This is a genomic window from Burkholderia sp. AU33423, from assembly GCF_002223135.1.
GTDB lineage: Bacteria > Pseudomonadota > Gammaproteobacteria > Burkholderiales > Burkholderiaceae > Burkholderia > Burkholderia lata_D.
The window spans coordinates 1-56283 of the sequence record NZ_NKFH01000005.1; the positions used below are offsets into that span (position 1 = coordinate 1).

59 protein-coding genes and 1 tRNA gene (1 of these 60 only partly in view) are annotated in these 56283 nt (G+C 64.6%); 23 read left to right on the forward strand and 37 right to left on the reverse strand.

All coding sequences use genetic code 11. The annotated features are described in order from the left end of the window. The first annotated feature begins 505 nt into the window (after window positions 1-505). The 4 genes from CFB50_RS12405 (at window position 506) to CFB50_RS12420 (ending at window position 4316) form a co-directional block, all read left to right on the forward strand. Complete coding sequence (locus CFB50_RS12405) at window positions 506-1723, forward strand: DUF2863 family protein (protein ID WP_089446098.1); 1218 nt, start codon at window positions 506-508, stop codon at window positions 1721-1723. Between the two features lie 212 nt (window positions 1724-1935). Next, the gene (locus CFB50_RS12410) at window positions 1936-2772 is read left to right on the forward strand and encodes a response regulator transcription factor (RefSeq protein ID WP_089446099.1); all 837 of its coding nucleotides are present in this window, start codon (window positions 1936-1938) and stop codon (window positions 2770-2772) included. Between the two features lie 75 nt (window positions 2773-2847). After that, window positions 2848-3522 (forward strand): energy-coupling factor ABC transporter permease, encoded by a 675-nt coding sequence (locus CFB50_RS12415; RefSeq protein ID WP_011352675.1) that lies wholly within the window; start codon window positions 2848-2850, stop codon window positions 3520-3522. 140 nt (window positions 3523-3662) lie between these two features. Next, on the forward strand, window positions 3663-4316 hold the full coding sequence (locus CFB50_RS12420; protein WP_089446100.1) for a BspC domain-containing protein: 654 nt from the start codon (window positions 3663-3665) through the stop codon (window positions 4314-4316). A gap of 82 nt (window positions 4317-4398) precedes the next feature. Here the strand turns inward: CFB50_RS12420 and CFB50_RS12425 are convergent, their stop codons facing one another. Together CFB50_RS12425 and yaaA are read right to left on the reverse strand one after the other, a co-directional pair. Further along, window positions 4399-5553, reverse strand: coding sequence for a M14 family metallopeptidase (locus tag CFB50_RS12425; RefSeq protein WP_089446101.1), 1155 nt, complete (start codon window positions 5551-5553; stop codon window positions 4399-4401). Window positions 5554-5679: 126 nt separating this feature from the next. Further along, window positions 5680-6462, reverse strand: a complete 783-nt coding sequence (gene yaaA / locus CFB50_RS12430; protein WP_069248455.1) for a peroxide stress protein YaaA — start codon at window positions 6460-6462, stop codon at window positions 5680-5682. A gap of 57 nt (window positions 6463-6519) precedes the next feature. On the opposite strand from yaaA, the gene CFB50_RS12435 reads away from it, so the two are divergent. Both CFB50_RS12435 and CFB50_RS12440 read left to right on the forward strand, forming a co-directional pair. After that, window positions 6520-7017, forward strand: coding sequence for a putative toxin-antitoxin system toxin component, PIN family (locus CFB50_RS12435; RefSeq protein ID WP_089446102.1), 498 nt, complete (start codon window positions 6520-6522; stop codon window positions 7015-7017). A gap of 33 nt (window positions 7018-7050) precedes the next feature. Next, a complete protein-coding gene (locus CFB50_RS12440; protein ID WP_089446103.1) occupies window positions 7051-8223 on the forward strand; it encodes a pyridoxal phosphate-dependent aminotransferase in 1173 nt (390 codons plus the stop codon). Between the two features lie 42 nt (window positions 8224-8265). Here the strand turns inward: CFB50_RS12440 and CFB50_RS12445 are convergent, their stop codons facing one another. Then, window positions 8266-8922, reverse strand: coding sequence for a glutathione S-transferase family protein (locus CFB50_RS12445; RefSeq protein ID WP_089446104.1), 657 nt, complete (start codon window positions 8920-8922; stop codon window positions 8266-8268). A gap of 14 nt (window positions 8923-8936) precedes the next feature. Between CFB50_RS12445 and CFB50_RS38705 the strand changes: the two genes are divergently transcribed. The 3 genes from CFB50_RS38705 to CFB50_RS12455 all read left to right on the forward strand — a co-directional run bounded on the left by CFB50_RS38705 (window position 8937) and on the right by CFB50_RS12455 (window position 10847). Beyond that, window positions 8937-9128: a hypothetical protein gene (locus CFB50_RS38705; RefSeq protein WP_144020651.1), complete on the forward strand. Its 192-nt coding sequence runs from the start codon at window positions 8937-8939 to the stop codon at window positions 9126-9128. Beyond that, entirely contained in the window at window positions 9125-9916 is a 792-nt protein-coding gene (locus tag CFB50_RS12450; protein ID WP_089446105.1) for an oxepin-CoA hydrolase, alternative type, read from the forward strand. The genes CFB50_RS38705 and CFB50_RS12450 overlap by 4 nt, the downstream gene beginning before the upstream one ends. 238 nt (window positions 9917-10154) lie before the next feature. Then, window positions 10155-10847: a glutathione binding-like protein gene (locus CFB50_RS12455; protein ID WP_089446106.1), complete on the forward strand. Its 693-nt coding sequence runs from the start codon at window positions 10155-10157 to the stop codon at window positions 10845-10847. A 47-nt stretch (window positions 10848-10894) separates the two neighbouring features. Here CFB50_RS12455 and CFB50_RS12460 read toward each other — a convergent pair whose 3' ends face one another. The 28 genes from CFB50_RS12460 to CFB50_RS12600 all read right to left on the reverse strand — a co-directional run bounded on the left by CFB50_RS12460 (window position 10895) and on the right by CFB50_RS12600 (window position 37587). Next, on the reverse strand, window positions 10895-11371 hold the full coding sequence (locus tag CFB50_RS12460; protein WP_089446107.1) for a MaoC family dehydratase: 477 nt from the start codon (window positions 11369-11371) through the stop codon (window positions 10895-10897). Next, window positions 11368-11829: a MaoC family dehydratase gene (locus CFB50_RS12465; protein WP_039370623.1), complete on the reverse strand. Its 462-nt coding sequence runs from the start codon at window positions 11827-11829 to the stop codon at window positions 11368-11370. Before CFB50_RS12465 ends, CFB50_RS12460 begins: the two co-directional genes overlap by 4 nt. Window positions 11830-11866: 37 nt before the next feature. Further along, window positions 11867-13000, reverse strand: coding sequence for an acyl-CoA dehydrogenase family protein (locus CFB50_RS12470; RefSeq protein ID WP_089446108.1), 1134 nt, complete (start codon window positions 12998-13000; stop codon window positions 11867-11869). 19 nt (window positions 13001-13019) lie between these two features. Beyond that, entirely contained in the window at window positions 13020-14216 is a 1197-nt protein-coding gene (locus CFB50_RS12475) for an acyl-CoA dehydrogenase family protein (RefSeq protein ID WP_069248462.1), read from the reverse strand. Between the two features lie 54 nt (window positions 14217-14270). Then, on the reverse strand, window positions 14271-14693 hold the full coding sequence (locus tag CFB50_RS12480; RefSeq protein ID WP_069248463.1) for a DUF1178 family protein: 423 nt from the start codon (window positions 14691-14693) through the stop codon (window positions 14271-14273). A 136-nt stretch (window positions 14694-14829) separates the two neighbouring features. After that, entirely contained in the window at window positions 14830-15420 is a 591-nt protein-coding gene (locus CFB50_RS12485; RefSeq protein WP_089446109.1) for an NUDIX domain-containing protein, read from the reverse strand. Between the two features lie 36 nt (window positions 15421-15456). Then, the gene (locus tag CFB50_RS12490; RefSeq protein WP_039370614.1) at window positions 15457-15753 is read right to left on the reverse strand and encodes a DUF2818 family protein; all 297 of its coding nucleotides are present in this window, start codon (window positions 15751-15753) and stop codon (window positions 15457-15459) included. After that, window positions 15753-17207, reverse strand: a complete 1455-nt coding sequence (nuoN, locus tag CFB50_RS12495; RefSeq protein WP_174944551.1) for an NADH-quinone oxidoreductase subunit NuoN — start codon at window positions 17205-17207, stop codon at window positions 15753-15755. The genes CFB50_RS12490 and nuoN overlap by 1 nt, the downstream gene beginning before the upstream one ends. A gap of 36 nt (window positions 17208-17243) precedes the next feature. Next, window positions 17244-18734 carry an NADH-quinone oxidoreductase subunit M gene (locus CFB50_RS12500; protein WP_011352692.1) on the reverse strand — a complete coding sequence of 497 codons (1491 nt, stop codon included), beginning with the start codon at window positions 18732-18734 and terminating at the stop codon, window positions 17244-17246. 16 nt (window positions 18735-18750) lie between these two features. After that, window positions 18751-20805 (reverse strand): NADH-quinone oxidoreductase subunit L, encoded by a 2055-nt coding sequence (gene nuoL, locus CFB50_RS12505; RefSeq protein WP_039370608.1) that lies wholly within the window; start codon window positions 20803-20805, stop codon window positions 18751-18753. A gap of 17 nt (window positions 20806-20822) precedes the next feature. Then, on the reverse strand, window positions 20823-21128 hold the full coding sequence (gene nuoK, locus CFB50_RS12510; RefSeq protein ID WP_006478272.1) for an NADH-quinone oxidoreductase subunit NuoK: 306 nt from the start codon (window positions 21126-21128) through the stop codon (window positions 20823-20825). A 17-nt stretch (window positions 21129-21145) separates the two neighbouring features. After that, window positions 21146-21796 (reverse strand): NADH-quinone oxidoreductase subunit J, encoded by a 651-nt coding sequence (locus CFB50_RS12515; protein ID WP_046544750.1) that lies wholly within the window; start codon window positions 21794-21796, stop codon window positions 21146-21148. A 112-nt stretch (window positions 21797-21908) separates the two neighbouring features. Continuing rightward, window positions 21909-22397: an NADH-quinone oxidoreductase subunit NuoI gene (gene nuoI / locus CFB50_RS12520; RefSeq protein WP_069248466.1), complete on the reverse strand. Its 489-nt coding sequence runs from the start codon at window positions 22395-22397 to the stop codon at window positions 21909-21911. 12 nt (window positions 22398-22409) lie between these two features. Beyond that, window positions 22410-23477, reverse strand: coding sequence for an NADH-quinone oxidoreductase subunit NuoH (nuoH, locus tag CFB50_RS12525; protein WP_011352696.1), 1068 nt, complete (start codon window positions 23475-23477; stop codon window positions 22410-22412). Continuing rightward, entirely contained in the window at window positions 23478-25808 is a 2331-nt protein-coding gene (gene nuoG, locus CFB50_RS12530; RefSeq protein WP_089446111.1) for an NADH-quinone oxidoreductase subunit NuoG, read from the reverse strand. It abuts the gene before it with no gap. Between the two features lie 82 nt (window positions 25809-25890). Beyond that, window positions 25891-27201: an NADH-quinone oxidoreductase subunit NuoF gene (gene nuoF / locus CFB50_RS12535; RefSeq protein ID WP_006478267.1), complete on the reverse strand. Its 1311-nt coding sequence runs from the start codon at window positions 27199-27201 to the stop codon at window positions 25891-25893. Further along, complete coding sequence (gene nuoE / locus CFB50_RS12540) at window positions 27198-27683, reverse strand: NADH-quinone oxidoreductase subunit NuoE (RefSeq protein WP_006750460.1); 486 nt, start codon at window positions 27681-27683, stop codon at window positions 27198-27200. The genes nuoF and nuoE overlap by 4 nt, the downstream gene beginning before the upstream one ends. 171 nt (window positions 27684-27854) lie before the next feature. Continuing rightward, a complete protein-coding gene (locus CFB50_RS12545; protein WP_009694120.1) occupies window positions 27855-29108 on the reverse strand; it encodes an NADH-quinone oxidoreductase subunit D in 1254 nt (417 codons plus the stop codon). A gap of 9 nt (window positions 29109-29117) precedes the next feature. Beyond that, window positions 29118-29720 carry an NADH-quinone oxidoreductase subunit C gene (locus tag CFB50_RS12550; protein ID WP_069248468.1) on the reverse strand — a complete coding sequence of 201 codons (603 nt, stop codon included), beginning with the start codon at window positions 29718-29720 and terminating at the stop codon, window positions 29118-29120. Between the two features lie 21 nt (window positions 29721-29741). Beyond that, window positions 29742-30221: a NuoB/complex I 20 kDa subunit family protein gene (locus CFB50_RS12555; protein WP_006398799.1), complete on the reverse strand. Its 480-nt coding sequence runs from the start codon at window positions 30219-30221 to the stop codon at window positions 29742-29744. 62 nt (window positions 30222-30283) lie between these two features. Beyond that, window positions 30284-30643, reverse strand: a complete 360-nt coding sequence (locus CFB50_RS12560) for an NADH-quinone oxidoreductase subunit A (protein WP_006398798.1) — start codon at window positions 30641-30643, stop codon at window positions 30284-30286. A 153-nt stretch (window positions 30644-30796) separates the two neighbouring features. Beyond that, window positions 30797-30881: transfer RNA gene (locus CFB50_RS12565), tRNA-Leu, on the reverse strand. 112 nt (window positions 30882-30993) lie between these two features. Next, window positions 30994-31377: a preprotein translocase subunit SecG gene (gene secG / locus CFB50_RS12570; RefSeq protein ID WP_069248469.1), complete on the reverse strand. Its 384-nt coding sequence runs from the start codon at window positions 31375-31377 to the stop codon at window positions 30994-30996. Between the two features lie 72 nt (window positions 31378-31449). Continuing rightward, window positions 31450-32205: a triose-phosphate isomerase gene (tpiA, locus tag CFB50_RS12575; RefSeq protein ID WP_034184885.1), complete on the reverse strand. Its 756-nt coding sequence runs from the start codon at window positions 32203-32205 to the stop codon at window positions 31450-31452. A 141-nt stretch (window positions 32206-32346) separates the two neighbouring features. After that, on the reverse strand, window positions 32347-33366 hold the full coding sequence (locus CFB50_RS12580) for an NAD(P)H-quinone oxidoreductase (protein ID WP_089446112.1): 1020 nt from the start codon (window positions 33364-33366) through the stop codon (window positions 32347-32349). Window positions 33367-33512: 146 nt separating this feature from the next. Beyond that, the gene (gene pnp / locus CFB50_RS12585; protein ID WP_069249336.1) at window positions 33513-35660 is read right to left on the reverse strand and encodes a polyribonucleotide nucleotidyltransferase; all 2148 of its coding nucleotides are present in this window, start codon (window positions 35658-35660) and stop codon (window positions 33513-33515) included. Between the two features lie 290 nt (window positions 35661-35950). Beyond that, complete coding sequence (gene rpsO / locus CFB50_RS12595) at window positions 35951-36220, reverse strand: 30S ribosomal protein S15 (protein WP_006398792.1); 270 nt, start codon at window positions 36218-36220, stop codon at window positions 35951-35953. Window positions 36221-36327: 107 nt separating this feature from the next. Next, window positions 36328-37587 carry a branched-chain amino acid ABC transporter substrate-binding protein gene (locus tag CFB50_RS12600; protein ID WP_089446114.1) on the reverse strand — a complete coding sequence of 420 codons (1260 nt, stop codon included), beginning with the start codon at window positions 37585-37587 and terminating at the stop codon, window positions 36328-36330. A gap of 169 nt (window positions 37588-37756) precedes the next feature. On the opposite strand from CFB50_RS12600, the gene CFB50_RS12605 reads away from it, so the two are divergent. The 3 genes from CFB50_RS12605 (at window position 37757) to CFB50_RS12615 (ending at window position 40880) form a co-directional block, all read left to right on the forward strand. Next, a complete protein-coding gene (locus tag CFB50_RS12605) occupies window positions 37757-38269 on the forward strand; it encodes a hypothetical protein (protein ID WP_069248473.1) in 513 nt (170 codons plus the stop codon). A gap of 382 nt (window positions 38270-38651) precedes the next feature. Further along, window positions 38652-39293 carry a carbonic anhydrase gene (locus CFB50_RS12610; RefSeq protein WP_089446115.1) on the forward strand — a complete coding sequence of 214 codons (642 nt, stop codon included), beginning with the start codon at window positions 38652-38654 and terminating at the stop codon, window positions 39291-39293. Between the two features lie 36 nt (window positions 39294-39329). Beyond that, the gene (locus CFB50_RS12615) at window positions 39330-40880 is read left to right on the forward strand and encodes a SulP family inorganic anion transporter (RefSeq protein WP_089446116.1); all 1551 of its coding nucleotides are present in this window, start codon (window positions 39330-39332) and stop codon (window positions 40878-40880) included. A gap of 83 nt (window positions 40881-40963) precedes the next feature. Here CFB50_RS12615 and CFB50_RS12620 read toward each other — a convergent pair whose 3' ends face one another. The 6 genes from CFB50_RS12620 to CFB50_RS12650 form a co-directional block, all read right to left on the reverse strand. Next, complete coding sequence (locus tag CFB50_RS12620) at window positions 40964-42508, reverse strand: 2-isopropylmalate synthase (protein WP_069248476.1); 1545 nt, start codon at window positions 42506-42508, stop codon at window positions 40964-40966. Window positions 42509-42827: 319 nt separating this feature from the next. Continuing rightward, window positions 42828-43700: a CDP-diacylglycerol--serine O-phosphatidyltransferase gene (gene pssA / locus CFB50_RS12630; protein ID WP_089446117.1), complete on the reverse strand. Its 873-nt coding sequence runs from the start codon at window positions 43698-43700 to the stop codon at window positions 42828-42830. Between the two features lie 15 nt (window positions 43701-43715). Beyond that, a complete protein-coding gene (locus tag CFB50_RS12635) occupies window positions 43716-44360 on the reverse strand; it encodes a phosphatidylserine decarboxylase (protein WP_039370565.1) in 645 nt (214 codons plus the stop codon). Between the two features lie 127 nt (window positions 44361-44487). Beyond that, entirely contained in the window at window positions 44488-45504 is a 1017-nt protein-coding gene (gene ilvC / locus CFB50_RS12640; protein ID WP_039370562.1) for a ketol-acid reductoisomerase, read from the reverse strand. A gap of 95 nt (window positions 45505-45599) precedes the next feature. Then, window positions 45600-46091: an acetolactate synthase small subunit gene (ilvN, locus tag CFB50_RS12645; RefSeq protein ID WP_011352712.1), complete on the reverse strand. Its 492-nt coding sequence runs from the start codon at window positions 46089-46091 to the stop codon at window positions 45600-45602. A gap of 112 nt (window positions 46092-46203) precedes the next feature. Further along, on the reverse strand, window positions 46204-47967 hold the full coding sequence (locus CFB50_RS12650) for an acetolactate synthase 3 catalytic subunit (protein WP_046544741.1): 1764 nt from the start codon (window positions 47965-47967) through the stop codon (window positions 46204-46206). 355 nt (window positions 47968-48322) lie between these two features. Here CFB50_RS12650 and CFB50_RS12655 point away from each other — a divergent pair, with 355 nt between their 5' ends. The 11 genes from CFB50_RS12655 to CFB50_RS12705 form a co-directional block, all read left to right on the forward strand. Continuing rightward, window positions 48323-48886, forward strand: coding sequence for an RNA polymerase sigma factor (locus CFB50_RS12655; RefSeq protein ID WP_011352714.1), 564 nt, complete (start codon window positions 48323-48325; stop codon window positions 48884-48886). Continuing rightward, window positions 48883-49308 (forward strand): DUF3619 family protein, encoded by a 426-nt coding sequence (locus CFB50_RS12660; RefSeq protein ID WP_039370552.1) that lies wholly within the window; start codon window positions 48883-48885, stop codon window positions 49306-49308. The genes CFB50_RS12655 and CFB50_RS12660 overlap by 4 nt, the downstream gene beginning before the upstream one ends. A 26-nt stretch (window positions 49309-49334) precedes the next feature. Next, window positions 49335-50099, forward strand: a complete 765-nt coding sequence (locus tag CFB50_RS12665) for a DUF3106 domain-containing protein (protein ID WP_089446118.1) — start codon at window positions 49335-49337, stop codon at window positions 50097-50099. Between the two features lie 6 nt (window positions 50100-50105). Beyond that, on the forward strand, window positions 50106-50612 hold the full coding sequence (locus CFB50_RS12670) for an RDD family protein (protein WP_089446119.1): 507 nt from the start codon (window positions 50106-50108) through the stop codon (window positions 50610-50612). A 225-nt stretch (window positions 50613-50837) separates the two neighbouring features. After that, a complete protein-coding gene (locus CFB50_RS12675; RefSeq protein ID WP_069248481.1) occupies window positions 50838-51776 on the forward strand; it encodes a UDP-2,3-diacylglucosamine diphosphatase in 939 nt (312 codons plus the stop codon). 29 nt (window positions 51777-51805) lie between these two features. After that, window positions 51806-52840, forward strand: a complete 1035-nt coding sequence (locus tag CFB50_RS12680) for a glycosyltransferase family 4 protein (protein WP_069248482.1) — start codon at window positions 51806-51808, stop codon at window positions 52838-52840. Then, a complete protein-coding gene (locus CFB50_RS12685) occupies window positions 52837-53373 on the forward strand; it encodes a diacylglycerol kinase (protein ID WP_069248483.1) in 537 nt (178 codons plus the stop codon). Before CFB50_RS12680 ends, CFB50_RS12685 begins: the two co-directional genes overlap by 4 nt. 205 nt (window positions 53374-53578) lie before the next feature. After that, window positions 53579-54337 (forward strand): TetR/AcrR family transcriptional regulator, encoded by a 759-nt coding sequence (locus CFB50_RS12690; protein ID WP_069248484.1) that lies wholly within the window; start codon window positions 53579-53581, stop codon window positions 54335-54337. Then, complete coding sequence (locus CFB50_RS12695; RefSeq protein WP_069248485.1) at window positions 54334-54915, forward strand: TIGR00730 family Rossman fold protein; 582 nt, start codon at window positions 54334-54336, stop codon at window positions 54913-54915. The genes CFB50_RS12690 and CFB50_RS12695 overlap by 4 nt, the downstream gene beginning before the upstream one ends. 22 nt (window positions 54916-54937) lie before the next feature. Continuing rightward, the gene (locus tag CFB50_RS12700) at window positions 54938-55699 is read left to right on the forward strand and encodes an SDR family oxidoreductase (RefSeq protein ID WP_089446120.1); all 762 of its coding nucleotides are present in this window, start codon (window positions 54938-54940) and stop codon (window positions 55697-55699) included. 229 nt (window positions 55700-55928) lie between these two features. Further along, window positions 55929-56283 carry the beginning of an ArnT family glycosyltransferase gene (locus CFB50_RS12705; RefSeq protein WP_089446121.1) on the forward strand. 1538 nt of this gene lie beyond the right edge of the window, so only the first 355 of its 1893 coding nucleotides appear in the window; the start codon lies at window positions 55929-55931; its stop codon lies off the right edge, out of view.

Here is a 56283-nt window from a genome sequence, read left to right on the forward strand (position 1 = left end):
ATGAATCACTTCATAAACCTGACTTACTTTAGTGTGAGACTCTTGATACTTTCGCTATCTGATCCGAGGATCAGCTCGCTTTCATCAAGCGCCCACACTTATCGGCTGTTAATTTTTAAAGAGCATTCTGCGAGGAACTTCGTGTTTCTCAGCAGCGCTGCGTTTTCAGCAGCAGAGAAGCGAGATTATGAACCGTGTTTCGCAGTTCGTCAACAACTTTTTTACTGCATCGTTGCGACTGCGGGGCTCAACTTCCAGGCCAGCTGCGCGCTTCAGACTCCAGCGCACCACCCGCCCTGCTTCCCTTCTCCCGCGCCGCGTTTCCGTTAGCGCGAAAGAGGCGTGATTGTAGGCAGCCTCTTCGATCTGCGCAAGGGGTTTGAAGCAACTTTTTTACAAAAGTGCAATTTGGCCGGTCGGCCATGCGTCGGCACGAGACCGCTTATGGTGCAAAGAACGGACTAGAATGTGAGGTTCTTCGCCTCTTTCTATATACGCCTTTAATATGCGCCAGCGAATCGCCAAACGCCTCCCCCCCGATGCCGACAAACTGGTCGGCCTGTCGCTTGCGCTCTTCGCCTCGGGCAGCCGCATCGAGGACCGCTTCTGGGAAGCGAAGCTCGATGCGCTGCTCGCCAAGATTGTCCGCAACGGCAACCAGACCACGCTCGACGCAGCGCTCGACCATCTGCAGCAGAATCATCCAGACGCCTATGGCGCGCTCGCCGACATGGCCGAGACGCACAGCGAGTCGATGGTGATCGAGCACGACAGCCAACCGTTCGATGCGCTGCTGGTCGCCGTCCCGGTTCTCGCATGGACGCGCTACATGATTCCATCGGGCCCGCTCAAGGGCGACGTTGCCGACGCGCTTCGAACGCACCTGCAAGCGCACGTCCTTGCGACCGGTACCCTCGTCGGGCTTGCCCCGTTCCTCTACAGCATCGACCAGTTGCCGCGACACCACGTCGAGACCTACCGGCTCGCCCAGCAGCTCGCGCATGGGGCGATCAGCCAGCACACGCCCAAGCTCAGCTTCGGCGACCTGCCCGAAACCTCGCCGATCCTGGCCGACCCGCGCTTCCTGCTCGCCGTCGTTGCGGCCCCCGCCGGCGCACCGCTGTTCCGCTGGCAGGAAGAAGAAAATGGCAGCCGGATCGAACGCGGCCAGTGCCTCGAGCAATGGACCACCCAAGGCGGCCCGAACCTGTCGATCGCGCTGCCCGGCTGCGAATTCGAATGCCTGCTTCCGGACGCGTACTATTCGGCATGCCGGGATGCGGACGAACGTATCCGTCCACATACGGTAAGAACGGCCATTCGTTATCTATTCGACACACTTGGTGCAGCACCGCAAGAGCTGCGCGCGGTGGTCGCCGGCTTCGGCGAACGCCGTATCGACGAGTACCGTGTCGGCTTCACACGGCGTGCCAGCAACGACGTAATCTACGGCGTCGTATGGCCGCTCTACGGTCGCGAAAACGGCGACGTGTCGATGGAAAGTGCGACGCTCGAAGGCGAAACGCCGATCGAAGGACCGGTCGAGGAAATCGTGAGCCTGCTGAAGGAATGCGGCGTAACCGACGTCCGGCGGCACGCGGGCCGCTTCGAACCCGAATATTGCGATGACTGCGGCGTGCCGCTCTACGCAGATCCGCTCGGCGAAATCGTCCACGCGGAAATGCCGGAAGACGCGTCACCCGCCCAGCCGCACTTCCACTAATCTGCACCACAGCAGGCCTGACGGCCTGCCCATCTGAAGCCGCTCACGGTTCCCGCCGGAGCGGCTTTTTACTTGTCTGCCTTCCCGCCGCCCGAAATTTCATACTTTTCCTAAGCCTTTCAGCCAAGCAGACATCGTGTAAGGTCTTTGTCATCATCAGACCCAAGACATGCCAGACGGCAGATCAATGGCTCACATAACGGAGGTTGAATATGCGGTTCCTGATGCTCAATTCAGACGCCGAGCGGCGTGACGGACTGAAGGCCCTGTTGCGACAGATCGACCGTCACGCCGGCATCAACGATGCGCCCGACAGTTTTCAGGCGCGCAGGCTGCTGCGCAACCAGCGTTTCGACCTGCTCGCGATCGACTGGCTCGACGTCGGCCGGCTCAGCGAGCTTCAGGCGCTCTGCAGCGCGTGCTCGCCGACACCCGTCGCCGTCCTGGTCGACGAAACATCGCCCGAAGCCATCCAGCGCTTCTTCAACTACGGTGTCGCCGGCGTGATCCCGCATTCCACGCGGCCACACCTGATCGTGCGTGCGCTCGAGATCGTGCTGCTGGGCGGGCATTACATTCCGCCGATTGCGCTCCGCCTGCTACCTTCTACTGCTGCGGCGCGCTACGATGCTCATTTCCAGACGCTCGCCGGGTCGCTTCCCCGCCGGCCACCGAGCAGCCTCCTGTCGCCGCGGCAAGCGCAGATCATGCGCTTCGTCCACATGGGTAGCACCAACAAGATGATCGCCCGCACACTCGGCATCAGCGAAGGCACCGTCAAGATCCACCTCGCCAGCATCTTCCAGCAGCTTGGTGCCGCCAACCGCGCCGCCGCGGTCGCAATCTACAACGGCTGGCTGTCGCCTCACCTTGAGGTGCTGCTGGCGAACCGCAGTCGCGCGCGCAAGCCGACCATCGGCGAACTGGGCCCGGTCCCGCTGCGTACGCAACGGAGTGGCCGCCCGTACCCGTTGCCGGCGGCGATCGACAGCGCTCAGGACCTGCCGATCGCCGCCGAGCCGCCGGCGCGGTTCCGGCGCGAACGCTAGTCAAACAGTCTCGATATTGCGACGGTCGGTGTGTGCTGATTCCCACCTTTGATGCTCAACGAGTAATATGGACGCATGGGTTTTCTTTTCACACCGCTTCCGCTCTGGGTTGGCATCGGTGGCTGGATCGCCGCCGTGGCCCTGCTCGCGCTCGCGATCTGGAATCGTCCCTTCGTGCGCCTGCAGGACGCCACGCTCCAGCACGTGTGGCTCGCGCTCGTCACCGCCATTGCGGTCCTCTGGGCCTCGAATGCGTGGCTCGAAGATGGCATCGTCATGCATCTGCTTGGCGCGACGCTGCTCGTCACGCTGTTCGACTGGACACTCGCACTGATCGCGATGGGCGCCGTCACGGCGGTCGCCGCGATCATCTTCGATGCGCCCTGGCAGGGCATTGGGCTGACCTATCTGATCTACGGCGCGCTGCCGGTCGCCGTGTCGGCATTGCTGCAGCGCGCCGCACTCGCATGGTTGCCGCACAATCTCGCGTCGTTCATTACCGGCCAGGGATTCCTGTCGCCGGCCATCGCGATCATCGCGGTCGCCGCTGCCGCTGCCGGGGTCCAGCTCGCGCTCGCGGATGGCGTTCCCGTCGTGATTCCGGCCGGCTATCTGCTGAACACCGCGCTGCTTGCACTCGGCGAAGCGTGGTTCACCGGCATGGCGACCGCGCTCATCGCCGTCTATCGTCCCGCGTGGGTCACGACCTTCGACGTCCGGCGCTATCGTCTCGGCGGCCCGCGCGCCTGAATTGCCCCTCCGGCGGCGGCGCCGTCGTCACGTGCCGACCGTCCCTCGCTCAGTGCGGCAGAGTGCGACATCTACTGCCGCACAACTTTTTTACGCTAAGATTGAACTCCGGTTCTTCATCGGGCATCTATACGTGCCCGATGTCTCATTCGCTCCTCACCAATAACCAGATGGACAGCTCTCCTGCGTCGCTCCGGATTTTCCGGGCGCTCGGCAAGCTGGCAGCCTGTATTGCGGGCCTGTCGCTTGCACTTCCGACACCGGCATTCGCCGATCTGCTCGACCAGCGCTCCGAACTGATCAACAAATTCGTCAACGAAATGCATGCCGATCCGCTCGCCGCCGATTGTGCAGCGCACGGCAGTTTCATCGCCAGCACGTCGTCGGCCTTCGACCGCGTCGACTTCGCGCCGAACGCATTCGACAGCGGCAACGCGACGATCACGCCATGGAACGACTCGTTCGACCAGGGCAAGCAGCGCGTGAAGGTCGACAATATCGTCACTGTCGACGGCCTCGGCGTCCACAGCGACGGCAGCGACCCGACGCCGCTGAAATTCCGATGCGGCTATGTCGGTCAACAAATGCTCGCGTTCAGCTGGAACGACCCGGTCCCGCCGCTTAAGCCGCGCGTCGAGCGCTCCTCGTCCTCGACGAAGAAATTCAAGGGCAAGTCGCACCGAGGCAAGGGCAAGGCCAAGGCATCGGGCCGTACCGGCAGCAAGAAGGCCGTCGCAACGAAAAAGTCCAGCGGCCAGAAGAAGGTCGTGAAGAAGACCGCGAAGAAGTCCTGATACGACGAAGCGACATCCACAGAAGTAAAAAAGCCGGGGCATCCTGAGATGCCCCGGCTTTTTTCATAAGGCGACGCTACGCTTACGCGAACGTGTCGACGTGCACCAGGATCGCCGCCAGCATCGCCGCGCCAAGCACCGCGCTTCGCTCGCCGTTCCAGCCGACACGTTCGTCGGGCAGGTTCGCGTTGTCCTTGAACGGCATCTCGAGCGTCAGCGACAGACAGCCGAACTGGTGGCCGATGTACTTCGACGCGAGCTTGAGCGCGTCTTCCTTGTACCTGCTCGCGGCATAGCCGTGCTCAGTCTGGAAGTCGGGGCTCGCGACCTTGAACGCTTCGATGAACGCGGTCTGCTCCTTGCCCTGCTGCTCGGTAAAGCTCGGCAGCATCTCGGACCCGGCAACGAACACGTACGGCAGATCCTCGTCGCCGTGAATGTCGAAGAACATGTCGCAGCCGATCGCATGGATTGCATCGCGCACGGCCAGCACCTCGGGGCTGCGCTCGGCATCGGGCGCCATCCACTCGCGGTTCAGGTTCGCGCCTGCCGCATTGGTGCGCAGGTTGCCATGCACGCTGCCGTCCGGGTTCATGTTCGGGACGATATAGAACGTCGCACGATCGTACAGCTTGCGCGCGACCGGATCGCCCGCCCAGTCGCCCCATCCGGCCAGCCGCTTGACGAGGCCTTCGACGAACCATTCGGCCATCGACTCGCCAGGATGCTGGCGCGCGATGATCCACACCTTCTTCTTCGGCGCGCCGTCGGTTTCCGGCGTACCGAGCGTCAGCAGCGACATCGGACGGCCCTCGACCGTGCGGCCGAGTTCGACGACGCTCGCCTGCGGCAACTGCTGGACCGCGCCGAGAAATGCCGCGTGACGTTCTTCCGAGTACGGTTCGAAATACGCGTAGTAGATGCTGTCGAATTCCGGTGTATGGTCGATGGTCATCGTCTTGCCGTCGAACGTCGTCGGCACGCGGAACCAGTCGACCCGGTCGTAGCTCGCCACCGCGCTGTAATTGCGCCAGCCCGACGGATATGCGCATTCAGCCGCATTCTCGAACGTCATCACGCAGCGCTCGCCACGCGCGCCCGTCAAGCGGTAGTAAAACCATTGCGCGAATTCCGAGCGGGTGTCGCCGCGCACGCGCAGCCGAATCGCATCGGGACTGTCGCACGACACGACGTCGATTGCGCCTGCGTCGAAATTGCTGGTGATCGAAAGGGCCATCTGTCTCTCCTTTGTCGACCGGCGTTAGCGCTTTAGCGCTAACGCCGAGCTGGCGACCGGAACAGGCGGTGTAGTGCTTGCCCGGCCTCATGCATGCGCCGGCCGTCTCGTGAACGGCCGGCAGGGTCACTCGCCGACTCGCCGGCGATATACGTAAGTCGAATCGTTCGACGCCGCCGCATCGAACGCATAGCCTTCCGTCGCGAAATCCTTCAGCGCCTTCGGGTCGGTAATACGGTTCTCGACGATAAAGCGCGCCATCAGACCCCGCGCACGCTTCGCATGGAAGCTGATGATCTTGTAGCGGCCGCCCTTCCAGTCCTCGAACACCGGCGTGATGACCGGTGCGGCCAGCAGTTTCGGCTTGACCGACTTGAAGTATTCGGTCGACGCGCAGTTGACCAGCACGCGCGCCGCGCCGCTGCGCGTTTCGAGCTGTTCGTTCAGTGCCCGCGTGATGCGGTCGCCCCAGAACGCGTACAGATCCTTGCCGCGCGCGTTCGCGAAGCGCGTGCCCATCTCGAGCCGGTACGGCTGCAGCAGGTCGAGCGGACGCAGCAGTCCGTACAGGCCCGACAGCACGCGCACGTGCTGCTGCGCATAGTCGAGATCGGCGGACGACAGCGATTTCGCGTCGAAACCTTCATAGACGTCGCCGTTGAACGCGAGCACGGCCTGCTTCGCGTTGGCCGGCGTGAAGGTCGACGACCAGTCGGCGAAGCGCTGGAAATTCAGGCGCGCGAGCGGATCGGAGATATCCATCAGTGTCGCGATGTCCTGCGGCGACAGCTTGCGCAGGCCGTCGATCAGCTCGGACGCGTCGTCGACGAATGCAGGCTTCGTGTAAGACTGGACGTGCGCGGGCGTATCGTAGTCGAGGGATTTGGCTGGAGAGAGAACGATTATCATAGAGGCTCGCTGGCACGCCGTGCCTTGCGGTCAGACGAAAACCACCGATTGTAACGAATGACCCGCTCTCTCGCCCCGCATGCCGCACATCGCGTCGTGCTCGACTCGAACGTCTGGATCGACATCCTCGTATTCGACGACCCCGCTACGCGCCCGATCCGGGCCGCGCTCGAAAGCGGCGCGCTTGCCGCCGTGATCGACGGCCGCTGCCTGACCGAGCTCGAATACGTGCTCGACTATCCGCAATTCCAGTCGCGCGCCATCGACAAGGCGGCCGCACTCGCGACCGTCGCCCGGCTCGCGAGCCTCGTCGAGCCGCCGCCCGTCGACGCCGGTGCGCCGCCGTTGCCGAAATGCAAGGACCGCGACGACCAGAAGTTTCTCGAACTCGCCCGCGCCGCCCAGGTTGAGTGGCTCGTGTCGAAAGACCGCGCGCTGCTGAAGCTCGCGAAGCGCACCGCACGCGACTTCGGCTTCCGGATCGCGCAGCCCGCGCCATTTACCGAGGCCTGCTCGCTCGACGCCGCGCCGGACACGACGACCACGCCGGCCTGACCTACGCCGCACCACCCGATTTCGACCGTATCGATGAACGCTCCTTCAGACATGCCAACGACTCCCGTTTTCCCCTCGCGCCTGCCGAACGTCGGCACGACGATCTTCACGGTCATGAGCGCGCTTGCCGCAGAAAAAGGCGCGGTGAACCTCGGCCAGGGCTTTCCGGATTTCGACTGCGATCCGCGCATCGTCGATGCGGTTGCCGCCGCGATGCGCAACGGGCACAACCAGTATCCGCCGATGGCCGGTGTCGCGCCGCTGCGCGACGCGATCGCCGACAAGATCGCGCAGGTCTACGGCCGGCGTTACGATCCGGCGGCCGAAATCACCGTCACGGCCGGCGCGACGCAGGCGTTGCTGACCGCGATCATGTGCACGGTGCATCCGGGTGATGAAGTGATCGTCGTCGAACCGACCTACGACAGCTACCTGCCGTCGATCGAACTCGCGGGCGGCAAGCCCGTGTTCGTCACGCTGGAAGCGCCCGACTACGCGATCCCGTTCGACCGCCTGGCGGCCGCGATCACGCCGAAAACGCGCATGATCCTGATCAACACGCCCCATAACCCGACGGGTACCGTGTGGCGCGAGTCGGACATGCGCAAGCTCGAGGAGATCGTGCGCGGCACCAACGTGCTGATCCTGTCCGACGAGGTCTACGAGCACATGGTCTATGACGGCGCGCGCCACGAGAGCGTCGCGCGCTATCCGGAACTCGCCGCGCGCAGCTTCATCGTGTCGAGCTTCGGCAAGACCTATCACGTGACGGGTTGGAAGGTCGGCTATGTCGCGGCGCCTGCCGCGCTGACCGCGGAATTCCGCAAGGTCCACCAGTTCAACGTGTTCACGGTGAACACGCCGATGCAGATCGGGCTCGCCGACTACCTGTGCGACCCGGCGCCGTATCTGACGCTTGCCGGCTTCTACCAGAAGAAGCGCGACTTCTTCCGGGCCGGCCTCGAGCGCACCCGCTTCAAGCTGCTGCCCTGCACGGGCACGTACTTCCAGTGCGTCGATTATTCGGCGATCAGCGACCTGCCGGAAGCGGAATTCTCGAAGTGGCTCACGTCGGAGATCGGCGTGGCCGCCATTCCGGTGTCGGCGTTCTATCACGAGCCGCACGAATCGGGCGTCGTCCGATTCTGCTTCGCGAAGCAGGAAAGCACGCTCGCGTCCGCGCTCGAACGGCTCGCCCGCCTGTAAGACCCGCACGGGCGGTCGCACACCGCCCTGCGGGAACCACGCTTACGAACGCGCGACGTTCGTCGCGTCGATATACGCCTTGCGCTCGGCCGCCACGCGCTGTGCGGCTGGGCGCTCGCTCACCTTCTTCGCATGCGCCTTCCAGTCGATGCCTGCATCGAGCAGGAAATCGCGTCCGAATACGGCTTTCGTCGCCATGCCGATGACCGGCAGATGGACCCACGCGGCGATGTCCGCGAGGCCGAACGACTCGCCGAGCACATACGGTGAAAACTGCGTCATCTGCTTGAATCCATCGATCGCGCGCGGCAGGCGCTTCTCGACGTGCGCCTTCATCCCGTCGCTGACCTTGCCGCCAAAAAACGCTTCGGTGTAAACCTCGCGCGCCATCCATTCGAGATACAGTTCGAGCGTCTCGATCAGTTCGCGTACCTTCGCGGCCGCGAACGGGCTCGCCGGGAAAATGCCTTTTTCGGGATAGCGCGCCGCCAGGTACTCGATGATCACCTGCGACTCGAACAGCGCGCCTTCCTCGGTCTTCAGAAAGGGAATCTTGCCGAGCGGCGAATCGGCGAGCTGTGCCGGATCGACGACCGGCAATCCGCATACCGACTCCTCGAACGGAATGTCGTGCTCGATCAGGACGAACTTCACCTTGTTGTAATAGTTGGACAACGGGATACCGCACAGCTGTAGCATCGGAGTCTCCTTCCTTGCTGAAGCGCGGCCGCATCGATGTCGGCCGCATCGGGATTCATCGCGCTGAAAAGCACGTTCGTGCTAGTCTAAAGCAAGTTTTGCGTCCGCCACGACAACAATACCTCTGCTACGACATCGTCCGCATCAGCACGCGCTATGTGTCCGCTGCCGCAGCCCTGCCATCCGATGGAGACACGCTCGCATGAGTGCTGAACTGCTGGCCTCGCGTCCGCCCGAGAGCGAATCGACGCTCGTCCTCACGCTTTCCAACCCCGGCGCGCGCAATGCGCTGCATCCCGACATGTACGCGGCCGGCATCGAAGCGCTCGCCACTGCCGAACGGGATCCCGGGATTCGCGCGGTCATACTCACCGGCGCCGATCGCTTCTTCTGCGCGGGCGGCAATCTGAACCGGCTGCTCGACAACCGCTCGAAGGATCCGTCCTACCAGGCCGACAGCATCGATCAGCTCGCCGCATGGGTAACGGCGATCCACGCTTCGACGAAGCCGGTGATCGCAGCAGTCGAAGGCGCCGCGGCCGGCGCGGGCTTCTCGCTCGCGCTCGCGTGCGACCTGATCGTCGCCGCGCACGATGCGAAGTTCGTGATGTCGTACGCGCGTGTCGGCCTGACGCCCGATGGGGGCGGTTCGTGGTTCATCGCCCGCGCGCTGCCGCGTGCGATCGCAGCCGAGATCCTGTTCGAAGGCAAGCCCGTTGCAGCCGAACGTCTGCACACGCTCGGCGTCGTCAACCGGCTCGCCGTGCCCGGCGCGGCACTGACCGACGCACTGGCATGGGCCGATGCGCTCGCCGGCATCTCACCGAACGCACTCACGCGCATCAAGTCGCTGCTCGACGACGCGACGACGCAACCGCTCGACGCGCATCTCGCCACGGAGCGAGATCATTTCGTCGCATCGCTGCATCATGCGGACGGGCTCGAAGGCATCACCGCATTTCTCGAGAAACGCCCGCCCCGCTACAAGCGCTGAACCGTCGCGCCAGCTATTGAATTGAAGCATCGCCACCGCATCGACCCGGTGCGGCGCGGCGACGCCTCCCTCTCGACGACTCGGGACGATACGCAATCGCCCCCGGCGCCCTGTCATGCAACGCACGCATCGGCACGCACATTTCCGTCGCCGGCAGCCCGCATCGATCCATGCTCTAATAATCGCCTGTCGCGGCGCTGCCTGCGCCGTGTTCGCGCATGCAACCAAGGAGTTCACGATGATCGACGTCTATAGCTGGGCGACCCCGAACGGCCACAAGGTGCACATCATGCTCGAGGAAACGGGCCTCGCTTATCGTGCCCATCCGGTCGATATCGGCGCAGGCGACCAGTTCAAGCCGGAATTCCTGAAGATCAGCCCGAACAACAAGATCCCCGCGATCGTCGATCCGGACGGCCCCGGCGGCACGCCGATCTCGCTGTTCGAATCGGGCGCGATCCTGATCTACCTCGCGGAGAAGACCGGCAAGTTCCTGCCGACCGATCCGGCCGCACGCTACGCGACGCTCGAATGGCTGATGTTCCAGATGGGCGGCGTCGGCCCGATGCTCGGGCAGGCGCACCACTTCCGCCTGTATGCGCCGGAGAAGATCGAGTATGCGGTCAACCGGTACACGAACGAGGCAAAGCGCCTGTACAACGTGATGGACAAGCGCCTCGGCGAATCCGAATATCTCGCAGGCGACGCGTACACGATCGCGGACATTGCGACGTTCCCGTGGACGCGCTCGTGGCAGAACCAGGGCATCGTGCTCGACGAATTGCCGAACGTGAAGCGCTGGTACGACGCGATCGCCGCGCGACCGGCCGTGCAACGCGGTGTCGAAGTGCTCGCGTCGATGCGCAAGGCGCTGCAGGACGACAAGGCACGCGAGGTGCTGTTCGGCGCGACGCAATACGCGAAGCACTGACACGCATGTGACGGGCGGAGCGGCATCCGTGCATGCCGCTCCCCGCTTCAGAAGTAATGCAGCGTGATGAATTCCGCCGCGCAGACTGGCAGCGGCACATCGGGACGCTCGACCTGCACCGTCACCGACCACGTCACCTGCACACCGTCCCGCGCGGCCTCGGCGGTTTCCTTTACCGCAAACAGCGCACGCACACGCGCACCGACTGGCACCGGCTTCAGGAACCGCACGCGGTTCAGTCCGTAGTTCACACCCATCTTCTGCTCGAAACGCATCGCGTCGGCCATCAACGCCGGAATCAGCGACAGCGTCAGGAACCCGTGCGCGATCGGCCCGCCGAATGGCGACTCGCGCCGCGCGCGTTCGGGATCGACGTGAATCCATTGATGATCGCCGGTCGCATCGGCAAAGCCATCGACACGACGCTGGTCGATCGCGATCCAGCCGCTCGCGAGCGGCTCTACGCCGACTCGCGCCTGCAGCGCCTGCGCCGATGCGATCAGCGGCAAGGTCACGTCGGTCATGCGTGCGTGCCTCCCGGATGGCGCAGCCCGAAGATCACCTTGGTATGTACAGTGATCACCGTCTCGCCAGCGCCGTTCACGCCGACCCACTCCGTCGACACGATGCCGCGGTCGGGCTTGCTTTCCGATACGCGCTTGTCGTGGACCTTCTGATACATCGTGATCGTGTCGCCGGCGCGCACCGGCTTGAGCCAACGGATCGAATCGATGCCGGGAGAGCCCATGCTCGTCGAGTCCGACCCGAGCTTCTTGATGAGCAGGCTCATGAACACCGAACACGTATGCCAGCCGCTCGCGACGAGCCCGCCGAAATGCGATGCTTTCCCGGCTTCTTCGTCGAGGTGGAACGGCTGCGGGTCATAGCGTTGCGCGAACGCCTTGATGTCGTCCGGTTCGAACGTGTAGCGGCCCACTTCGGTGGTACTGCCGACCACCAGGTCTTCGTAACTGATGCCCACTAGGTGTCTCCTTCGTTGGTGCACTCGCGCATCGCCGTCATGCCGCGTCGGTCTGCGCGAAATCGGGCAGCGCTGCGATGCGGGCGAGATGATGATCGGTGTCGCCGAGCGTCGTCTCGATGATCGTCAGCCGCTTGAACAGGTGCGCGGCGGCGACCTCGTTGGTCACGCCCATGCCGCCGTGCAATTGGACGGCCTGTTGGCCGACGAAGCGCGCGGCGGCGCCGACACGCGCTTTCGCAGCCGACACCGCCTTGCGCCGCGCATCGGCATCGCCGCTCGCGTAGCGTACGGCTGCCAGATAGGTCAGCGAACGCGCCTGCTCGGCATGGATCAGCATGTCGACCATCCGGTGCTGCAGCGCCTGGAAACGCGCGATCGGCACGCCGAACTGTTCGCGTGTCTTCGTGTATTCGACCGTCGCGCGATTCAGTTCGTCGAGCACGCCGACCGCCTCCGCGCACAGCAGGAACGTCGCGTAATCGGCAACCTGCTCGAGGGCCGCAGCGTCGCGCGCACCGCCCGTCAGCAGTCGCGCCGGCGTTTCATTGAACCCAATCGTCGCGGCGCGCTGGCCGTCGATCGTCCGGTAGTCGACCACCTTCGCGTTCGCGGCGTCCCGCTCGACGACGAAGAGGCCGATGCCGCCTCCGTCGACGCGTGCGGGCACGATCCACGCATCCGCCTGTGCGCCATGCTGAACGACCGACTTCGTGCCGGTCAGCCGGTACGTGCCGCCCTGCTCGCGCGCATGCGTGTCGAGTTCGAACAGGTCGTAGCGCGCATGCGGTTCATGGAACGCGACTGCCACACGCTTGTGCCCCTGCGCGACGGCTTCCAGCAGCGCCGCATCCTCACCCGCGCCGGAACCGGCAACGCGCAAGGCCTCGACACCCACCGCCGTTGCCCAGTACGGCTCGATCACGAGCGCACGGCCGAGTTCCTGCATCACGACCAGCATGTCGACCGGGCCGCCGCCAAAGCCACCCTGCGCGTCCGGCACGGGCAGTGCGGTCAACCCCAGTTCGGCAAACGCGCTCCATTGTGTGTCCGACACGCCCGCATCGCTGCGCACGATTGCCTGGCGCGCTTCGAAGCCGTATTGCTCGCCGAGATAACGGCGCAGCGCGTCGGCAAACTGCTGCTGCTCATCGGTAAAGCTGAAATCCATGGTTGTCTCCGTTCCCTGATCACAGCCCCAGAATCATCTGCGCGATGATGTTCTTCTGGATCTCGTTCGAACCGCCGTAGATCGACGTCTTCCGGTAATTGAAGTAGTACGCGGCAAGGGGTGCCGCATCGTCGTCGCCCGCGATGCTGTGCTCGCGCTGGCCGTCGAGGAACGGTACGTCGAACGGTGCGGCGAGCGGGCCGATCGCGTCGACCATCAGCTCGGTGAGCGCCTGCTGCACTTCGGTGCCCTTGATCTTCAGCATCGACGCCTCGGGGCCCGGCCCCTTGCCGCTCGTCTCGCGGCTGACGACGCGCAGCACCGTCACCTCCAGCGCCATCAGCTCGACCTCGAGCGCCGCGACCTTCGCGGCGAACACGGGATCGGCGAGCAACGGCTTGCCGTTCTTGCGCTGGTTCGACGCCACACGCTTCAGGAACGCGAGCTCGCGCTTCGACGCGCCGACGCGCGCGATGCCGGTGCGCTCATGGCCAAGCAGGTATTTCGCGTAGGTCCAGCCGCGGTTCTCGTCGCCGACGAGATTCTCGACCGGCACCTTCACGTCCTCGAAGAACACCTCGTTGACCTCATGGTCCTCGTCGAGCATGACGATCGGGCGCACCGTGATGCCGGGCGTCTTCATGTCGATCAGCAGGAACGAGATGCCTTCCTGTTTCTTCGCGGCCGGATCGGTGCGCACGAGGCAGAACATCATGTCGGCGTACTGGCCGAGCGTTGTCCAGGTCTTCTGGCCATTGACGACGTAGTGGTCGCCCTGGCGCTCCGCGCGCGTGCGCAACGATGCGAGGTCGGATCCCGAACCCGGCTCCGAATAGCCCTGGCACCACCAGTCCGAGCCGTCGAGAATGCGCGGCAGATAATGACGCTTCTGCGCTTCGCTGCCGTATTTCATCAACACCGGCGCAACCATCGATACGCCGAACGGCAGCACGGTCGGCGCGCCGATCCGCGCGCACTCCTCGTCCCAGATGTGTCGTTGCGTCGCGTTCCAGCCCGGGCCGCCGTATTCGACGGGCCATGCGGGCGCAGACCAGCCGCGCTGACCGAGAATCCGGTGCCAGCTCGCGAAATCCTCGCGATCGAGTCGTTTGTGATCGAGTACTTTGGCGCGCAGTGCGTGAGGCAGGTTGGCCTCAAGCCAGGCGCGGACGTCGACGCGGAACGCGTCGTCCGAGGGGGAATAATCCAGATCCATGCGCAGTGTCTCCTGTCCGCAGCCGTCCGGCCCGGCAAGGACTCACTGCATAGGTCATTGCAGTGGTTCTTTCAGCGCGGCAGGAATCGGCAGCGGCATCACGTCGATGCCTTCTTCGGCCAAGGATTGCGCATCTTCGAGCGTCGTGACGCCACGAATGCTGCGTGCCGGCGCCTCGTTGTAATGGATGCGCCGCGCTTCCTCGGCGAAGCGCTCGCCCACATTCTCGGTTTTCTCCAGCACCTCGCGCAGCGCACGCATTACCTGCGCCTGCAGTGCACGCGAATCGACCGGCTGTGCCTGCGTCGCGCCCGACAGGTTCAGGCGCGGCGCCGACGGCAGACGGTTGACCTCGGTCGTTCCGCACACCGGACATTCGACCAGCTTGCGGGACAACTGCGCTTCGAATTCATCGGCGGAAGCGAACCAGCCTTCGAACCGATGACCGTGCGGGCACTGTAAATCGAGGACCTTCATGCTGAATCAGGGCGTGTGACGAGTGTAGCGCAAAAAGCGGTTTTGTGAACGGTCGTGCTAAATACCGGTCGCGCGACGCGGCGGCGCCGCGTCACCGGATTGTAACGCGGCCCCCAACCCGCCGCTGACGCCGCGCTCAGGGCGTCACGACCGGCCCGAGCGGCCACGTGCCCGACAACACCTTGTCGAGCCACATCGTGCCGATGATCGTCTTCACGTCGGTGATCTGGCCCGTACGCACCCATTCCTGCAGGTCGGCCTGCGTCGCGGTGAAGGTCTCGAGGAATTCGCCGTCATCGAGCTTGCGCTCGCCGGCCGTCAGCCCGCGCGCCAGGTACAGGTCGATGAATTCGGTCGAATAGGAAATGATCGGGTGAATCCGGGCCAGGAACACGTACTCGCGCGCCGTGTAGCCGGTTTCTTCACGCAGTTCGCGCACCGCGCATGCGAGCGCGCCTTCGTTCGGATCGAGCTTGCCGGCCGGGAATTCGGCCATCACCTTGCCGATCGGGTAGCGATACTGGCTTTCCATCAGCACGCGGCCGTCGTCGAACAGCGGGATCACCATCACCGCGCCCGGATGCTGGACGTATTCGCGCGTGGCTTTCTTGCCATCCGGCAGACGGACGGTATCGCGCTTGAGCTTGAGGAACGCGCCTTCGAAGATCGCCTCGCTTTCGAGGCAGGTTTCGGTCAGTGCGGCGTCGTGATTGGGTAGTTCGGCCATCGGCGGCTCCGGGAATGAGCGCGACGGCCGAAGCCGTCAGCGTCGTTTGACGAGATACTGGAACGTGAAGCCGGGAAACGCGAACACGACGAACAAACTGAACGTGATCGCGTAGAACTGCCAGCCCTGTTCGAAGCGGTTGCCGGCGCGCGACTCGAGCCAGAAGCCGAGCGCGCCAACGATGAAGTACAGCACGATCAGCTCGCCGATCCGCACCCACCCGCTCTTCTTCGCCGCGCCGAACGGCACGACGGCGAAGAGGCGTTGGTTCAGGAACGGCAGGTTGGCGCAGACGAGCGCCAACAGCACGATAAACCAGCCGGCTGCCGACATTACAGCGGCAGCGTGTGACGAATTGCCTGCAGGCAGGCCGTCAGCAGCGGGCTCGGGATCAGGCCGAGCGCGACGACCGCCAGGCCGTTCAGCACGAGGATCGTACGCTTGCAGAAATCGCCCGAAATCGGCGTCGTATCCTGCGGTGCATCGAAGTACATCAGCTTCACGATGCGCAGGTAGTAGAACGCGCCGAACAGCGACGTGATCACGGCCAGCACGGCCAGCCACGTGAGGCCCGCGTTGACGGTCGCCTCGAGCACGGCGAGCTTCGCGTAGAAGCCGACGGTCGGCGGAATGCCTGCCAGCGAGAACATCATGACCATCATCACGAACGCGAACACCGGGCTGCGCTTGTTGAGGCCCTTGAAGTCGTCGATCGTTTCGGCTTCGAAATCGCGGCGTGCGAGCAGCATCACCACGCCGAACGAGCCGAGCGTCGTGATCAGGTAGACGATCGCGTAGAACATCGCCGAGCTGTATGCGTTCGCCGGTGCCGTTGCGTCGCCCTTCACGATGCCCGCGAGCAGGCCGAGCAGCACGAAGCCCATGTTCGAGATCGCCGAGTACGCAAGCATCCGCTTGATGTTGCGCTGGACGATACCCGTGATGTTGCCGACGATCAGCGACAGTGCGGCCAGGATCACGAGCGCGGTCTGCCAGTTCTGTGCGAGCGGCAGCAGGCCCATCACCAGGAAGCGCAGGCCCCACGCGAACGCGGCAACCTTCGGGCCACCGCCGACGAACAGCGTCATCGCGGTCGGTGCGCCCTGGTAGACGTCCGGCACCCACATGTGGAACGGCACGGCGCCGAGCTTGAACGCGATACCGGCGACGATGAAGACCACGCCGAACATCAGCACGGCTGCATCGGTGTTGCCGCCGACCGCCTTGTACACCTCGCCCAGCTCGAGCGAGCCGGTCGCGCCGTACAGCATCGAGATGCCGTAGAGCACGAAACCCGATGCGAGCGCGCCCAGCACGTAGTACTTCATCGCGGCTTCGCTCGACTGTGCGGCATCGCGGCGCAGCGCGATGACGGCATACAGCGACAGCGACATCAGTTCGAGACCGAGGTACAGCGTCAGGAAGTTGTTGCCCGACACCATGACCAGCTGACCAAGCAGCGAGAACATGCCGAGCAGGAACACGTCACCGCGGAACATGTCGCGATCTTCGAGGTACTTGCGCGAATAGACGAGCGAGACCGCGAAACCGAACGACACGACAGCCTTCATCATGCTCGCGAACGAGTCGACGACGACCATCTTCGAGAAGAAGTAGTACTGCTGCGGATCGAGTGCCTGCACCGCGAACCACACGCCGGCGACAACCGACGATACGACCGCGATCAGATAAGTCAGGCGGCGGCCGGAAGCACCGGTAAAGGTGTCGTTCAGCCATGCGACGACGATGGCGGCCATCACCAGCGCGTCAGGCAACAGGACATTCATAGGAGCGTTCATGATCTTGAGTTCCTCCGCTCGCGATTACTGGGCCAGCGGCAGCTTCGACTGCGCGACATGGGAGAGGAGGTTTTCCACGGAAACGTGCATCACGTCGGTGAAAGGCTTCGGATACAGGCCCATCAGCATCGTGAACGCGGCGAGCACAGCCAGCATCAGGAATTCGCGACGGCCGATGTCCTTCAGCTTGGCAACGTGATCGTTCGCAACCGCGCCGAAGTACACGCGCTTGTACATCCACAGCGTGTAAGCCGCGCCGAGGATCAGCGTGAATGCCGCGCCGAATGCGATCCAGAAGTTGTACTGGACGGCCGCGAGAATCACCATGAACTCGCCGACGAAACCCGACGTACCCGGCAGGCCGCAGTTGGCCATCGAGAACAGCATCGCGAAGGCCGCGAACTTCGGCATCACGTTGACGACGCCACCGTAATCGGCGATCTGGCGCGAGTGCACGCGGTCGTACAGCACGCCGATGCACAGGAACATCGCGCCCGACACGAAGCCGTGCGAGATCATCTGGATGATCGCGCCTTCGACGCCGAGCTGGTTGAAGATGAAGAAGCCGAGCGTGACGAAGCCCATGTGCGCGATCGACGAATACGCGACCAGCTTCTTCATGTCGGACTGCACCATCGCGACGAGGCCGATGTAGATCACCGCGATCAGCGACAGCGTGATCACGACGGGTGCCAGGAAGTGGCTCGCGTCAGGCGTGATCGGCAGCGAGAAGCGCAGGAAACCGTATGCACCGAGCTTCAGCATGATCGCCGCCAGCACGACCGAGCCGCCCGTCGGCGCTTCCACGTGTGCGTCCGGCAGCCAGGTGTGGACCGGCCACATCGGCACCTTCACTGCAAACGCGAGGAAGAACGCGATGAACAACAGTATCTGCGGCGTCATCGCGATCTTGGCGTTCTGCCACGTCGCGAGGTCGAACGAATGCGTTTCCGTGTACAGGTAGATCAGCGCGACCAGCATCAGCAGCGAGCCGGCCAGCGTGTACAGGAAGAACTTGAATGCCGCATACACGCGGTTCGGGCCACCCCACACGCCGATGATGATGTACATCGGGATCAGGGTCGCTTCGAAGAACACGTAGAACAGCAGGCCGTCGGCCGCCGAGAATACGCCGATCATGATCCCGGACAGGATCAGGAATGCCGCGAGGTACTGCGCGACGTTCTCGGTGATCACTTCCCATGCGGCGATCACGACGATCACCGTGATCAGCGCGGTCAGCACGACGAACCACATCGAGATGCCGTCGACGCCGAGGTGATACGCGATGTCGAAGCGTTCGATCCAGGTCGACTTCTCGACGAACTGCAGTGCAGCCGTGCTCGAGTCGAAGCCCGTGATCAGCGGGATCGTGACCGCCAGGCCGAGCAGCGAACCGATCAGCGCGATCCAGCGGGCCGTCCCCGGATTTTTGTCGTTACCCACCGCAAGCACGAGGAGGCCGAAAACGATCGGCAGCCAGATCGCGGTACTGAGAATCGGAAAAGCGTGCATTAAGTTGTCCCCCGCCTTATTTGCCGCCGAGCGTTACAAACAGGGTCAGGAGCCCCAGCATGCCGATGATCATGGCGAACGCGTAGTGATAGATGTAACCGGATTGGAGGAAGCGGATCACGCCGGCGAACCAGCCGATGAACCGGGCGCTGCCGTTGACGAGGCCGTCGATCACCACGACGTCACCTTCCTTCCACAGGCCGCGGCCGATCGCCACCGAACCACGGGCGAACACCACTTCGTTGATCTTGTCCATGTAGTACTTGTTGTCCAGCAGCGTGTAGATCGGGCCGAACGCGCGGCGGATCGACGCCGGCAGTTCCGGACGCTTCAGGTACAGGAACCATGCGACAACGACACCGGCGAGCGCGAGCCAGACCGGCAGGCCCGACACCGAGTGCAGGCCCATGCCCACCCAGCCGTGGAACTCTTCGGCCATCTCGGCCAGTGCCGGATGGTTTTCGCCGATGAAGATCACCTTGTCGAATGCAACGCCGTGCTGGAAGAAGTCGCCGAACAGCATCGGGCTGATCGCGATCGCGCCGATGATGACCGACGGGATCGCCAGCAGGACCAGCGGCACCCACACGACCCACGGGGTCTCGTGCGGTTCGTGCGCGTGGTCGTCATGACCGTGGCCATGGCCGTGATCGTCGTGGCCGTGCGCGGCCGCCATGCCCATCGGCGATTCCGGATGCTTCGGCTTGCGGAAGCGCTCTTCGCCGTGGAACACCAGGAAGTACATGCGGAACGAGTACAGCGCCGTGACGAACACGCTCGCGACGACCGCGAAGTACGCGAAGCCCGAACCAGGCAGGTGCGACAGCTTCACCGCGTCGATGATCGAGTCCTTCGAGTAGAAGCCCGAGAAGAACGGCGTGCCGATCAGCGCGAGCGAACCGACGAGTGACGTGATCCACGTGATCGGCATGTACTTGCGCAGGCCGCCCATGTTGCGCATGTCCTGGTCGTGGTGCATGCCCATGATGACCGAGCCGGCGCCGAGGAACAGCAGCGCCTTGAAGAACGCGTGCGTCATCAGGTGGAACACGGCGACCGGGTAAGCGGACACGCCGAGCGCGACGGTCATGTAGCCGAGCTGCGACAGCGTCGAGTACGCGACCACGCGCTTGATGTCGTTCTGGACGATGCCGAGGAAGCCCATGAAGAGCGCCGTGATCGCGCCGATCACCGTGATGAACGACAGCGCGGTATCCGACAGCTCGAACAGCGGCGACATGCGCGACACCATGAAGATGCCGGCGGTCACCATCGTCGCCGCGTGAATCAGCGCGGAGATCGGGGTCGGGCCTTCCATCGAGTCCGGCAGCCACACGTGCAGCGGGAACTGTGCCGACTTACCCATCGCGCCGATGAACAGGCAGATACAGGCAACGGTCAGCAGGCCCCAGTCGGTGCCCGGGAAGTGCAGGCTCGCGAGTTCCGCGCGCTTTGCGAACACTTCGCCGTAGTTCATCGAGCCGGCGAATGCGAGCAGCAGGCCGATGCCGAGCAGGAAGCCGAAGTCACCCACGCGGTTCACGAGGAACGCCTTCATGTTCGCGTAGATCGCGCTCTCACGCGTGAAGTAGAAGCCGATCAGCAGGTACGACACCAGACCCACCGCTTCCCAGCCGAAGAACAGCTGCAGGAAGTTGTTGCTCATCACGAGCATCAGCATCGAGAACGTGAACAGCGAGATGTACGAGAAGAAGCGCTGGTAGCCGTCTTCTTCCGCCATGTAGCCGATCGTATATACGTGCACCATCAGCGAGACGAAGGTCACGACGACCATCATCATCGCGGTCAGCGAATCGACGAGGAAGCCGACTTCGAGCTTCAGCGAGCCGACGTTCATCCATTCGTAGACGGTCGCGTTGAAGCTTGCGCCGCCCATCACGTCGAAGAAGACTTTCGCCGACAGGAGGAACGCGATCATTACGCCGAGGATCGTGATCCGGTGTGCGCCCTTGCGCCCGACTGCGTTCCCGAACAGCCCCGCAATCAGCGAGCCGGCCAGCGGAGCGAGCGGAATCGCCAGCAGCAGGTTTTCATTGAGTGTCGTTGACATAACAGCGTTGCCTGAAATTAACCTTTGAGCTGATCGAGATCCTCGACATTGATCGTGTCGAGCTTACGGAACAGGGTCACCAGAATCGCGAGGCCGATCGCGGCTTCCGCTGCGGCGACGGTCAGCACGAAGAACACGAAGATCTGGCCGTGCACATCGCCGAGGTAGTGCGAAAACGCGACGAAGTTGGTGTTCACCGCCAGCAGCATCAGTTCGATCGACATCAGGATGATGATGACGTTGCGGCGGTTCAGGAAAATCCCGACGATCGCGATCGCAAAGAGGATCGCGCCGAGCACGAGGTAATGAGCAAGAGTCAGCATGTTTTCTTTTCCTCCGCTTAGCCGTTGGTGCCCGAACCGGCTTCGCTCTGCGCCGTTTCCGGCTGCGGCTTTTCCGCTTCCATCTTCACGAGGCGCACGCGGTCGTTGCGGCGCACCTTCACCTGATCCGATACACGTTGGCGCTTGCTGTCCTTGCCCTTGCGCTCGGTCAGCCCGATCGCGGCAATGATCGCGACCAGCAGCACGAGGCCGGCGATTTCAAACGCGAAGATGTAGTCGGTGTAGATCACCTTGCCGATCAGGCGCGTGTTCGACCAGTTGGCCATCTCGCCCGTCGCCATCGCGTGCACCGTCTGCGTGTCGCCGTAGCCGCGCCACAGGATCAGCGCGGTTTCGATCACGATGATCGCGCCGACCACGGTCGCCATCGGGACGAAGCGCTTGAAGTCGCGGCGCAGGTAGTCGATGTTGATGTCCAGCATCATCACGACGAACAGGAACAGCACCATCACGGCGCCCACGTAGACCAGCACCAGCAGGATCGCGAGGAACTCCGCTTCCAGCAGCATCCAGATCGCGGCGGCGTTGAAGAACGCCAGCACAAGGAAAAGCGCAGACGCCACCGGGTTGCGCGAAGTGATCACCTTCAGCCCTGATACCACCAGGAGCAGCGCGAAGATGTAGAACAGTACGGTCGTGAATTCCATGATTACCGGTTCATCGTTAGGCCATAGTCAGGCGCGGCTTGCGGGACGCTCTCGCGTGCCGCACCCGTCGCGGCGGCTCGGCCCAGGCTTCGGGCCGGCACTGCAAACACAATCAACGATACGGCGCGTCGGCAGCCTTCGCCGCGGCGATGTCCTTCTCGTAGCGATCGCCCACCGCGAGCAGCATTTCCTTCGTGAAATACAGGTCGCCGCGCTTTTCGCCGTGGTACTCGAGAATCTGCGTCTCGACGATCGAATCGACCGGGCAGCTCTCTTCGCAGAAACCGCAGAAGATGCATTTCGTCAGGTCGATGTCGTAGCGCGTCGTGCGGCGCGTGTTGTCCGCGCGCGTTTCCGACTCGATCGTGATCGCCAGCGCGGGGCACACGGCCTCGCACAGCTTGCACGCGATGCAGCGCTCTTCGCCGTTTTCGTAGCGGCGCAGTGCGTGCAGCCCGCGGAAACGCGGCGAGATCGGCGTCTTTTCTTCCGGGAACTGCACGGTGACCTTGCGCTTGAACGTGTAACGGCCGGTCAGCGCGAGCCCCTGCAGGAGCTCGGTCAGGAAGAAGGTCTTAAAGAAGTGTTGGATTGCGCTCATGATTTCGTCCGATTACTTCACCCAGATGTTGAGCGGCGACATCATCCAGAAGCCGACCACGACCACCCAGACCACCGTGACGGGCAGGAACACCTTCCAGCCCAAGCGCATGATCTGGTCGTAACGGAAACGCGGGAACGTCGCGCGAACCCAGATGAACACCGACAGCAGCGCGAATATCTTCAGCACCAGCCAGAAGATGCCCGGAATGAACGACAGGAATTCGAACGGTGCATCCCAGCCGCCGAGGAACAGCGTCGCGGTCAGTGCCGAGATCACGATCATGTTGATGTACTCGGCGAGGAAGAACAGCGCGAACGCCATACCCGAGTAATCGATCATGTGACCGGCAACGATTTCCGACTCCCCTTCCACCACGTCGAACGGGTGGCGGTTCGTTTCGGCGATGCCCGAGATGAAGTACACGACGAACGCCGGCAGCAGCGGCAGCCAGTTCCACGACAGGAAGTTCACGCCGTGGCCCGCGAAGAAGCCGTGCTGCTGCGAACCGACGATTTCCGACAGGTTCAGGCTGCCGGCCGTCATCAGCACCAGCACCAGCGCGAAGCCCATCGAGATTTCGTACGACACCATCTGTGCCGCGGCGCGCATCGCACCGAGGAACGCGTACTTCGAGTTCGATGCCCAGCCTGCGAGAATCACCGCGTACACGCCGATCGACGAGATCGCCATCGCGTACAGCAGGCCCGCGTTCACGTTCGCGAGGACCGCTTCGGCCTGGAACGGGATCACGGCCCACACGGCGAACGCCGGCACGACGGTCATCACCGGCGCGATCAGGTACAGCCAGCGGCTGGCGGCGCTCGGCTGAATGACTTCCTTCAGCAGCAGCTTCAGCACGTCGGCGATCGGCTGCAGCAAGCCGCCGGGGCCGACGCGGTTCGGGCCGAGACGCACGTGCATCCAGCCGATCAGCTTGCGTTCCCACAGAATCAGGTACGCGACGCACAGCAGGATGACGACGGAGACGACGAGGATGCGCACGATTGCCCACACCGTCGGCCATGCGAAGCCGAGAAGCTGGGACCCGCCCGCGTTGATCGTATCGAACAAGCTCATTTACGCCTTCTCCACCACCAGTTCACCGGACAGGCTGCCGAGCGCTGCGCCGGCAGGCGTTGCCGCCGACACGCGAACGACGGTCTCCGCAAGATTCGCGTCGCGCACGGCCGGCAACTGCACCGCACGCTCGCCCTGGCGCACGCGCACCGCGTCGCCTTCCTTCAAGCCCAGCTTGTCGAACAGCGCGGCCGGCAGGGCTGCGGCATTCGCCGCCTTCGCGGCAGCCGTCAGGTGCAGTGCACCTGCGCGGCGCACGAGTGCGTCGGCGTGATAGATCGGCACATCGGCCAGGCGCTCGAAGCCGCCGTTCGCGGCATTCGCTGCAGCACGAGCCGGTGCGACCGACGTCTGGTTCGACAGGCGGCTCGCGACGCCAGCGTCGCCGAGCGCGGCGAGACGCACTTCTTCCGCGGTCTCGTATTCGAAGTTCGGCAGGCCGAGCAGGCTGCCGAGCACGCGCAGCACCTTCCACCCCGGACGCGTATCGCCGAGCGGGCGCACGACGCCGTTGAAGCTCTGCACGGTGCCTTCGGCGTTGACGAACGTACCGGCCGTTTCCGTGAACGGCGCAACCGGCAGCAGCACGTCGGCGTAGTCGAGGCCATGCTTGAACGGCGACATCACGACGACCATCTCAGCCTGGTTCAGCGCGGCAAGCGCCTGCGCCGGATCGGCGGTGTCGAATTCCGGTTCGACGTTCAGCAGCACGTAGCCCTTGCGCGGCTGCTCGAACGCTTCGCGCGCGTTCAGGCCGCCTTCGCCCGGCAGTGCGCCGACGACGTGCGCGCCGACCGTGTTCGCCGCTTCCGTCAGGAAGCCGAACGTGGCGCCGGTGTTGTCGGCGATCCACTTGGCAACGGCGTGCAGCTTGGCGAATTCCGGATGGCGGACCGCGACGTTGCCGAGCAGCACCGCGCGGCGTTCACCGTTCGCGAGCGACTGGGCGACAGCCTGCGCGGCCGGCGATGCCGTGACGCCCGCGAGCGTGTCGGGCAGTGCGACGCCGCGCAGTTGCGCGACGGCCGCTGCAATGCCGGCCAACTGGTCGAGCCATGCCGACGGTGCAGCAACGATGCGCTGCGCAGTCGGGATCAGGGCGTCGTCACCGGTCGCGTGCAGGAAGTGCAGCTTCGCGCCGTTCTTCGCGGCCTGACGCAGGCGAGCGGCGAACAACGGGTGGTCACGGCGCAGGAACGACCCGACGACGAACGCGGCGTCCACGTTCGACAGGTCGGCGATCGGCATGCCGAGCCACGGTGCGCCCTGGACCGGCGCCGAGAAATCCTGCTGACGCAGACGGAAGTCGACGTTCGGCGTCTTCAGTTCGTTGGCGAGCTGCTTCACGAGGAACAGCTCTTCGGCCGTGCTGTGCGCGCTCGCGAGCATCGCCAGCGCGTTCGCGCCGTGATCCGCGGCGATGCCCTTCAGGCCCTTCGCGACGTATTCGAGTGCGGTCTGCCAGTCGGTTTCGATCCACTGGCCGCCCTGCTTCAGCATCGGCTTCGTCAGGCGCTCTTCGCTGTTGAGGCCTTCATACGAGAAGCGATCCTTGTCCGAGATCCAGCATTCGTTGATGGCTTCGTTCTCGAACGGCAGCACGCGCATCACGCGATTGTTCTTCACTTGAACGACGAGGTTCGCGCCGACGGAATCGTGCGGGCTCACCGACTTGCGGCGCGACAGTTCCCACGTACGGGCGCTGTAGCGGAACGGCTTGCTGGTCAGCGCGCCGACCGGGCACAGGTCGATCATGTTGCCCGACATTTCGGAATCGACCGTCTTGCCGACGAACGTCGTGATTTCCGAGTGCTCGCCGCGGCCCAGCATGCCGAACTCCATCACGCCGGCGATTTCCTGGCCGAAACGGACGCAGCGCGTGCAGTGGATGCAGCGCGACATTTCTTCCATCGAGATCAGCGGGCCCACGTTCTTGTGGAACACCACGCGCTTCTCTTCCGAGTAGCGCGACGACGACTTGCCGTAACCGACCGCCAGATCCTGCAGCTGGCATTCGCCGCCCTGATCGCAGATCGGGCAGTCGAGCGGGTGGTTGATGAGGAGGAATTCCATCACCGACTGCTGCGCCTTCACGGCCTTGTCGGATTGCGTATGGACGATCATGCCGGCCGACACGGGGGTCGCGCACGCAGGCACGGCCTTCGGCATCTTCTCGACTTCGACGAGACACATCCGGCAGTTGGCCGCAACCGACAGTTTCTTGTGATAGCAGAAGTGAGGAATGTACGTATCCGCCTTGTGCGCAGCCTGGATCACCATGCTGCCTTCGGGCACCTCGACCTTCTTGCCGTCTATTTCAAGTTCAACCATGATGGTGAATGGTCCTTAACCTATTTCCGCCCGTTCGCGCCTTCGCCCGACCGTGCGCTCAAATTCCGCAACCGGGTACGCTTCAGGCTGCCGCCGCGTGCGCGTGGCCGCCGACCATGCAGTGCTTGTGCTCGACGTGGTACGCGAATTCGTCCCAGTAGTGCTTGAGCATCCCGCGTACCGGCATCGCCGCCGCATCGCCGAGTGCGCAGATCGTGCGACCCATGATGTTCTCGGCAACCGAGTTCAGCAGGTCCAGATCTTCCTGGCGGCCTTCGCCGTGCTCGATACGGTTCACGACGCGATACAGCCAGCCGGTGCCTTCACGGCACGGCGTGCACTGGCCGCACGATTCCTCGTAGTAGAAGTACGACAGGCGCAGCAGCGAGCGCACCATGCAGCGCGTCTCGTCCATCACGATCACCGCGCCGGAACCGAGCATCGAGCCCGCCTTCGCGATCGAATCGTAGTCGAGATCCGTCTGCATCATGATGTCGCCCGGGATCACCGGCGCCGACGAACCGCCCGGAATCACAGCCTTGATCTTCTTGCCGCCGCGCATCCCGCCGGCGAGCTCCATCAGCGTCGCGAACGGCGTGCCGAGCGGCACTTCGTAGTTGCCCGGACGCTCGACGTCGCCCGACACCGAGAAAATCTTCGTGCCGCCGTTGTTCGGCTTGCCGATCTCGAGGTAATTCTGCGGCCCGATGGACAGCAGGAACGGCACCGCGGCGAACGTCTCGGTGTTGTTGATCGTGGTGGGCTTGCCGTACACGCCGAAGCTCGCCGGGAACGGCGGCTTGAAGCGCGGCTGGCCCTTCTTGCCTTCGAGCGACTCGAGCAGCGCCGTTTCTTCGCCGCAGATGTACGCGCCGTAACCGTGGTGCGCGTGCAGCTGGAACGAGAATTCCGAGCCCATGATGTTGTCGCCGAGGAACCCGGCTGCGCGCGCCTCATCGAGCGCGGCTTCGAAGCGTCGATACACTTCGAAGATTTCGCCGTGGATGTAGTTGTAGCCGACGGTGATGCCCATCGCGTACGCGCCGATGGCCATGCCTTCAATCAGCGCGTGCGGGTTCCAGCGCAGGATGTCGCGATCCTTGAACGTGCCCGGCTCGCCTTCGTCCGAGTTGCAGACGAGGTACTTCTGCCCCGGGAACTGGCGCGGCATGAAGCTCCACTTCAGGCCGGTCGGGAAGCCCGCACCGCCACGGCCACGCAGGCCCGACGCCTTGACGTCGGCGATCACCTGCTCGGGTGGAATCTTTTCTTCGAGAATGCGACGCAGCTGCTTGTAGCCGCCGCGCGCAACGTAATCTTCGAGGTGCCAGTTCTCGCCGTTCAGACCGGCAAGGATCAGCGGTTTGATGTGACGGTCGTGGAGGGACGTCATTTCGAGAGCTCCTCAAGCAGCTGGTCGATCTTCTCGCGGCTCATGAAGCTGCACATTCTGTGATTGTTCACCAGCAGCACCGGCGCATCGCCGCACGAGCCCATGCATTCGCCTTCCTTCAGCGTGAACTTGCCGTCGGGCGTGGTCTCGCCGAAGCCGATGCCCAGCTTCTGTTTCAGGTAGTCGGCGGTCGCTTCCGCGCCACCGTCCGGGCCGAGCTGGCACGGCAGGTTCGTGCAGAGCGTGATCTTGTGCTTGCCGACCGGGTTGAGCTCGTACATCGTGTAGAACGTCGCGACTTCCTGCACGGCAACGGCCGGCATGCCGAGATAGTCCGCGACGAACTGCATCAGTTCGGGCGACAGCCAGCCGTGCTCTTCCTGAGCAACGGCCAACGCCGACATCACGGCGGACTGTTTCTGATCGGCGGGATACTTCGTCAACGCTCGATCGATTTCCTTCAGGCCTTCAGCTGAGATCATTTTCAGACACGACTCTTTCAATTCCTACCGAACGAACAACCTGCCGCACACTGGGGTGCATGGACGGCAGACCTGGCGCTCACTGTTGACAGCTTGCGAAGCTGCGCCGGTTCAGCGCGCATCGCGTGTGACTTGCTGCTCGCCGCCCGCTCGCGCGGGCGGCGCTAACCATTAGCGATCGATTTCGCCGAACACGATGTCCTGCGTACCGATGATCGTGACGGCGTCGGCGATCATGTGACCGCGCGCCATTTCGTCGAGCGACGCCAGGTGCGCGAAACCCGGTGCGCGAATCTTGAGGCGATACGGCTTGTTGGCACCATCCGACACGAGGTAGATGCCGAACTCACCCTTCGGATGCTCGACCGCCGCGTACGCTTCGCCTTCCGGCACATGGAAACCTTCGGTGAAGAGCTTGAAGTGGTGAATCAAGTCTTCCATGTTGGTCTTCATGCCGACCCGCGACGGCGGGGCAACCTTGTGATTGTCCGTCATCACCGGGCCCGGATTCTTGCGGAGCCACTCAATACACTGTTTCGCGATGCGGATCGACTGGCGCATTTCCTCGACGCGCACCAGATAGCGGTCGTAGCAATCGCCGTTCACGCCGACCGGCACGTCGAAATCAAGGCGATCGTACACTTCGTAGGGTTGCTTCTTGCGCAGATCCCAGGCGATACCCGAGCCGCGCAGCATCGGGCCCGTCAGGCCCATCTGCAGCGCACGCTCCGGGCTGACCACGCCGATCCCGACCAGACGCTGTTTCCAGATCCGGTTGTCGGTGAGCAGCGTTTCGTATTCGTCGACGCACTTCGGGAAGCGCGTGAAGAAATCGTCGATGAAGTCGAGCACCGAGCCGCTGCGCGCTTCGTTCATCTTCGCGAGCGCCTTCTCGTTGCGAATCTTCGACGCCTTGTATTGCGGCATTGCGTCAGGCAGGTCGCGATAGACGCCGCCCGGACGGTAGTACGCCGCGTGCATCCGGGCGCCGGACACCGCTTCGTACACGTCCATCAGGTCTTCACGCTCGCGGAACGCGTACAGGAAAACGGCCATCGCGCCAACGTCGAGCGCGTGCGCGCCGATCCACATCAGGTGGTTCAGCACGCGCGTGATTTCGTCGAACAGCACGCGGATGTACTGCGCGCGCTCCGGCACGTCGATGCCGAGCAGCTTTTCGATCGCGAGCACGTAGCCGTGCTCGTTGACCATCATCGACACGTAGTCGAGACGGTCCATGTACGGCACGGACTGGATGAACGTTTTGGATTCCGCGAGTTTTTCCGTCGCGCGGTGCAGCAGGCCGATGTGCGGATCGGCACGCTGGATGACTTCGCCGTCGAGCTCGAGCACGAGGCGCAGCACGCCGTGCGCTGCCGGGTGCTGCGGGCCGAAGTTGAGCGTGTAGTTCTTGATTTCTGCCATGACGCCCCCTTAATGTTTCAGACCGCCATAGCGATCCTCGCGGATCACGCGCGGCGTGATTTCGCGCGGCTCGATCGTCACCGGCTGGTACACGACCCGCTTTTCTTCCGGGTCGTAACGCATTTCGACATAGCCCGACACCGGGAAGTCCTTGCGGAACGGGTGGCCGATGAAGCCGTAGTCGGTGAGGATGCGGCGCAGGTCGGGGTGGCCTTCGAACACGATACCGTACAGGTCGAACGCTTCGCGCTCGTACCAGTTCGCGGAGGTCCAGATGTCGACCAGCGACGCCACGATCGGCAGGTCGTCGTCCGGCGCGAATACGCGCAGGCGCAGGCGCCAGTTGTTCGTGACCGACAGCAGGTGCGACACGGCCGCGAAGCGCGGGCCGTCGTAGGCACCGTCACCGAAGGTCTGGTAGTCGACGCCGCACAGGTCGATCAGTTGCTCGAAACGGAGCTTCGGATCGTCGCGCAGCATCTTTGCGACTTCGAGGTAATCGCTCGCCTTCACGACGAGCGTCAGTTCACCGATCGCTTCGGTGAGGCTCACCACGCGCGCGCCGAGCGCGGCTTCGAGGTTTGCCTTCAGGGTCTCGATTTTGCTTGCCATATTGAGGGGACGCTCGGGGCTTTATTGACGGGCGATGGTATTGGTACGGCGGATCTTCGCCTGAAGCTGGATCACGCCATAGACCAGCGCCTCGGCCGTGGGCGGACAGCCCGGCACATAGACGTCGACCGGGACGATCCGGTCGCAGCCGCGGACCACCGAGTACGAGTAGTGGTAGTAGCCACCGCCGTTCGCGCACGATCCCATCGAGATCACCCAGCGCGGCTCGGCCATCTGGTCGTACACGCGACGCAGCGCGGGCGCCATCTTGTTGCAGAGCGTGCCGGCGACGATCATCACGTCCGACTGGCGCGGGCTCGGGCGAAACACGACGCCGAACCGGTCCAGGTCGTAACGGGCCGCGCCCGCATGCATCATTTCGACGGCGCAACACGCGAGCCCGAACGTCATCGGCCACAGTGAGCCGGTACGCGTCCAGTTGATCAGCTTGTCAGCCGTCGTGGTGACAAACCCTTCCTTCAAGACCCCTTCGATACTCATTTGCTTTCCACTCCAGACGAGCGACCGAGCGTGGCCGCCCATGCAAACCGGCGATTAACCCATCACTCCCAGTCGAGGCCGCCTTTCTTCCAGATATAGGCAAAGCCCAGCAGGAATTCGAGCAGAAAAATCATCATTGCGATGAAACCCGGCCAGCCGATATCCCGGAGCGCGACGCCCCACGGAAACAGGAATGCGGTTTCGAGATCGAAGATGATGAACAGGATGGCGACGAGGTAGTACCGGACGTCGAATTTCATCCGGGCGTCTTCAAAGGCTTCGAAGCCGCACTCGTACGGTGCGTTCTTCTCGACGTCCGGCTTGTTGGGACCAAGGAGCTTGCCGATGCTGACCAGCGCTATACCTAAACCAGTGCCCACGAGGAGGAACAACAAGACGGGGTAATAGGCTGCGAGGTTCAAGGCAATCCTCTATCGGTTGGTTCTGAGCGTCCGGAGAATACCACTTCCGGCGGAAGGAATCATTTCGGAGTGCAGGCGATCGCAAGACAACCGCAAGCACACCCCAGAAATGAAAAATGCCAGCCACTAGAAGCGGCTGGCATTGAGTAACTTTGGTGCCGACGGCGAGACTCGAACTCGCACAGCTTTCGCCACTACCCCCTCAAGATAGCGTGTCTACCAATTTCACCACGTCGGCACTGCATGCAACCGGGGTTGTAACTACTTGTTTCCCGCGAATCGCTTCAAGAATTAAATTCTAACCTGACTTCCAGAATTGTTCAACGCACAAACGCAAAAATTTGAACTTTTTATTTCGGGACGTCCTGGCCCGGCGCGCTTGCGGCCGAACCTGCTGCTGCGGATGCCGCGACAGCCGGTGCCGATGCTGCAGCTGCCGATGCCGGCGCCGGTGCGGTCGCAACCCCACCCAGCACGCCTGCCGACGGCGTCGACTTGTACGAGCCGAGATACGTCAGCGCGAGCGTCGCGACGAAGAAGATCGTCGCGAGAATGCCCGTCGTACGTGACAGGAAGTTCGCCGAGCCCGTTGCACCGAACAGGCTGCCCGACGCGCCGCTGCCGAACGCAGCGCCCATGTCGGCGCCCTTGCCGTGCTGCAACAGCACGAGACCAATCACACCAAGTGCAGACAGCACCTGCACCACAATAATCAGCGTCTTGAATAACAGCATCACACCCACCCGAATGGATCAGGCGACCGGACCGACCGGCCGCCGTCATGGTTCAATTCGATCTCGGACCGCTCAGCGCGCGGCCCGGCAGATCGCCAGGAAATCTTCCGCCTTCAGCGACGCGCCGCCGATCAGGCCACCGTCGATGTCCGGCTGCGCGAACAGCTCTTCCGCGTTGTCCGGCTTCACGCTGCCGCCGTACAGCACGGACACGTCCGCCGCACCCTTTGCCGCGAGACGCGCTCGCAGGAACGCGTGCACGTCCTGTGCCTGCGCCGACGTCGCGCTCTTGCCCGTGCCGATCGCCCAGACCGGCTCGTATGCGACGACGATCCGCGCGGCCTCGTCGGCCGTCAGCACGGCCAGCACCGCATCGAGCTGCGCACCGACCACCTGCTCGGTCGCGCCCGACTCGCGCTCGTCGAGCGTCTCGCCGACGCACACGACAGGCGTGAGCCCCGCTGCGAGCGCGCGTTGCGTCTTCGCCGCGACCGTCTCGTTGCGTTCGCCGTGATACGCGCGGCGCTCCGAGTGACCGACGATTGCATAGCGTGCGCCGAACTCCGCGACCATCGCAGCAGCCACTTCACCGGTGAACGCGCCTTGCTCGTGGGCCGACACGTCCTGCGCGCCCCAGGCGACACGGCCGCCGTCGAGCTGCGCCTGAACCTGCGCGAGATACGGGAACGGCACGCACACGCCGACCGACGTTTCGGCCGCCACCGCGCCCGCGCCCTGCACCACTTCGTTCAGCAACGCCTGGTTGCCGGCCAGCCGGCCGTGCATCTTCCAGTTGCCGATCACACGCTTAGTTCTCTGTTTCGACATCGTGTCTGTCTCGTCACCGCTTGGTCATTAACGCGCCGGAAACCGGCCGTCAGGTTTGATCTGGCGAAGCAAACCGGCGATTTTACTGCGCGCGGCTTGAACCGGTCAAACCGCGCATGTCAAGCCCGGCCACGCGGGCCGTCAGGCGTTCGTACCCCAATCGAGCACGATCTTGCCGGTGTGCTCGCTGCTTTCCATCAACGCATGTGCCTGCGCGGCGTCCGCCGCCGGCAATACGCGATAGATCACCGGCTTGATGCGGCCGTCGGCAAGCAGCGGCCACACGCGCGCCTTCAGCTGCGCGGCGATCTGCGCCTTGAATTCGACCGGACGCGGGCGCAGCGTCGAACCCGTGATGGTCAGCCGGCGACGCAGGATCTCGCCCAGGTTGACGTCGGCCTTCGCGCCGCCGAGCAGCGCGATCAGCACGAGGCGCCCCCCATCCGCGAGCGCGGACAGTTCGCGCGGCACGTACGAGCCGGCCACCATGTCGAGGATCACGTCGACGCCGCGATCGTGCGTCAGCGACTTCACGACCTCGACGAAGTCTTCCGTCTTGTAGTTGATCGCACGCTCCGCGCCGAGCGCCTCGCACGCCCGGCACTTGTCGGCAGTACCGGCCGTCGCGAACACGCGAAAGCCGAGCGCATGCGCGATCTGGATCGCCGTCACGCCGATGCCGCTCGAGCCGCCCTGCACGAGCAGCGTTTCCTGCTCGCCGCCCTCGCCCGCGCCGAGCTGCGCACGGTCGAACACGTTGCTCCACACCGTGAAAAACGTCTCGGGCAGCGACGCGGCCTCGATATCGGTGAGCCCGTCGGGCACCGGCAGGCATTGCAGCAGCGGCGCGACCGCATATTCCGCATAGCCGCCGCCCGCGAGCAGCGCACACACGCGATCGCCGAGCTTCAGGCCGAACGGGTTCTGAGCGGCGTCCGGCAGGTCGCCGCCGACGATCTCGCCCGCGACCTCGAGGCCCGGCAGATCCGATGCACCCGGCGGCGGCGCATACGCACCCTTGCGCTGGAACACGTCGGGCCGGTTCACACCGGAAGCCGCCACCTTGATCAGCACTTCGCCGCGCTTCGGTTCGGGGCGCGGACGCTCCGCAAGCTTCAGCACGTCGGGGGCGCCGAACTCGGTGATTTCGATGGCTTTCATGGTGAGGGTCGCTCCAGGATCGGAATCGGATGGCGCGCCGGCACGCGGCACGGGCGCCTGGCCGGCGCTGCTGCGCCGCACAACGATGCTACAGAAAAAACGGCCGGCACGCTTTCGCACTGCCGGCCGTTGGTCCGCCTATCCGCTTACTGCTGCGGCGGCGTGTCCGACTGCGACGCCGCCGCTGCTTCGTTCAGCAGCGCCTTCGCCGACAGACGTACGCGACCCTTTTCGTCCGTCTGGATGACCTTGACCTTCACTTGCTGGCCTTCCTTCAGGTAGTCGTTGATGTCCTTCACACGCTCGTTGACGATTTCCGAGATGTGCAGCAGGCCATCCTTGCCCGGCAGCAGGTTCACGATCGCGCCGAAATCGAGCAGCTTCAGAACCGTGCCTTCGTACACCTGACCGACTTCGATCTCGGCCGTGATCTGCTCGATGCGCTTCTTCGCTTCGGCCATGCCGTCGCTGTTCGTGCTCGCGATCGTCACGACGCCGTCGTCGGAGATGTCGATGGTCGTGCCGGTTTCTTCCGTCAGCGCGCGGATCACCGAACCGCCCTTGCCGATCACGTCGCGGATCTTTTCCGGGTTGATCTTGATCGTGATCATGCGCGGCGCGAATTCCGACAGTTGCGTGTTCGCACCCGAAACCGCCGACGTCATCTTGCCGAGGATGTGCATGCGGCCTTCCTTCGCCTGCGCGAGCGCGACCTGCATGATTTCCTTCGTGATGCCCTGGATCTTGATGTCCATCTGCAGTGCCGTCACGCCTTGTTCCGTGCCGGCCACCTTGAAGTCCATGTCGCCGAGGTGATCTTCGTCGCCGAGGATGTCGGTCAGCACCGCGAACTTGTTGCCTTCGAGGATCAGGCCCATCGCGATACCCGCGACGTGCGCCTTCATCGGCACGCCGGCGTCCATCAGCGCGAGGCAGCCGCCGCACACCGATGCCATCGACGACGAACCGTTCGATTCGGTGATTTCCGACACGACGCGGATCGAGTAGCCGAATTCGTCGGCGCTCGGCAGGCACTTGACCAGTGCGCGCTTCGCGAGGCGGCCGTGGCCGATTTCGCGGCGCTTCGGCGAGCCGACGCGGCCCGTTTCGCCGGTCGCGAACGGGGGCATGTTGTAATGGAGCATGAAGCGCTCGCGGTACTCGCCTTCGAGCGCGTCGATGATCTGCTCGTCACCCTTCGTGCCGAGCGTCGCGACGACCAGCGCCTGCGTCTCGCCGCGCGTGAACAGCGCCGAGCCGTGGGTACGCGGCAGCACGCCCGTGCGGATTTCGATCGGGCGCACGGTGCGCGTGTCACGGCCATCGATGCGCGGCTCGCCGTTCAGGATCTGCGAACGGACGATCTTCGCCTCGATGTCGAACAGCACGTTGCCGACCGTTGCCTTGTCGGCTGCGACCGTACCGGCTGCCAGCGCATCTTCCTCGAGCTTCGCCGAGGTTGCCGCGTAGACTTCCTTCAGCTTCGTCGAGCGTGCCTGCTTGTCGCGGAGCTGGTAAGCAGCGAGCAGGTCGTTCTGTGCCAGCTCGGTCACGCGCGCGATCAGCGCTTCGTTCTTCGGCGCCGGCTGCCAGTCCCACTCGGGCTTGCCGCCTTCGCGGACCAGTTCGTGGATCGCGTCGATCGCGACCTGCATTTGCTCGTGGCCGAACACCACGGCGCCCAGCATCACTTCTTCCGACAGCTGGTCGGCTTCCGATTCGACCATCAGCACGGCACGTTCCGTACCTGCGACGACGAGGTCGAGGCTCGACGCCTTGATCTGGTCACGCGTCGGATTCAGCACGTACGCGTTGTCGATGTAGGCCACGCGTGCGGCACCGACCGGGCCGTTGAACGGCAGGCCCGACACGGCGAGCGCAGCCGATGCGCCGATCAGCGCGGGGATGTCCGCCGGGATTTCCGGGTTCACGGACAGCACGTGGATCACGACCTGGACTTCGTTGTAGAAGCCTTCCGGGAACAGCGGGCGCAGCGGACGGTCAATCAGGCGCGACGTCAGCGTCTCGTGTTCCGACGGACGGCCTTCGCGACGGAAGAAGCCGCCCGGGATCTTGCCGGCCGAGTAGGTCTTCTCGAGGTAGTCGACGGTCAGCGGGAAGAAATCCTGACCCGGCTTCGCCGACTTCGCGCCGACGACGGTTGCCAGCACGACGGTGTCTTCGACGTCGACGATCACGGCGCCGCTTGCCTGGCGAGCGACTTCACCGGTTTCGAGGCGCACCTTGTGCTGGCCCCACTGGAATTCCTTCACGACCTTGTTGAACATGGACATGGTTGCTCCTTTGAATTCATGCATTTCATTCGCCCCGCCGGCCATCCCGCGCGGCGGCGTCCCGACCGAATCACCCGGAGCAAGGTGTGTTTTTTATGCCATTCCAGCGCGGCGCTCGTACAGCGACGCGCTGGAATGACACAAATCCTGCCCCGGTATCAGTCGTTGCGGCAGTCCCGCACAACCGTGCCGGACAGCCTGCGGTGCGCGTGACGCTACGCACCGCGCAAAAACAAAATGCCTGTATCAGCGCACTGACACAGGCATCTTGCTGGCGGCAATCGCCTCGATTACTTACGCAGACCCAGCTTCTCGATCAGTGCGCGGTAACGGTCGGCATCCTTGCCCTTGAGGTAGTCGAGCAGCTTGCGGCGGCGGCTCACCATGCGCAGCAGGCCGCGGCGGCTGTGGTGATCCTTCGCGTGGGTCTTGAAGTGACCCGTCAGTTCGACGATACGTGCGGTCAGCAGTGCGACCTGGACTTCGGGCGACCCAGTGTCGTTGGTACCGCGGGCGAACTGAGCAACAACTTCCGACTTCTTGATATCTGCAACAGACATGTGATTTCCTTTCTAACTGAACAGGCGGACACGGAAGAATGGCCGTGCCGTGACTTACAACCGGCGCGCATTGTAGCACAACTCCACGCCGTTCTTACCGCCTCCTGTCACGGGCGCGTCATCGAGCAGGTAGACGGCATCTCCGTGCGCGGCGCCGGTACCGCGAGCACCGTCCGGAACCCATAGCCCGAACCCTCGTTGTCGAAGCGCACGCCCGGCGTGCCGACCTTGTCCATCTCCATCACGTAAAGGGGCTGGATCAGCTGGTGATCCTGCGCGCGCATCTTCGATGCGTGGAAGCCGTCGTCGAACGACAGGCCCTCGAGCGCGCGCGCGACCGCGACGGGGTCGGCCGACCCTGCGCGATTCATCGCGGCGGCCAGCATCTCGATCATCAGGCTCATCCGCCGCACCGGATAGTCGTCCTGGGCAGCCGGAAAACGGCTCCGGAACGCGCGGTAGAACGCATCCGATTTCGCGCCGCCCGCGTTCGGGTGCCAGTCCGCCACGGCCACGACGCGCCCGACACCGGCATCGCCGAGCGCCGCCGGCGCGCCGAGGCTGTTGCCGTAGAAGGTATAGAACTTCGCATTCAGCCCCTGCTCGCGCGCCGCCTTCACGAGCAGCGTGAGGTCGTTGCCCCAGTTGCCGGTCACGACGGCGTCGGCGCCGCTCGCACGGATCTTCGCGATGTACGGCGAGAAGTCCTTGATCCGGCCGATCGGGTGGAATTCATCGCCGGCAATCGTCACGTCCGGGCGCCGCGCGGCCAGCGCCTGCCGGGCGAGCGTGCTGACGTCGCGGCCGAAGCTGTAGTCCTGGTTCAGCAGGTAGACCTTGTGGAGCGCGCGGTCGCGCGCCATCACGTCCGCAAGCGCGGCCATCCGCATGCCCGCGTGCGCATCGAAGCGGAAATGCCAGAAACTGCAGCGCGCGCCGGTCAGCGCCGGATCGTCGGCCGAATAGTTGAGGAACAGCATCCGGTTGTCCGGATCGCGCGCGTTCAGCTTGTCGAGCGCCGCGACGAGCGCGGCCGCGACGGCCGAGCTGTTGCCCTGCGTGACGAACCCGATATGACGGTCCGCGGCCGCACGCAACTGCACGAGCGCCTCCTCGGGGCTGCCCTTGCTGTCGAGCACGACGAGTTCGAGCGGATGCGCACCGTCGCGCAGCTTGACGCCGCCCGCCGCGTTGACCTGCTCGACGCCGAAGCGCAGGTTGCGCTCGACCGCCGCGCCCGCATTCGCGAACGGGCCCGACATCCCTTCGATCAGCGCGATCCGCACCGGCTCGCCGCCGGCAAACGCGGACGACACCAGCATCCACCCCGCGCTCAGCGCGAGCGCGCACCGCTTCCACCCCTGCATCGGCCACCTGCCCTTCAATCTGCCCGAGAAGCGCGGATCATAGGCTGGCGCCCCCGCCGCCCGCAAGCGCGACGCGCCCGGCGATCCGCACCGATTTTTTCTGCGCGATGCGCGGTCGCATGCCGTCCGTGATAAAACGAGACTTGTTTCCGTGTTCTGGAGAACCCCCATGCGCATTCGCATTTCCGCGCGCCTGCCGGTGCTGGTCGCCAGCGCCGCCGCGCTGCTGGCCGGTTGCGCGCAACCGTGGCAGCAATACCAGGCCGGCCAGGACGAGTCGGCGATCGTCGCACGCATGGGCCCGCCGCGCGAGATCTACGACCTGCCCGGCGGCGGCAAGCGCCTGATGTGGCCGACCCAGCCGATGGGCGAAATCACCATCGCGGCCGACGTCGACGCGGCCCACAAGATCGTCAATGTGCGTCAGGTCCTGCAACCGAACGAGTTCTATCGCGCAGAGATCGGCAAGTGGACGAAGACCGATGTCCTCGTGAACTTCGGACGCCCCGTCGAGACGTCCTATTTCCCGCTGATGAAGCGCGAGGTGTGGACCTACCGGTATCTCGAGGACAACGTCTGGTACATGATGTACAGCTTCTACTTCGATCCGCAGGGCATCCTGCGCATCACGCAGAAAACGCCCGACCCGCTGCACGACCCCGACCGCCGCAACCTGTTCTGACCGATTACGCATTTACGCGCAATATTCAGCATGGCCATTCACGAATCATTGCGTGAATGGCCATTTCCTTTTTTCCGCTTCCCGATTAATTCGGAAAATGCGACGGAAATCTTTTCCGATCAATGACATTCCGATGGCAACTCGCTGACATCCCCGTCATGCGGGCCTTTGCGCGGAAACAAGCATGCGCAGTGCATGGCATGCGGCGAATTGGTGCACGCAATGCACTACGCCAAATCAATTTGAAACAATTTGTTTCAGTACCCCCGAAGTGCTAGGGCATACCCCTAATATCAGTCGAAAACCAACCTTTCAATTTAGAAAGAATGCCATTGCGACATTTTTGCCGATATTCGTTTGCCTTTATCACAAAGGAGTCCTCATGAATCGCCCCAAGAGCATGCTGGTTGCCAACATCGCCTGGGCCCGCGAAACGCGTGAATACACGCCCGGCTTCTTCGACGCGCTCGCGCGCGGACAGAACCCGCGCGTGCTGTGGATCGGCTGCGCCGACAGCCGCGTGCCGGCCGAGACCATCACGCACTGCGCGCCCGGCGAGCTGTTCGTCCATCGCAACATCGCGAACCTGTTCCATCCCGACGACGACAATTCCGCCAGCGTCCTCGAGTACGCGGTGCGCGTGCTGCAGGTCGACCACGTGATCGTGTGCGGGCACTACGGATGCGGCGGCGTACGCGCGTCGCTACTGCCGCCGCCGTCCGACCTGCCGCACGTCGCACGCCGCATCGCGCCGCTGTGCGCGCTCGCGCGGCGCCACCGCGACGCGCTGGACGGGCTCGACGACACCGCCGCCGCCGACCGCCTCGCCGAACTCAACGTGCTCGAACAGGTGCGGCTGCTGCGCGCGTCCCCGATCGTGCAGGGCCGCGAACGGCCGCCGCTCGTGCACGGCTGGATCTTTTCGCTCGCCGACGGCCGCCTGCAGGAACTCGATTCCGGCTACACCACCCCGTCCGTCGACGTCGAACCCGTGCAGGCCGCGACGGCCGGTGCGCTCGGCTGACCTACCCCGCCCCAAGCCAATGAAATCGCCCCAACCATGAAACTGAACGAGCGCCTGTCCACCCTGCCGCGCGACATCGTCGCCGGCGTCGTCGTGTTCCTCGTCGCGCTGCCGCTGTGTCTCGGCATCGCCAATGCATCCGGCGTCGAACCGTTCGCCGGGCTCGTGTCCGGCATCGTCGGCGGCATCGTCGTCGCGTTGCTGAGCGGCTCGTCGCTGTCCGTCAGCGGGCCGGCCGCCGGTCTCGTCGTGATCGTCGTCGAAGGCATCGCGCAACTCGGCAGCTTCTCCGCGTTCCTGCTCGCGGTGCTGCTGTCCGGCGTACTGCAGTTCGGGTTCGGCATGCTGCGCGCCGGCCGTTTCGCCGCCTATGTGCCGTCGCCCGTCATCAAGGGCATGCTCGCCGCGATCGGCCTCCTGCTGATCGTGAAGCAGATTCCGTTCGCCTTCGGTATCGGCGGCTCGGCCGCGCAATCGTTCGCGAATTGGCCGGGCCTGCCGGTCGCGTGGGCCGCGACGGCCATCGCGCTCGCCTCGCTGGCGCTGCTGGTCGCATGGGATACGCCCGCGCTACGCCGCTTCGCGCTGGTGCGCTCGGTGCCGGCCCCGCTTGCGGTGGTCGTGCTGGGGATCGGCGCCACGCTCGTGCTGAGCGTCGTCGCGCCGTCCGTTGCGCCGGGCGCCGCCCATCGCGTGACGCTGCCCGAACTCGGATCGTTCGCGGCCTTCGCGGCGTCGCTCAAGCATGCGGAGCTCGGCCCGAACTTCGCGCAGCTGGTCAATCCGGACGTGTGGCGCGTCGCGATCACGCTTGCGGTCGTCGCAAGCCTCGAGACGCTGCTGAGCCTCGAAGCCGTCGAGCAGATCGACCCGAAGCGCCGCCCGACCCAGCCCGACCGCGAGCTCAAGGCCCAGGGCGTCGGCAACCTCGTCGCCGGCGCGGTCGGCGGGCTGCCGATCACGTCGGTGATCGTGCGCAGCTCGGTGAACGTCAATGCAGGCGCGCAAAGCCGGATGTCGGCGATCGTGCACGGGATGCTGCTGCTCGCGAGCGTGTTCGCGCTCACCGGCCTGATCAACCTGATCCCGCTCGCGAGCCTGGCCGCGATCCTGATCCACACCGGCTTCAAGCTCGCGAAACCGGCGCTGTTCCGCTCGGTGATGAAACAGGGGCCGGCCGCATTCGTGCCGTTCGCCGCGACGATTGCCGGCGTGCTCGCGGTCGACCTGCTGTTCGGCATCGCGCTCGGCCTTGCCTGCAGCGTGCTGGCGGTCGCCGTCGCGAACCTGAAGAGTCCCGTCACGCTCGCGCAGCACGACGACCACTTCCTGCTGTCGTTCCGCAAGGACGTGTCGTTTCTCGGCAAGGTGCAGGTCAAGCATCACCTGCGGCACATTCCCGACCGGGCCGCGGTGATCATCGACGCGACGCGTGCCGACTACATCGATCACGACGTGCTCGAGCTGCTCGACGCGTTCGTCGCCGATGCACCGCGACGCGGCATCGCGGTCGAGTTCCGGCGGCGCAGCCCGGCGCCGCGCACGGCCGCGCGTCGCTGGCTGTTCCGTGCGCCGGCCGCCGAATGAGCGGTGGATGAGTAGGTGAATGAAAAACGCCCCGGCGGCGCAGGGCCGCAAGGGGCGTTTCGGTGATGCGCAGCGCGCTGCGCTTATGAACGCTGCGGATTGACCTTGTCGTCCTTCGAATGCAGCTTGTTCAGTGCGGAGATGTACGCCTTCGCGGATGCGGCGACGATGTCCGGATCGGTGCCGACCCCGTTGACGATCCGCCCGCTCTTCGACAGACGGACGGTCACTTCGCCCTGCGCCTGCGTGCCGGTCGTGATCGCGTTCACCGAGTACAGCAGCAGCTCGGAACCGCTGCCGACTTCGCTCTCGATCGCATTGAACGTCGCATCGACCGGACCGTTGCCGCGCGCCTCGCCGGTCACTTCCTTGCCCTCGACCCCGAACACGACCTTCGCGTGCGGCTGCTCGCCCGTTTCCGAGTGCTGCGACAGCGACACGAACTTGAAGTGCTCCTGCTCGTGCGCGAGCGCCGACTCCTCGGACACGATCGCGATGATGTCTTCGTCGAAGATCTCGGCCTTGCGGTCGGCCAGATCCTTGAAGCGCATGAACGCGGCATTGAGTTCGCTCTCGCTGTCGAGCGCCACGCCGAGCTCCTGCAGGCGCTGCTTGAACGCGTTACGGCCCGACAGCTTGCCGAGCACGATCTTGTTCGCGGTCCAGCCCACGTCTTCCGCGCGCATGATCTCGTAGGTGTCGCGCGCCTTCAGCACGCCGTCCTGGTGAATGCCCGACGCGTGCGCGAACGCGTTCGCGCCGACCACCGCCTTGTTCGGCTGCACGACGAAGCCGGTGATCTGCGACACGAGCTTCGACGTCGGCACGATCTGCGTCGTGTCGATGCCGACGTCGAGGCCGAAGTAGTCCTTGCGCGTCTTCACGGCCATCACGATTTCTTCGAGCGACGTGTTGCCCGCGCGCTCGCCGAGACCGTTGATCGTGCACTCGATCTGACGTGCGCCGCCGATCTTCACGCCGGCGAGCGAGTTCGCCACCGCCATCCCGAGGTCGTTGTGGCAGTGCACCGAGAAGATCGCCTTGTCCGAGTTCGGGATGCGTTCGCGCAGCGTCTTCACGAGGTTGCCGTACAGCTCCGGCACGCCGTAGCCGACCGTGTCGGCGATGTTGATCGTCGTCGCACCTTCGGCGATCACGGCTTCCAGCACGCGGCACAGGAAATCCATGTCGGAGCGGCTGCCGTCCTCCGGCGAGAATTCGACGTTGTCGGTGAACTTGCGTGCGAAGCGCACGGCGAGGCGGGCCTGCTCGAACACCTGGTCGGGCGTCATCCGCAGCTTCTTCTCCATGTGCAGCGGCGACGTCGCGATGAACGTGTGGATCCGGAAGCTCTCGGCCGGCTTCAGCGCGTCGGCCGCACGCTGGATGTCCTTGTCGTTGGCGCGCGCCAGCGAGCAGATCGTGCTGTCCTTTATGAGACCGGCGATCGTATGGATCGCGTCGAAATCGCCGTTCGAGCTGGCCGCGAAGCCGGCCTCGATCACGTCGACCTTCATCCGCTCGAGGTGCTTCGCAATGCGGATTTTCTCTTCCTTCGTCATCGACGCACCGGGCGACTGTTCGCCGTCACGCAACGTCGTATCGAAAATGATCAGCTTGTCTGTCATGGGGGGCTCCAGGGCTCTTTATACGGAAGTCAAACGTAACGAGATCGCGCCACCGCTGGCGACGCTCAACAACAGACGAGGCTTGACGGGGGGCGAGAACGGTCAGCGCGGCAGGCGCGCCAAAGCTAGCGCGCGTAGCGGCGCACCGGCTAGAAGGAGGGAGAGGCGGGAAAATGCAGTCATGCCGAAGACTATAGCGGCATTCCGTTGGGTGCGCAATCGGACGGCACCCCGGGTTTCCGGCCGCACGGGCCGAACCGGGGACAAATGAAAACGGCGGCCCCGAGGCCGCCGTTTCCGGGCACAGAATGCGCGTGCGTCAGTGATCGCGCTGCGACGAGCGCGCCGGATTCGCGCGCCCGCGGATGGCCATGTAGCCCCAGAACACGTAGCCGGACAGCCCGTACAGCACGAACAGGCAGAACAGCATCAGCGGCGGATCGGACGAGACGAGCACGAACGCGACGACGACCAGCAGGATCGCCGCGAACGGCACGCGGTGCCGCACGTCGAGCGCCTTGCCGCTGTAGAACGGCGCGTTCGACACCATCGTCACGCCCGCGTAGATCGTCAGCACGAACGCGACCCACGGCAGCCAGCCGAGCTTCAACGGCACGCGGTTGTCGGTGGCGAGCCACACGAAGCCCGCGATCAGCGCGGCGGCGGCCGGGCTCGGCAGCCCCTGGAAGAATCGCTTGTCGACGACGCCGATGTTCGTATTGAAGCGCGCGAGGCGCAGCGCGGCGCCCGAGCAGTACACGAACGCGGCGAGCCACCCCCAGCGGCCGAGATCCTTCAGCACCCACTCGTACATCACGAGCGCGGGCGCGACGCCGAACGACACCATGTCCGACAGGCTGTCGAACTGCTCGCCGAACGCGCTCTGCGTATGCGTCATGCGTGCCACGCGCCCGTCCATCCCGTCGAGCACCATCGCGACGAAAATCGCGATCGCGGCGATCTCGAAGCGCACGTTCATCGCCTGCACGACCGCGAAGAAGCCGCAGAACAGCGCGGCAGTCGTGAACGCGTTCGGCAGCAGGTAGATGCCGCGCGTCTTCAGGAACCGCTGGCGCGCGGCGCGGCGGCTCTCGATGGGCCCCGATTCGGGCGCCATCACCTTGTTGCGGCGGAACGGACGTGGCGTCTGGCCGGCGCCGTTGCGCGGCCGACGCGGTTTGAATGCGGCCATCGTGCGCCCCGCCGCTTACTGTTCGAGTTCGGCGAGGATCGTCGACGACGCGTAGACCTTCTCGCCGATCGACACCTTCGCGCGGCTGCCGAGCGGCAGGTACACGTCGACGCGCGAACCGAAGCGGATGAAACCGTAGCGCTGGCCGCGCGACAGCGGTTCGCCCGCGCGCACGTAGCAGAGGATCCGGCGTGCGACGAGGCCGGCGATCTGCACGGCGGTCACGGTCTTGCCGCTCGCCGTCTGGATCACGACCGCATTACGCTCGTTCTCGGTCGACGCCTTGTCGATCGCCGCGTTCAGGAACGCACCCGGGAAGTACTCGACCTTGGAGATCGCGCCATCGACCGGCGAACGCTGCGAATGGACGTTGAAGACATTCATGAACACGCTGATCTTCAGCGCTTCGCGGTTGGCGTACGGGTCCTGCGTGGTCTCGACCGCGACGATGCGGCCGTCCGCCGGGCACAACACCGCGTTCGGCTGCGCCGGGATCGGACGCTGCGGGTCGCGGAAGAACTGGACGACGAAGACGAGCAGCAGCCAGAACGGCCACGCGAAGCCGAAGCCCCCGACAGCATGGATCAACAGCGCGATGACGGCTGCAATCGCGATGAACGGCCAGCCTTCGCGCGCGATGATCGGATGAGGATAGTTCATGGATTCGTTCTGTGTTCGGTGAATTGCAAAGCCCGTAGGATAGCAAAAGCCGCCCGGGGCACTGCTGCCTTCGGGCGGCTTTTTGGTACCGGCCCTCTATTCGAGGGGCCGGAACAGCACGCGGTGCTTAGTTCTTCGACTGGTCGACGAGCTTGTTCTTCGCGATCCACGGCATCATCGCGCGCAGCTTCGAGCCGACTTGCTCGATCTGGTGCTCTGCCGTCAGGCGGCGACGCGACTGCAGCGTCGGCGCGCCGGCCTTGTTCTCAAGAATGAAGCTCTTCGCGTACTCGCCCGTCTGGATGTCGGTCAGGCACTGCTTCATCGCCTTCTTCGTCTCTTCCGTGACGATGCGCGGGCCCGTCACGTACTCGCCGTACTCGGCGTTGTTCGAGATCGAGTAGTTCATGTTCGCGATGCCGCCTTCGTAGATCAGGTCGACGATCAGCTTCAGTTCGTGCAGGCACTCGAAATACGCCATTTCCGGCGCGTAGCCTGCTTCGACCAGCGTCTCGAAGCCGGCCTTGATCAGCTCGACGGTACCGCCGCACAGCACGGCCTGCTCGCCGAACAGGTCGGTTTCGGTTTCTTCGCGGAAGTTGGTTTCGATGATGCCCGCACGGCCGCCGCCGTTCGCTGCCGCATACGACAGCGCGATGTCGCGCGCCGCGCCCGACTTGTTCTGCGCAACCGCGATCAGGTGCGGCACGCCGCCACCTTGCGAGTACGTGCCGCGAACCGTATGGCCCGGTGCCTTCGGCGCGATCATGATCACGTCGAGGTCGGCGCGCGGGATCACCGCACCGTAGTGGACGTTGAAGCCGTGCGCGAATGCCAGCGCTGCGCCCTGCTTGATGTTCGCGTGGACTTCCTTCGCGTACACGTCGGCGATCTGCTCGTCCGGCAGCAGCATCATCACGACGTCGGCGCTCTTTACCGCTTCCGCGACTTCCTTGACCGACAGGCCTGCGTTTTCGGCCTTGCTCCACGACGCGCCGCCCTTGCGCAGGCCGACCGTCACGTTCACGCCGCTGTCCTTCAGGTTCAGCGCGTGTGCATGGCCTTGCGAGCCGTAGCCGATGATCGTGACTTGCTTGCCCTTGATGAGGGAGAGGTCAGCGTCTTTGTCGTAGAAAACGTTCATGATGGTTCCTTCGCTAATTCAAAAATTCAACAATTCGTTCGGATGGAGTACTGCGGGCCGGGACATGACGGCGCACCCGGCGTGCCTGTCTGGCATCACACCTTCAGGATGCGCTCGCCGCGTCCGATGCCGGAGCTGCCGGTGCGCACGGTCTCTAGGATCGCGCCCGCGTCCAGCCCCTGGATGAATGCGTCGAGCTTGTCGCTCGCGCCCGTCAATTCGATCGTGTAGGTCTTTTCGGTCACGTCGATGATGCGGCCGCGGAAAATGTCCGCCATCCGCTTCATTTCTTCGCGCTCCTTGCCCACTGCACGGACCTTGATCAGCATCAGCTCGCGTTCGATGTGTGCACCGTCGGTCAGGTCCACCACTTTCACCACCTCGATCAGGCGGTTCAGATGCTTCGTGATCTGTTCGATCACGTCGTCGGAGCCAATGGAAACGATGGTGAGCCGCGACAGCGATTGGTCTTCGGTCGGCGCCACCGTCAAGGTTTCGATGTTGTAGCCGCGTGCGGAAAACAGACCGACCACGCGCGACAGCGCGCCCGGTTCGTTCTCCAGCAGGACGGAAATGATGTGTCTCATGTTCGCTTCTTCCAGAATGTGTCCGTGTCGATTCACTCGCGCCGCGCGCTGCCGCGTGCCGCGCCGCCCTTCGTGAAGGCGGCCGCATCGGGCTCAGGCGCGCGTCGCGCCGTTACAGATCTTCCGATCCGAGCAGCATCTCGGTGATGCCCTTGCCGGCCTGTACCATCGGCCAGACGTTTTCGGTCGGATCGGTCTGGAAGTCGAGAAACACGGTGCGGTCCTTCAGGCGCAGCGCTTCCTTCAGCGCCGGCTCCACATCCGAGGTCTTTTCGATCCGCATGCCGACATGGCCGTACGCTTCGGCGAGCTTCACGAAATCAGGCAGCGCATCCATGTACGAATGCGAATAGCGCTTGCTGTATTCGATCTGCTGCCACTGGCGAACCATGCCGAGATAGCGGTTGTTCAGCGAAATGATCTTCACGGGCGTGTCGTACTGCAGGCAGGTCGACAGTTCCTGGATGCACATCTGGATCGAGCCTTCGCCCGTGATGCACAGCACGTCGTCGTCCGGGTGCGCCATCTTGACGCCCATCGCTGCCGGCAGGCCGAAGCCCATCGTGCCGAGGCCGCCGGAGTTGATCCAGCGACGCGGCTTGTTGAAACGGTAGAACTGCGCCGCCCACATCTGGTGCTGGCCGACGTCCGAGCACACGAACGCATTTCCGTCCGTCAGCTCCCACGCCTTCTCCACCACGTACTGCGGCTTGATGATCTCGCTTTCGCGGTCGTATTTCAGGCAGTCCTTCGAGCGCCAGCCCTCGATGTCCTTCCACCATTGCGCGAGCGCCTCGGTGTCGGGGCCATGCTCGGCCGTCTGCAGCTGCTCGATCAGCTCCTTCAGCACTTCCTTCACGTCGCCGACGATCGGGATGTCGACCTTCACACGCTTCGAGATCGACGACGGGTCGATGTCGATGTGGATGATCTTGCGCGGACGCGACGCGAAGTGCGCCGGATCGCCGATCACGCGGTCGTCGAAGCGGGCACCGATCGCGATCAGCACGTCGCAGTGCTGCATCGCCATGTTCGCTTCGTAGGTGCCGTGCATGCCGAGCATGCCGAGGAATTTCTTGTCCGACGCGCGATAGCCGCCCAGGCCCATCAGCGTGTTCGTGACCGGGTAGCCGAGCAGGTCCGCGAACTGGTTCAGTTCACGCGACGCGTCGGCGAGGATGATGCCGCCACCCGTGTAGATGTACGGGCGCTTGGCCGTCAGCAGCAGCGACACGGCCTTGCGGATCTGGCCCGAATGGCCCTTCGTGACCGGGTTGTACGAACGCAGCGACACGCTCTTGACGGGCTCGTATTCGCACGGCGTCTTCGAGATGTCCTTCGGGATGTCGATCAGCACCGGGCCCGGACGGCCGGTGCGGGCGATATAGAACGCCTTCTTGACGGTTTCCGCGAGGTCGCGCACGTCCTTCACGAGGAAGTTGTGCTTCACGCACGGGCGCGTGATGCCGACGGTGTCGCACTCCTGGAAGGCATCCTGGCCGATCGCGGCCGTGGGCACCTGGCCGCTGATCACGACCATCGGGATCGAATCCATGTACGCCGTGGCGATGCCGGTCACCGCGTTGGTGACACCGGGGCCCGACGTCACGAGACAGACGCCGACATTGCCGGTGGAACGCGCATACGCATCGGCTGCGTGCACGGCCGCCTGTTCGTGGCGCACCAGCACGTGCTGAATCTTGTCCTGCTTGTAAAGCTCGTCGTAGATGTAGAGTACCGAGCCGCCGGGGTAGCCCCAGATGAATTCGACGTTTTCATCGGCCAGTGCCTTCATGAGCACGGTACCGCCGATGGAGTCGCTATCGGGAGGGGAAAGGGGTTCCGACGTGGAGAATTCCGCGCTGGGCATGTTCATTTTGACCTTTCGAATTTTCGGCAAAAAATTGATCGGGTGCTCTCTGCCGGGCTTGTGGCTCGGGTTCAAGCGGCGCGTCCAGTTTGAAGGGCAGGCTTCTTGGGCCAGCCTCAAATGAGACCATCACTTCATGTTGCGAATCATTGACGATAGCGGGTCGCGATTGGGTCGTCAAGCAAAATATCCCGCAGCGCATCATGGGCGCCGCCCGGCACCCCGCCGCCGCGGCTCGCGCGCAACGTGCGGCGGCCAACCCGGTGCCAAGCGGCGCAAAAATTTGATAGCATCCGCGGGTTTTACGAAATTTTTCGACCTTTTACACCACGCAGCGGCCCGCAGCGCATACCTTCACGGAATGGCATCAGACAAGGAACTCGCCGACTTTCTGGCGGGCGTCGAAAGGCGCGCGTTCAAGCAGGCTGCGTACGCCGTGCGTGACGACGATGCGTCGCTCGACATCGTGCAGGACGCGATGATCAAGCTTGCCGAGAAGTACGGCGACCGGCCGGCGGCCGAGCTGCCGCTGCTTTTTCAGCGGATCCTGCAGAACGCGATCCACGACTGGTTCCGCCGGCAGAAAGTCCGCAACACGTGGGTCACGCTCTTCTCGTCGCTGAACAACAGCGACGACGACGACTTCGACCCGCTCGAAACACTCGAATCCGCGGACGACAACGCGGGCGTCGAGAGCAGCGAGCACCGCCTCGAACGAGAGCAGGTTCTGGCCCTGATCGACGAAGAAATCCAGAAACTTCCGGCGCGTCAACGGGAAGCGTTCCTGATGCGTTATTGGGAAGATATGGATGTCGCCGAGACTGCCGCCGCAATGGGGTGCTCCGAGGGCAGCGTGAAGACGCACTGCTCGCGGGCCACCCACACGCTGGCGCACGCGCTCAAGGCCAAAGGAATCACGCTATGAGCTCCGCTCCCGCAAATCGAGAACACGAATTCGCGTTGAAGGTGCGCCGCGCGCTGGACGAGCGCGCGGCCGACCTGCCAGCCGCGACCACCGACCGTCTGGCTGTCGCCCGCCGGGCTGCGCTCGCGCGCAAGAAGCCCGAAGCCGCGACCGTGCCGGTGTTCGTGCCGGCCTTCGCCGGCGCGGCCGGTGCGTACGGCACGGCGCCCGCGAGCCGCCCGCAGGCGTCGTTCGCGCGCCGCCTGCTGCGCGCGTGGCCGCTGGCCCTGCTGCTCGCCGGGCTCGTCGGCATCGCCTACTGGGAAGACATGCAGCGCACGGCCGAACTCGCCGACATCGACGCGGCGATGCTCAGCGACGACCTGCCGCTCAACGCGTATCTCGATCACGGGTTCAACGCGTATCTGTCGCGCGCTCACTAACAGACAATAACGAGGGGATCGCACGGGTGAGTCAGAAGCGCGGCCTGGCCGTATTTTTCGGATGCGTAATCGCGATCGCCGTTTCCTACGTCGCCACTTATCCACGATTCCACCCGGCCCCCGCGACGACCACCGCCGCGGTCAGCAGCCCTGCCGCGCCCGCATCGGCCGCGACCGGGCTGACCACCGAACTTCCCCCGCTGCCCCTGCCCCTGCCGCTGCCGGCCGCTACCGGCCCGTTGTCGTGGGCGCGCCTCACACCGGCACAGCACGCGGCACTCGCGCCGTTCGCCGACCAATGGGACGGCTTCAGCGACGCCCGCAAGCGTAAATGGCTGAAGATCGCATCGCGTTTCGCGAAGTTGACGCCCGATGACCAGAAGCGCCTGCAGGACCGGATGACCGAATGGGCCAAGATGACGCCCGAACAACGCCGCGTCGCGCGCGAGAACTACCAGAGTGCGAAGGAGCTTTCCGCGCAGGCGCGCGAGCGTGCGTGGAAGGCATACCAGCAACTCCCCGAAGAGCAGAAGGAACGTCTCGCGGCCGCCGAGCGCCGCCGCCGGCCGAGCGTCGTCAGTGCGCCGCCGACCGTCGCCGACCGAGACGTGCGCCGCCTCGTCAATTCGCACGAACACCCGGCAAGCGGCCCCGCCACCGCACCGGCGCCCGTCTCGGCCGCCGTCGCGCCGCCGGTGCCCGCATCGTCGACGGCCGGCACCGCTTCCGCGCCGGCTGCCGTGGCGCCAGTGTCGCCCGCCGACGCGCCCTCGCTGTTCAAGGGCTCCTGAGCGCCCGTGGCGAACGCCCACGCACCTGAAACCCCGGCCGCCGCGCCGTCCGTGCGGCGGCGTCTCGCCGCGCTGCTCTACGAAGGCGTGCTGCTGTTCGGCGTGGTGTTCTTCGCCGGGCTTGCGTTCAGCCTCGCGACGCAGCAACGCAACGGCCTCGTCCATCACAACCTGCTCGCCGCCTGGATCGCGCTCGTGGTCGGCGCGTACTTCGTCTGGTTCTGGACCCACGGCGGCCAGACGCTGCCGATGAAGACGTGGCGGCTGCGGCTTGAATCGTCGAGCGGCCGGCCGCTGAGCACGGGCCACGCGCTCGTCCGCTATGCGCTCGGCTGGCTGTGGTTCCTGCCGCCGCTCGCGCTGCATCCGCTCCTCGGCCTGTCGGTACCCGTCACGCTCGCGCTCACCGCCGCATGGATCGCCGCATGGGCCGGCGCCGCGCGACTGCACGCCGAGCGCCAGTTTCCGCACGACCGGATCGCCCGCACGCGCGTCGTCGCGATACCGCGCTGACGCGTCGCATTCACCAGACGAAAGCACCGCGCCGAAGCGACTCCCGCCCGGCCCGACAGCCTTGCCGGACAATGGTCGGCTGTTCCGTACGGCACGTTACACAACGCCCCGTCATTCACTGCTAAACACCCTGCAGCGGTCGTAATAAGAACGTCTCGTGACTGTCATGGCACAGTCACGCCCGCATGGCGGAATGCCGGTAATGTCAACCGGCGCGAGTCATGCATGGGCCAGAAAACGTCCGCGACCTCCCTGTTCCGTCACCCCATCGGCGCCCGCGCCGCCACAGCTTTCCTGTCCGGTTCTGCCGCAACCGACGGGCTGGTGTCGCAAGACCCGCCTGCCGGGCACGCCACGCAGCATGACGACCCCGACTCGTCGGCCCACCGCTACCGCACCATCTGGCTGTCCGACATCCACCTCGGCTCGAGCGGTTGCCAGGCGCCGTACCTGCTCGACTTCCTGCGCCACAACGATTCGGAGTACCTGTACCTCGTCGGCGACATCATCGACGGCTGGCAGCTGAAGAAGGGCTGGTACTGGCCGCAGGCGCACAACGACGTCGTGCAGAAGATCCTGCGCAAGGCACGCAAGGGGACGCAGGTCGTCTACATCCCCGGCAACCACGACGAAGGCGCGCGGCAGTTCTGCGATCTCGCGTTCGGCGACATCCAGGTGCGCGGCGAGGCGTTCCACACGACGCTCGCGGGCAAACGTTTGTGGATCGTGCACGGCGACCTGTTCGACGGCGTGATCCAGCACGCGAAATGGCTCGCGTACCTCGGCGACACGCTCTACACGCTGATCCTCGTGCTGAACCGCTGGTTCAACCGGATCCGCAGCCGGCTCGGCTTCCAGTACTGGTCGCTGTCGCAGTACCTGAAGCACCAGGTCAAGAACGCCGTCAACTTCATCTCCCAGTTCGAGACCGTGATGACCGACGAGGCGCGCCGCCGCGGCTGCGACGGCGTCGTGTGCGGCCACATCCACAAGGCGGAGATCCGCGACATCGACGGCGTGCTGTACTGCAACGACGGCGACTGGGTCGAAAGCCTGTCCGCACTCGTCGAAACGATGGAAGGCGAACTGAAGATCGTCTACTGGACGGTGATGCGCACCGCACCGACGGAGACCACGTCGCGCAAGGCCAAGGCCACTGCCTGACACACCCCTACTTACAGGACAAAGCCGCGATGAAGATCATGATCGTCACCGACGCGTGGGAACCGCAGGTCAACGGCGTCGTGCGCACGCTGAAGAGCACGTCGCGCGAACTCACCGCGCTCGGCCACCGCGTCGAACTGCTGACGCCGCTGGAATTCCGCACGGTGCCCTGCCCGACCTACCCGGAGATCCGCCTGTCGATCCTGCCGTACCGCAAGCTGCGCGCGCGGATCGATGCGTTCGCACCCGACGCGCTGCACATCGCGACCGAAGGCCCGCTCGGCCTCGCGGCGCGACGCTACGCGCGTTCGCGCAAGCTGCCGTACACGACCGCGTACCACACGCGCTTTCCGGAATACGTGCAGGCGCGCTTCGGCATCCCGCTCGCCGCGACCTACCGCTTCCTGCACTGGTTCCACGGCCCGTCGCTCGCGGTGATGGCGCCGACGCCGGTCGTCAAGCAGGACCTCGAGAAATTCGGCTTCACGAACGTCGTGCTGTGGACGCGCGGCGTCGATCTCGACGTGTTCCGGCCGATGGAATCGAAGGTGCTCAATACCGCGCGGCCGATCTTCCTGTACGTGGGCCGCGTCGCGATCGAGAAGAACGTCGAGGCATTCCTGCGCCTCGACCTGCCCGGCTCGAAGTGGGTCGCGGGCGAAGGCCCCGCGCTCGCGGAGCTGAAGTCGCGCTATCCGGAAGCAAACTATCTCGGCGTGCTATCACAGGCCGAGCTCGCCAAGGTGTATGCTGCGGCCGACGTGTTCGTGTTCCCGAGTCGCACCGACACGTTCGGCCTCGTGCTGCTCGAGGCGCTCGCCTGCGGCACGCCGGTGGCCGCGTATCCCGTCACGGGCCCGATCGACGTGCTCAGCGGCGGCGACGCCGGCGCGATGCACGAGGACCTGCAGGAAGCCTGCCTCGAGGCGCTGAAGATCGAACGCACCACTGCGCGCGCGTGGGCCGAACGCTTCTCGTGGCGCGCGGCATCCGAGCAGTTCGCGTCGCATCTGAAGCCGCTGCCGAAGACCGCGTACTCGCCAGCAGAAGGTGCCGCCGTTTGAAACGAGACCTGAACGACAAAATCCCGCCCCCAGACGCAACGCCGCAACGGCACCGCCCATTCGACGAGGAAGAGCCGCACGCCGACGCGGACGTGCACGCGCACGAGCCGCTCGGCCCCGACGATCGGCTCGCGCCGCTGCCGCCGAACCCGTACAAGCGCCATCGCGGCATCACGCGCGCCTGGTACGCCCTCAAGCATTCGCTGAACGGCTTTCGCGTGGCGATCCGCGAGGAGAGCGCGTTTCGCCAGGAGCTCACGCTCGCCGCGCTGATGCTCCCGGTCGGCGCGTTCGCACCGGTGCCGGCGGCATCGCGCGCGCTGCTGATCGCGTCGGTGCTGCTCGTGCTGATCGTCGAGCTGCTGAACTCGAGCGTCGAGGCCGCGATCGACCGCATCTCGCTCGAGCGTCACGAACTCTCGAAGCGCGCGAAGGACCTCGGCAGCGCAGCCGTGACGGTCGCGCTGTTCGCATGCGTGACGACGTGGGGCTTCGTGCTCGGACCGGTCGTCGCACGCTGGCTCGGCTTCTAGACGGCTGCCCCGCGGGTACCGGGCGCACCACCCGCCTGCGGCGCTGCACCATGCGCCGCGCGGGGCGGCGATCACGAAATGCCCCGATGTGGCGGAACCCCGGTTTATAATCGTCCGCTAGACATAGAACAGCAACCCGCGCCGGACGAATCACGCAGCATCGATTGCAGCGCCCGCCAGTCCGGCACACACAGGGCCGGACGACATGGAAGCGAAACCTCCCCGCCGCACCCGCGAACGGATTCTCGAGTTGTCGTTGAAACTCTTCAACGAGATCGGCGAGCCGAACGTCACCACCACGACGATCGCCGAGGAAATGGAAATCAGTCCAGGCAACCTGTACTACCATTTCCGCAACAAGGACGACATCATCAACAGCATCTTCGCGCAGTTCGAACAGCAGATCGAACGGCGGCTGCGCTTTCCCGAAGATCATCGTCCGACGATCGACGAAACCTGGTCGTACCTGCAGTACATGGCCGATTTCATGTGGACCTACCGGTTCCTGTATCGCGACCTCAACGACCTGCTCGCCCGCAACCGCACGCTCGAGACGCACTTCAAGCAGATCATCAGCCACAAGGTGCGCTTCGCGCGCGATATGTGCGAGCTGCTCGTGTCCGACGCGGAAATGGTCGCCACGCCCGCCGAGATCGAAGTCATTGCCACCAACATGGCAGTGATCTCGACCTACTGGCTGTCGTATCAGTACGTGATGCATCCGCGCAAATACAACGACCAGGACGCGATCCGCGAGGAACTGCACCAGGTCAGCATGCACGTGATCTCCGTGATGGCGCCGTACCTGCGCGGCCGTTCGCGCCAGCTGTTCGACGACCTGGTCTCGGGCAAGCTGCCGAAGCGCCAGTTCACCGACTACCTGCCGCCGCGCGACGGCTCGCCGCGCCCCGCCGACAGCCCCGTCGTCATCGGGCAGGCACCCGCCAAGGATTCCAAGCAATGAAGGCAGTCTGCGTTTACTGCGGCTCGTCGCCCGGCGTGCGGCCCGTCTATGCCGATGCCGCGCGCGCATTCGGTCGCGCACTCGTCGATGCGGGCCTCACGCTCGTCTACGGCGGCGGCCGGGTCGGCCTGATGGGCGTGATCGCCGACGAAGTGATGGCGGCCGGCGGCCGTGCGGTCGGCGTGATCCCCGAACTGCTCGTCGACAAGGAAGTCGGCCATACGGGGCTGTCGGAACTGCACGTCGTGCCCGACATGCACCACCGCAAGAAGATGATGGCCGATCTCTCCGACGCGTTCGTCGCGATGCCCGGCGGCGCCGGCACGCTCGAAGAGCTCTTCGAAGTCTACACGTGGGCGCAGCTCGGCTATCACCGCAAGCCCGTCGCGGTCTACAACATCGATTCGTTCTACGATCCGTTGATCGCGCTGCTGCGCCATACGGTCGACGAAGGCTTCATGCGTCCGGCCTATTTCGATGCCCTGTGCGTCGAATCCGAGCCCGTCGCGCTGATCGAGCGGCTGCGCCGCTACCAGCCGCCCGCCCGCGACAAGTGGGCGCCCGACGCCGCGAAGTAACCGTCACCGGAAACCGCACGCCATGACCGCACCGTCCGATCGCAAGGCCGTCCTCATCACCGGCGCGAGCCGCGGCATCGGCCGCGCGACCGCCGTGCTCGCGGCCGAACGCGGCTGGGACGTCGGCATCAACTACGCGCGCGACGCGGCGGCGGCCGAACTCACCGCGCAGGCCGTGCGCGACGCGGGCGGCCGCGCGTGCATCGTCGCGGGCGATGTCGCGAACGAGGCGGACGTCATCGCGATGTTCGACACCGTGACGGCCGCATTCGGCCGCATCGACGCGCTCGTCAACAACGCCGGCATCGTCGCGCCGTCGATGCCGCTCGCCGACATGCCCGCCGATCGGCTGCGGCGGATGTTCGACACCAACGTGCTCGGCGCGTACCTGTGCGCGCGCGAAGCGGCGCGCCGGCTGTCCACCGACCGCGGCGGCCGCGGCGGCGCGATCGTCAACGTGTCGTCGATCGCCTCCCGGCTCGGCTCGCCGAACGAATACGTCGACTATGCGGGGTCGAAAGGCGCGGTCGACTCGCTGACGATCGGTCTCGCGAAGGAACTCGGCCCGCACGGCGTGCGCGTCAACGCGGTCCGCCCCGGCCTGATCGAGACCGACATTCACGCCAGCGGCGGCCAGCCGGGCCGTGCGGCCCGCCTCGGCGCAACGACCCCGCTCGGCCGCGCGGGCGAAGCGCAGGAGATCGCCGAAGCGATCGTCTGGCTGCTGGGCGACGCGGCGTCCTACACGACCGGCGCCCTGCTCGACGTCGGCGGCGGCCGGTAATTCCGCACTGCGGCGCATCAAAAACCGCCGCCCGAAGCAATCCGTCGTCCCGACACCACAAATCTCCACAATTCCGTGACACGAACGGTAATCCACCGTAACAATTCCGTGGTCTACTAGCGGATATTCAGACAGGTGTCATAAACACCTGCCCATTGGCCCTTGATGTGGCCCCAATCGGTCCTGCCCATGTCGCCGGACCGGCTCGACTCGACCCGAGACTCCTTCCATGCCTGGAACCGCAGCGCCCAGCCGGCGACGCACGTCTGTGCCCGCTCCGGCCCAGCACACCCACTCGACCGCCGACGCCGACCTCACCGCCACGCTCGACGCCGCCGGCACGCCCGTCGTCGCCTCGAGCGCCGCCACCCGCACGACGCGCGAACGCTCGCGCCTGCTCGGCTGGCGCACGTGGCTGTTCGTCGCCGCGCTGATCTGCGCGTATACGCTGCCGGGCGTGCTCGGCCACGATCCGTGGAAGCAGGACGAAACCTACACGTTCGGCATCATCCAGCACATGCTCGAGACCGGCGACTTCGTCGTGCCGACCAATGCCGGCCTGCCGTTCATGGAAAAGCCGCCGC

Coding starts and splice junctions, on each gene's coding strand:
- CFB50_RS12550 (WP_069248468.1), bottom strand. CDS start 29,720: ATGGCAAGCAAAATCGAGACCCTGAAGGCAAACCTCGAAGCCGCGCTC.
- rpsO (WP_006398792.1), bottom strand. CDS start 36,220: ATGTCTGTTGCAGATATCAAGAAGTCGGAAGTTGTTGCTCAGTTCGCC.
- CFB50_RS12680 (WP_069248482.1), top strand. CDS start 51,806: ATGAAGATCATGATCGTCACCGACGCGTGGGAACCGCAGGTCAACGGC.
- yaaA (WP_069248455.1), bottom strand. CDS start 6,462: ATGATAATCGTTCTCTCTCCAGCCAAATCCCTCGACTACGATACGCCC.
- CFB50_RS12470 (WP_089446108.1), bottom strand. CDS start 13,000: ATGGATTTCAGCTTTACCGATGAGCAGCAGCAGTTTGCCGACGCGCTG.
- CFB50_RS12515 (WP_046544750.1), bottom strand. CDS start 21,796: ATGGAATTCACGACCGTACTGTTCTACATCTTCGCGCTGCTCCTGGTG.
- pnp (WP_069249336.1), bottom strand. CDS start 35,660: ATGTCCATGTTCAACAAGGTCGTGAAGGAATTCCAGTGGGGCCAGCAC.
- pssA (WP_089446117.1), bottom strand. CDS start 43,700: ATGGCCGCATTCAAACCGCGTCGGCCGCGCAACGGCGCCGGCCAGACG.
- CFB50_RS12460 (WP_089446107.1), bottom strand. CDS start 11,371: ATGACCGACGTGACCTTGCCGCTGATCGCATCGGCGCAGGCGCTGCAG.
- CFB50_RS12485 (WP_089446109.1), bottom strand. CDS start 15,420: ATGGCCGAACTACCCAATCACGACGCCGCACTGACCGAAACCTGCCTC.
- CFB50_RS12445 (WP_089446104.1), bottom strand. CDS start 8,922: ATGCTACAGCTGTGCGGTATCCCGTTGTCCAACTATTACAACAAGGTG.
- nuoF (WP_006478267.1), bottom strand. CDS start 27,201: ATGACGTCCCTCCACGACCGTCACATCAAACCGCTGATCCTTGCCGGT.
- CFB50_RS12600 (WP_089446114.1), bottom strand. CDS start 37,587: ATGCAGGGGTGGAAGCGGTGCGCGCTCGCGCTGAGCGCGGGGTGGATG.
- CFB50_RS12635 (WP_039370565.1), bottom strand. CDS start 44,360: ATGAACTATCCTCATCCGATCATCGCGCGCGAAGGCTGGCCGTTCATC.
- CFB50_RS12650 (WP_046544741.1), bottom strand. CDS start 47,967: ATGAACATGCCCAGCGCGGAATTCTCCACGTCGGAACCCCTTTCCCCT.
- CFB50_RS12655 (WP_011352714.1), top strand. CDS start 48,323: ATGGCATCAGACAAGGAACTCGCCGACTTTCTGGCGGGCGTCGAAAGG.
- CFB50_RS12425 (WP_089446101.1), bottom strand. CDS start 5,553: ATGGCCCTTTCGATCACCAGCAATTTCGACGCAGGCGCAATCGACGTC.
- CFB50_RS12480 (WP_069248463.1), bottom strand. CDS start 14,693: ATGAAGGTCCTCGATTTACAGTGCCCGCACGGTCATCGGTTCGAAGGC.
- nuoH (WP_011352696.1), bottom strand. CDS start 23,477: ATGAGCTTGTTCGATACGATCAACGCGGGCGGGTCCCAGCTTCTCGGC.
- CFB50_RS12490 (WP_039370614.1), bottom strand. CDS start 15,753: ATGTCGGCAGCCGGCTGGTTTATCGTGCTGTTGGCGCTCGTCTGCGCC.
- CFB50_RS12700 (WP_089446120.1), top strand. CDS start 54,938: ATGACCGCACCGTCCGATCGCAAGGCCGTCCTCATCACCGGCGCGAGC.
- CFB50_RS12450 (WP_089446105.1), top strand. CDS start 9,125: ATGAGTGCTGAACTGCTGGCCTCGCGTCCGCCCGAGAGCGAATCGACG.
- CFB50_RS12660 (WP_039370552.1), top strand. CDS start 48,883: ATGAGCTCCGCTCCCGCAAATCGAGAACACGAATTCGCGTTGAAGGTG.
- nuoL (WP_039370608.1), bottom strand. CDS start 20,805: ATGTCAACGACACTCAATGAAAACCTGCTGCTGGCGATTCCGCTCGCT.
- CFB50_RS12455 (WP_089446106.1), top strand. CDS start 10,155: ATGATCGACGTCTATAGCTGGGCGACCCCGAACGGCCACAAGGTGCAC.
- CFB50_RS12475 (WP_069248462.1), bottom strand. CDS start 14,216: ATGGATCTGGATTATTCCCCCTCGGACGACGCGTTCCGCGTCGACGTC.
- CFB50_RS12675 (WP_069248481.1), top strand. CDS start 50,838: ATGGGCCAGAAAACGTCCGCGACCTCCCTGTTCCGTCACCCCATCGGC.
- CFB50_RS12555 (WP_006398799.1), bottom strand. CDS start 30,221: ATGAGTATCGAAGGGGTCTTGAAGGAAGGGTTTGTCACCACGACGGCT.
- CFB50_RS12410 (WP_089446099.1), top strand. CDS start 1,936: ATGCGGTTCCTGATGCTCAATTCAGACGCCGAGCGGCGTGACGGACTG.
- CFB50_RS12415 (WP_011352675.1), top strand. CDS start 2,848: ATGGGTTTTCTTTTCACACCGCTTCCGCTCTGGGTTGGCATCGGTGGC.
- CFB50_RS12620 (WP_069248476.1), bottom strand. CDS start 42,508: ATGACAGACAAGCTGATCATTTTCGATACGACGTTGCGTGACGGCGAA.
- CFB50_RS12615 (WP_089446116.1), top strand. CDS start 39,330: ATGAAACTGAACGAGCGCCTGTCCACCCTGCCGCGCGACATCGTCGCC.
- CFB50_RS12695 (WP_069248485.1), top strand. CDS start 54,334: ATGAAGGCAGTCTGCGTTTACTGCGGCTCGTCGCCCGGCGTGCGGCCC.
- tpiA (WP_034184885.1), bottom strand. CDS start 32,205: ATGTCGAAACAGAGAACTAAGCGTGTGATCGGCAACTGGAAGATGCAC.
- secG (WP_069248469.1), bottom strand. CDS start 31,377: ATGCTGTTATTCAAGACGCTGATTATTGTGGTGCAGGTGCTGTCTGCA.
- CFB50_RS12580 (WP_089446112.1), bottom strand. CDS start 33,366: ATGAAAGCCATCGAAATCACCGAGTTCGGCGCCCCCGACGTGCTGAAG.
- CFB50_RS12420 (WP_089446100.1), top strand. CDS start 3,663: ATGTCTCATTCGCTCCTCACCAATAACCAGATGGACAGCTCTCCTGCG.
- nuoN (WP_174944551.1), bottom strand. CDS start 17,207: ATGAATGTCCTGTTGCCTGACGCGCTGGTGATGGCCGCCATCGTCGTC.
- ilvC (WP_039370562.1), bottom strand. CDS start 45,504: ATGAACGTTTTCTACGACAAAGACGCTGACCTCTCCCTCATCAAGGGC.
- CFB50_RS12610 (WP_089446115.1), top strand. CDS start 38,652: ATGAATCGCCCCAAGAGCATGCTGGTTGCCAACATCGCCTGGGCCCGC.
- CFB50_RS12690 (WP_069248484.1), top strand. CDS start 53,579: ATGGAAGCGAAACCTCCCCGCCGCACCCGCGAACGGATTCTCGAGTTG.
- CFB50_RS12435 (WP_089446102.1), top strand. CDS start 6,520: ATGACCCGCTCTCTCGCCCCGCATGCCGCACATCGCGTCGTGCTCGAC.
- nuoK (WP_006478272.1), bottom strand. CDS start 21,128: ATGCTGACTCTTGCTCATTACCTCGTGCTCGGCGCGATCCTCTTTGCG.
- nuoG (WP_089446111.1), bottom strand. CDS start 25,808: ATGGTTGAACTTGAAATAGACGGCAAGAAGGTCGAGGTGCCCGAAGGC.
- nuoI (WP_069248466.1), bottom strand. CDS start 22,397: ATGAGCGCAATCCAACACTTCTTTAAGACCTTCTTCCTGACCGAGCTC.
- ilvN (WP_011352712.1), bottom strand. CDS start 46,091: ATGAGACACATCATTTCCGTCCTGCTGGAGAACGAACCGGGCGCGCTG.
- CFB50_RS12500 (WP_011352692.1), bottom strand. CDS start 18,734: ATGCACGCTTTTCCGATTCTCAGTACCGCGATCTGGCTGCCGATCGTT.
- nuoE (WP_006750460.1), bottom strand. CDS start 27,683: ATGATCTCAGCTGAAGGCCTGAAGGAAATCGATCGAGCGTTGACGAAG.
- CFB50_RS12405 (WP_089446098.1), top strand. CDS start 506: ATGCGCCAGCGAATCGCCAAACGCCTCCCCCCCGATGCCGACAAACTG.
- CFB50_RS12605 (WP_069248473.1), top strand. CDS start 37,757: ATGCGCATTCGCATTTCCGCGCGCCTGCCGGTGCTGGTCGCCAGCGCC.
- CFB50_RS12440 (WP_089446103.1), top strand. CDS start 7,051: ATGAACGCTCCTTCAGACATGCCAACGACTCCCGTTTTCCCCTCGCGC.
- CFB50_RS12545 (WP_009694120.1), bottom strand. CDS start 29,108: ATGGCAGAAATCAAGAACTACACGCTCAACTTCGGCCCGCAGCACCCG.